The following is a 57,671-nucleotide window of genomic DNA, read 5'->3' as shown; positions in this document are numbered from 1 at the left end:
CGGGGCACGCACCCGGCCGTGATGCAGGAGCGCATAGCCCGCCAGAACTGGCAGGTAGACATTGACGTGAGCAAAAAGCGCTTCGACAAGCCCAAGTATCGGTTTCTATACTGGGTCGAGAAGCTGACGGGCAAGCGGTTCTTCGAGTTCCGCAACTTCCGGCTGGTGTAGCGGTGAGCGGCATGCAGCTACCTCCCCTGTTCCCGCCGCTTACCGTCACGGACCAGATGGGCCGGCGCGTGGCCGTGCCGTTTCCGCCGCGCCGCATCGTGTCGCTGGTACCGTCGCAGACGGAGTTGCTGTTTGCGCTGGGGCTGGGGCAGCAGGTGGTCGGCGTCACGAAGTTCTGTATTCATCCGGCAGAGGCCCGGCAGCAGGCCACTGTAATCGGGGGCACCAAGAACTTCGATTTCGAGAAAATTGCCGCCCTGCAGCCCGACCTGATTATCGGCAACAAAGAGGAAAACTACCAGGAAGGCATTGAGCAGCTGGCGGCGCAGTATCCCGGTCTGGATGAGCGACATCAGCACGTTGGCCGAGGCCCTGGATATGATCCGGCGGGTAGGCTTCATTTGTGGCCGCAAGGAAGCCGCCGAAGCCCTAGCCGCAGAAATTTCGGCTTCGTTTGAGCAACTGCCGCCGCCCGCCGCATTGGTTCCGGCCGCATACTTCATCTGGCGCAAGCCCTATATGGTAGCCGGCATGGGCACTTTTATCGATGAAATGCTCCGGCGGGCAGGTTTTCGCAACGTGTTCGAAAATCTGGCCCGCTACCCCGAAATAACGGCGGAACAGCTGCAACAGGCCGCTCCGCAGCAGATTTTGCTTTCCTCCGAGCCCTATCCATTCCAGGAGAAGCACCTGGCTGAATTCCGGGCGCTCTGCCCTGGCGCTGAGGTACGCATCGTGGATGGGGAACTGTTCAGTTGGTATGGCAGCCGGCTCCGGCTGTCAGCGGCCTACCTGCGGCAGTTGAACTTAGTAGACTAAGTATGCTGCCCTATTGCCTGCACACGCTTTGGTTCAGGCCGGCAATGGAGCCACATACTCCTGTTTACTGCACGTCGAACCCCGCCTTTTCCAACTCGGCCCAGAACTGCGGGTAGGACTTGCGCACTACCTGCGGCGCCTCGATAGTAAGCGGCCCACGGAGCGCCAGTGGCGCGAAAGCCATAGCCATGCGGTGGTCGTGGTAGGTGGCTACTGTCTGGCCGCTCACCTGAAAGTTATCGGCACTTACGCGGAAGTGTCCGTCGCTTTCTTCGGTGAGGAAAGCGCCGAAGTTGGCCAGCTCGGTCTGCAGGGCAAAAATCCGGTCAGTTTCCTTGATGCGCAGGCTCTCCAGGCCGCTCATCAGCACGGGCACTTGCAGGGCAGCAGCTACCACGGCCACCGTCTGGGCCAGATCGGGGCAGTCGGTGAAATCCTGCGCGAAGGCCTCCGTCCTGGCAGTCTGCATGAGGCGCACGCCATCGGTGAGGTATTCGGTCGTTACGCCCAGCTTCTCCATAATGCCCACAATGGCCTGGTCGCCCTGCCAGGAATAGCGCCGCAGCCCGGGCAGCTGCACCCAGGAACCGGCCGGGGCCAGCGCCACCATAGCATACCAGTAGCTCGCCGCCGACCAGTCCGACTCGATGGTATAGTCGGTGGGCTGGTAAGGTCCGGGCCGGGCTTCTACCACCGTTCCCAGGTCGCGGCAGTTGCCCCCGAAATGCTGCATCAAAGCCAGCGTCATCCGGATGTACGGCCGTGAGCCAACTTTGCCCGTCAGGCGCAGGCGCAGCCCGGCCGGCAGCGTAGTGCCCACCATCAGCAGCGCCGAAATGTACTGGCTGCTGATGTCGCCGCGCACGGTCAGCTCCGGCATTTCATCGGCTTCAGTTGCTTCCGGAATGGCTTGGCGGCCCTGCAGCCGTAGAGGCGGATAGCCTTCTTCCCGCTCATAGGCAATGCTGGCGCCCAACTGGCGCAGGGCATCTACCAGAATGGCAATGGGCCGCTGCTGCATTCGGGCAGTACCCGTGAGCAGCGCGCGGCGGTCAGTCATGGCCAGATACGCCGTCAGGAAGCGCATCACCGTGCCGGCATCTTCGGCGTCGAACTCCGCCGCTGCGGGGTTGGTGAGCAGGCGCTGCATCAGCTGGGTGTCGTTGGCATCGGAGAGGTTGCTCAGGATGCCGCCGCCGGCCAGCGCCTGCAGAATCAGGGCGCGGTTGCTTTCACTTTTGGAGGCAGGCAGCTGGGCCGTACCGCGGAGCGGACCATTGGTCCAGGCAAGCGTCAGAGAAGAATTGATGGCAAACTATCTGGGGGCCGAAGCAAATGCCAGGGCCGTGGTTAAACAAAATACGAACGGCCTGAGCCAGCCAACACACAGCTACAGCCGGTGATAATACCGAAGCGAGTCGGCTAGCTCGTGCACAGTAACGGGCTGGTCGTAGATGCCGTGTCCGATGCCCTGCAGCAGGGTGCAGTTGATGATGGAGCCCGCATTTTTCTTGTCCTGCCAGGCGTATTCCGCAATAGCCTCGGTTTCCAATGACACAAACTGCACCTTGTCGAACACCGAGAACAGGAACGTTTCAATCTGGTCCAGCTCTTCCGCGCTCAGCAGGCCTTTCTGCACCGACAGCCACGCTTCACACACCATACCGGCCGCCACGGCCTCGCCATGCAGAATCTCGCGGCCCGGCTGCGCAAGCAGGTAGCTTTCCAGGGCGTGCCCTACGGTGTGGCCAAAGTTAAGCAGTTTGCGCGGCCCAGCTTCCAGCGGGTCCTGAGCCACTATTTCTCTCTTGAGCGCTACCGAGGCTTCAATGGTGCTGGTCCAGTCTTCGAGCAGCATACCAGTACGGCGCTGGGCCTGAAATGCGGTTGCATCGGCAATCAGACTGTGTTTGACCACTTCAGCGTAGCCGGATTTGAGCTGGCGCGGATCAAGCGTATGCAGAAAACGAGGCTCGATAAACACGCCGGCCGGCTCCTGAAACACTCCTAGCTGGTTTTTGAAGCCCTGGAAATCGACGCCGGTCTTGCCACCTACGCTGGCATCTACCTGAGCCAGGAGCGTAGTGGGCACCTGCACAAACCGAATACCGCGCTTGTACAGCGCCGCGCAGAACCCGCCCAGATCAGTGAGTACGCCTCCGCCCAGGTTCACGAGCACCGCGTGCCGGTCGGCCCGGTTGGCGGTTAGCTCACTCCACACGGTTTCGCAGGAAGCCAGCGTTTTGGCTTCTTCGCCTGCCGGCAGCTCCAAAACTATGTGCTCGGCTGGCAAGTACGGCAGCAGCAGCGGATAGCACAGCCGGCCGGTGTTGGCATCTGTCAGTACAAACACTTGGCTCACGGCTGGTTGGCGCAGAATTTCGGCCAATTCTGGCAAGGCATTTGCTCCTATGCTCAGGTTTTTATTCAACTTGAACTCGGTTTAAGAAAATAAAAAGAAACCTTTTCGCTATTTTATATCCAAAAATAGCTTGACTTGATGCAACTTTAGGTGTTGTATTCTGCTCATATACGAAACTTACAACCTATTTGCGTATGCTATTCTCTACTCAGCGCCATTTTATAGTTCTGGCAGCAGCGGCCAGCATGCTTTTGGGAGCCTGCAACCGCGACGCAATGCCCACCATGGAGCAACAGCTGGTAGGCCGCTGGGAGTGGCAGCAGACCTCGGCCGGTGCGGCCACCGACCTGACGCCTGCCACCACGGGCCACCAGATGGTGGTGGAATTTGACCGGCGGGGCCGGGCCCGTTTTTACCAGGACGGCAGCCTGATGAGTGCGGCGGCCTTCACGGTACGCTACAACCGCGGTGGCCTGTGGCAGTCGGGGCACCACGTTATTACATACCGGGGCTACGCGGGCAGCCAGTCCTACTCGGTTTCGGGCAACATGCTGTACTTAGAGGAAATGCACGGCAAGCCGGCCCGCCACAGCTATGTACGCCTCCCCTCCGACCACTCGTTTTCTACCCCACTGACCGAGCCACTGTAAAGAAAGTAGCTGTCTGTGTCGCCGAGTTGTGCCCGGCCTGCGCGCCATCCTCCTCATACTTAGCTGTTATTTTGATAAAATTCCTGCACTCTACGGTTGCGCTGCTGGCTATGGGCGCGGTGCTAAGCAGCTGTGAGAAGAACGATGCCGCACCGTCTGCGACACCCGCAAGCGCCGCATTGCGTGGCAGCTGGCAGTGGAAAAGCAGCTTCTGCGGCTGGAGCGGCGCCAGTTCTCCGGCTACCTCCGGCCGCACCGAAACGCTGCTGTTTGATCCGCTGGGCCATGTGCAGCTCTACCGCAACGGCGTTTTGCAGTCCAGCTCGGTGTATACGCTCAGCCGTCATCAGTCCATGCTCACGCAGGCCCCTGCCGACTTCATCCGTTTCGATAATCGGGAGTTTCGCTACGAAATCAACAACACGACCCTTACGCTCTCAATGGATGTGTACGACGGCTGCAACAGCTCCTATGAGCAGCAGGCGCAATAGCTCTTTCATCACTAGGGTGGTGTCTGCCTTCGGCTTCGGACCTACTACACTAGCCGAAGAGCCCCGCACAAAGAATAGCTGACCTACTCCGGGCGCTGCATGATTTCGGTTTGCCGCCGGATACTTTCCACGTGAATCAGCTTGTAGAGCTCGGCCACAAACTTCTCGTTCACGCCCGCACGCCGCGCCCACTCCGGCCTCGACGAGTAGATTTCGTTCCAGCGGTCCAGCTGCAGAATCTTTACGTTGTTTTCCTTCTTGTATTCAGCCAGCTCCCCTACCAGCGCCATCCGGCGGGCCAGCGCCTCAATAATTTCGCGGTCGGCTACATCCATTTTCTGGCGTAGCTCCTCGGCCTTATTGAGGTACTCGGCGTTGTTGGAAGAGCGGTAGCGGTACTTCAGCTCGCTTAGTATCTCGCCCAGCCGCTGAGGCGTCACTTGCTGCTCGGCATCCGAAAGAGCGTGGTCGGGGTCGGGGTGCGTTTCAATCATCAGCCCGTCGTAGTCTAGGTCGAGGGCTTTCTGCGCGATGGGCAGCAGCAGGTCGCGGCGGCCTCCGATGTGGCTGGGGTCGCAGAGGAGCGGGATGTGAGGGAAGCGCGTTTTCAGCTCGATGGGCAGCATCCAGGTGGGCGCGTTGCGGTAGCGCGAAGGCGCAAACGTGCTGAACCCGCGGTGGATGGCGGCCAGATTGCTGATACCGGCCCGCTCCAGCCGCTCCAGTGCCCCGGCCCACAGTGCTACGTCGGGGTTCACGGGGTTTTTCACCATCACCGGCGCGCCGGTGCCAGCCAGCGCATCGGCCAGTTCCTGCACCGCAAACGGATTGACGGTCGTGCGGGCCCCAATCCAGAGCACATCAATGCCGTGGTGCAGGGCCTCTTCTACGTGGCGGGGCGTGGCTACTTCGGTGGCGGTGGGCAAGCCGGTTTCCGCCTTCACCCGCTGCAGCCACGGCAGCGCTACGCTGCCCATGCCCTCAAACGAGCCCGGCCGGGTGCGCGGCTTCCAGATACCCGCCCGAAACAAATCGATATTGCCCAGCGCCTGCAGTCCGCGGGCAGTAGCCAGCACCTGTGCTTCCGTTTCGGCGGAGCACGGGCCGGCAATCAGCAGCGGATTGCCCTTGGCCGCCAACCGGCGCGTAAAAAATGTATCGGAGGCGGGAAAGGCAGGCATACAGCTAAAGAATAAGACCGGAAAAGGGCTGGCGGCGGGAAAGGTGAATGAAAGCCGGGAAAACTACGTTGGCAGTAGCAACCGCAGTGCCAGCCCCGCCGAACCGCTGTTTACCGGTTATATTTGCCTTTTCAAACTACCTGCCCAAAGCTACTACCAGATGCCCACAACCCAAGCCCCCCCTATTTCCTTCGACGATACGGCTGTGGCTTTTGCCTCCAAGTCCGACGCCGAATTGCGGAAGATGTATGCTTTGTTTGCTGCGATGAACAACAACACGCTGGTGAAAACCGGTGGGGGTATGATGAAGTCGGCGCTGAAGTGGCAGCTGCCCGGCACTAAATTCCTGATCAAGAAAACCATCTTCAGCCAGTTCTGCGGCGGCGAAACCATCCAGGAGTGCATTCCGGTCATCGGGGAGCTGGGCCGCTACGGTATTGGCACCATCCTCGACTATTCGGTGGAAGGCGAAGGCAGCGACAAAAGCTTCGACCATACCCGCGACGAAATACTGGCCACCATTGATCTGGCTCACCGCTCCACTCACATTCCGTTTTCGGTATTCAAAGTTACCGGCCTCGCCGACAGTGCTTTGCTGGAGAAGGTGCAGGCCGGCAAGCCGCTTACGCCTGCCGAGCAAACCAGCTACGACCGGGCCCACGCCCGGGTAGATGCCATTTGCCAGCGGGCTCACCAGTATGGAGTGCGCGTGTTCGTAGATGCCGAGGAAAGCTGGTTTCAGGAAACCATCGACAATCTGGCCTACGAGATGATGCGCAAGTACAACCGCGAATCGGCCATTGTCTGGAACACCTACCAGCTCTACCGCCACGACCGGCTGGACGCTATCAAGGAAGCTTACGCCGAGGCCCGCAAAGACGGCTATTTCCTGGGTGGCAAGCTGGTGCGCGGCGCCTACATGGAAAAGGAAGCCCGTGTGGCCGCACAGCGCGGCTATGCCAATCCCATCAACCCCAGCAAACAAGCCACCGACGACCTCTACAATGAGGCACTGCGCTACTGCGTGGCCCACGCCGACCGGATCAGCATCTGCGCGGGCACGCACAACGAAGCCAGTTCCCGCCTCCTCACCGAGCTGATGCAGGAGCACGATCTGCAGCCCGGCGACCCGCGCATCTGGTTTGCTCAGCTGTATGGCATGAGCGACAACCTGAGCTATAACCTGGCTAATGCAGGCTACAACACCGCCAAGTATGTTCCCTACGGTCCGGTGGAAGCCGTAATGCCTTACCTGCTGCGCCGGGCCGATGAAAACACGGCTATTTCAGGGCAGAGCAGCCGCGAGTTTCTGCTCATTCAGAAGGAGATACGGCGCCGGCAGGCCCGTTAACGGCTTTTTCTGGCCCGGTACGATTTTAAGTAAGCTGCGTCCGCTGTTTCATAAGTATATGAAACAGCGGATTTTTTTTGCCTATTTTCCGCTCTATTAACTCATCCCATTCAACATGTTCGGCCGAATTCGAAGCCATCTGATCCGCTTTGCCCGCCACCAGGTAGGTACTGTAAGTTACCTGAACCTTGTGCAGGAAGCAGAGCTTGGTCTTAATCTGGAAATCTCCCACGAGAAAAGCCGGCTCAACGAGCTATTGGCCGAAATATCGGAGCAGGAGTTCCAAGCCGGCCGCCCCATTCTGAGTTGCCTGGTGAAGGTAGAAGGCTCTAAAGGCCAGGGCGACAACTTCTACAAACTCTGTGAACGGCTGGGCTTGGGCGAATGGCGTACGCTCAAACAGCAGGAAGACTTCCTCAAGAACATGCGCAAAGAATGCCGTGCGTTTTGGCAAGACAATCAAAACTTTGAGAAGTACGCCTAGCGCATGCGTAAGCCGGTAGAGCCACGCCGAAGAGGCCTCCAGAAAAGGAAATAGCAACCTGGCCCGAATTTTTTGTGTAACCCAACACAGTAGGTCGCGTTTGATATGTTCGAACCCTGGCACAGTCCATCCCGCTTGATGCCGATGCCAGGGATTTCCTTTCCAACCTCTTTTCTCTTAACTCTCCCACTTATGAACACCAACGAATCGAATAACCCGATGAATGCAGGTACTGGCTCAGGCGCAAACTATGGTACCGGCTCGGCCGGCACCGGCATGGGCACCGGTAGCGGCTCTACTTCGAGCGGCAACATGGGCAACTCCAGCACCGGCAACTCCAGCCTCGGCAACGACAACAGCGCCCATCACGACTACAGCGCTACGCAGAAAGGCGCAGCAGCAGCTGGCTCAGTAGGGGCCGCAGTAGGTGCTGGCGTTGATGCAGTGCAGAACACCGCCGGCGACGCCGCTCGTGCCGTAACCGGCAGCAACACGACCTATGGCTCGGGCAGCAGCTACACCACCGGCATGTTCCGCGACCGTGACAGCGCCGAGCGCGCTTACACTTCGCTGTCTTCGCGCGGTTACTCCAAAGACGATGTGAACCTGCTCATGTCGGATGAGACGCGCAAGAAGCACTTCGGCGACAACACTGCTGACACCGACCTGGGCGACAAAGCTATGGAAGGTGCTGGTGTAGGCTCGGCCATTGGTGGCACGGCTGGTGCCGTAATCGGTGCTATTGCCGCTATCGGTACTTCGGTAGCACTGCCCGGCCTGGGCCTGGTAATTGCCGGTCCGCTGGCAGCCGCTCTGGCCGGTGCCGGCGCCGGTGGCCTGACGGGCGGCCTGGTAGGCGCTCTGGTAGGCTCGGGCATCCCCGAAGAGCATGCTGTAGAGTATGAAAATGACGTAAAAAATGGCGGTATCGTAATGGGTGTGCGTCCTCGCAACGAGGAAGATGCCCGCTACTTCGAAGAAGAGTTCCGCCGCAACAACGGCGACAAAGTTCGCCGCTACTAAGCAAGAGGTGCTTATGTAAAAAAGGCCCTCCCCTAGTTGGGGAGGGCCTTTTTTTGTAGCGCCGCTGCATTGCAAACCTTGCTCGGCTGGCGTAGGTTATTACCAGGGTTTGGCGCGGTTTTTACTATTGTGTCCAAGCCGCCTCAGATGCAACGTAGCTGGTAGGTTCGGTGCCTTTTCATTGACCGCCGCTACCCACAGAATGGCACTTAATACGCAGTGTCTGGCGTTTTAAGACAGAACATGGCCCCGGTTCCCCGCGTAAGGGTTCAGAACGGCTTTTGTGTACATTTGACTTTCCTCATTTCATCCGATTTCCATGTCTTTTCCCAGAATCAAGATAGGCTTGTATGCCGCGGTGGTGCTGGCCGTATTTGTGCTGGCATCCTACAAGCTCTACCGCCGTGGCGATGCGCGCACTCCTGAAAAGGACGCCGTTCTGATCCAGGCCATGCTGCAGGGGCTTACTGCGGCGCACTACCAGCCTGAGAAGCTCGATGACACCTTTTCCAAGCGCGTCTTTGATCTGTATCTGAAGCGGGTAGACTCCAACAAGAAGTTTCTGCTGGCTACCGACGTAGCCAAGCTGCGCAAGTTCCAGACTGACATCGACGACGAGGTAAAGCGTGGCACCCATGAGTTCATGGACCAGACCAACATCATCCTTGACCAGCGCGTGAAGGATGTGCAGTCGTTGTACCGCGAGATTCTGGCCAAGCCGTTCGACTTTACGACCGAAGAATCCTTCGAAACGGAGCCGGACAAGATGGTGTATGCGGCCGATAAAGCAGCGCAGCGTGAAGAATGGCGCAAGTTTCTGAAGTACCAGACGATGGTGCGCATCTCGGAAATGATGGACGCGCAGGCTAAGAAGAAAGACAAGCCCCTGGCCTCAACCGGAGTTACGCCTTCGCCGGCTACTACCTCTGAGCCTACCCGCACCCCCGCCGAAATGGAGATTGAAGCCCGCAAGCGCGTGCTGAAGTATTTCGATGACCAGTTCAACGACCTGCTGCAGAACGACGCCAACGACCGGCTGGCGATGTACGCCAACACCATCGCCAACACCTACGACCCACACACCGAATACTTCGCGCCCCGCGACAAAGAAAGCTTCGACATTGCCATGACGGGCCGTTTCGAAGGTATTGGGGCTACGCTGCAGGAAAAAGACGGCAACATTAAGGTGGCGGACATTGTGCCGGGCTCGGCATCGTACCGCCAGGGCAGCCTGAAAGCCGGCGACATTATTCTGCGGGTTGCACAGGGAGCCGACGAGCCGGTTTCGGTGGAAGGCTGGCGCCTGGACAAGGCCATTACACTCATCCGGGGCAAAAAAGGCACCGAAGTACGCCTGACGGTGCGCAAACCCGACAACAGCACCAAGATTATCCCCATCATCCGCGACGTAGTGGTGATTAAGGAAACCTTCGCGCAGTCGGCTACTATCAATGAGGTCGGCAAAAAAATCGGCTACATCAAACTACCTACTTTCTATGCCGACTTCAACGACAACGGTGGCCGTAGCTCTGCCGATGACGTGAAAAAGGAGCTGGAGAAGCTGAAGCAGGAAAATGTGCAGGGCGTAGTGCTCGATTTGCGCTTTAACGGTGGTGGCTCGCTGCAGGACGCCGTGGAAATGGCTGGCCTGTTCATCGATAGTGGTCCGGTAGTGCAGGTAAAAGGCAGCCAGGGTGCTCCCAGTGTCCTCAACGACCGTGACCCGCGCGTGCAGTACAGCGGCCCGCTGGTGGTGCTCGTGAACAAATACAGCGCCTCGGCCTCTGAGATTCTGGCCGCTGCCATCCAGGACTACAAGCGTGGCGTGGTAATGGGTGCCGCCAGCACCTACGGCAAAGGCACCGTGCAGCGCATCTTCGACCTGGATGATGCTCTGCCTGCTGAGTTCAACAGCATTAAGCCGTTCGGCTCGCTGAAGCTCACGACGCAGAAGTTCTACCGCATCAACGGCGGCTCGACGCAGTTTAAGGGCGTGGTGCCGGACATCATTCTGCCGGACGCCTACAGCTACCTCGACCAGGGCGAGAAAGAGCAGGAGTATGCGCTGAAGTGGGACGAAATCAGCCCGGCCCGTTACCGCGCCTGGGCCCAGGCTCCCTCCTTCGACAAGCTACGCACCGCCAGCCAGGCCCGGGTAGCGGCCAGCCCCAGCTTCCGCTTGGTAAACGAGTTGGCCCAGCGTATGCGCAAGCGCAAAGACGAAACGAAAGTATCCTTGAAGCTGACTGCCTACCGCGCCGAGCAGGAGCAGAACAAGGCCGAATCCGACAAGTACGAAGCCGTGCAGAAGTCGGCGCAGCCGCTGGCTATTGCTCCCTTAGCTATTGATTTGAAAGCCTTGGGCACGGATACGGTAGAAGTGAACCGCGCTTCGCGTTTCACCAAAACTCTTAACAAAGACATCACGCTCCGCGAAGCTGTGTCGGTCGTGAAAGACCAGATGTAAGGCCTTACCAAACCTCTTCTCGAAGCCCCTGCAACCCTTGTTGCAGGGGCTTTTTTGTGGCCGACGTCTACACTGCCCTTCACAACGAATTAATTAGCAAACAACCTAAAATATGTACGCCTTAATAGTCAACCCTTACCAGTGACAACGTGCTGATTATCAATACCAAAAACACACATTATTTTGCCCAATATTTTTAGCAAACAGCGAACCATTCAGTACCTTGCGGCGTTGAACTGATATGACAACGCAAGACATGGAAACTCCAATCATTCCGCTCGTTACGGACGAGCAGCAGAAGCTGGCTGATGAGACCTGGCGCAAGTCTATTCCGGCGCAGGTGTTTCTCAACTACTTCTTTGCCATCAACTACCACATTCAGGAAGGCGACGACGCAGCCGGCGGCCTGCAGCATCTCCCCTTCTTCCGGGCACACCAGGCCGAGCTGACCGATACCGACCTCACGGCCGTAACGAAACTGCTGCATGCCTGCTGGAGCACGGAGTACGCGCTGCGCTCCACCGCCGAGCTCGGCGACGAAGACTATCTGCGCAACGCGCTGCACTGGACTTTTCCGCAGGCCTACCATACCATCATGGCCGGACTGCAGGCTTTCCTGTATACCACTGGCGTACGCGGCAACAATCCTTCCCTGGTGCGCCGTGAAGTGGGCCGGCTGGTAGTGCGCAACGCATATCCGCGGCCGGTTTCGTTCTATGCTGCCGGTGCCTACGGCGACTTCAGCATTCACCGGCTGCCGCTGGCTGGTTATAAAGCCGGGCTGCACATTGCCGGCAAGGAAATTGATGCGCAGGCCCAGATTGGGCAGTTTCTGCGCACCACGCGCAAGCTCAAAGCCACGGCCACCCGCCAGCAGATTCAGGGCAACCCCAACACGGCACTCCGCAGCCAGAAGACCGGCAAGGTGCTCGACAAATGGACGGCTTCGCACTGGCAGCAGATTACATGGCGCCTCGGCTACACCACTATCTTCGACTTGCTGGGCCGCCTGCGCATCTCGCAGACCAGCCGGGAAATTGAGCGTTTCATTGAGGCCGAAATCGACTTCAAGCTCTTCCATCAGTCGCTGCTCAACATCGTGAGCTACCTCAACGGTATCCACGAAACCTACGTGGCCAAGGCCATGGGCCTGGAGCGCTACCAGCAGTTGGTGGCCGAGTTGCCGAAGCACCTGCAGCGCAGCTTTGTGGAGGACCGCCTGCGCACCCGCGTACAGCCCACCATCACCGGCGAAGCTCCGGCACCGCAGATGGGCATTGCGGCCTAACGGCTCCTATTACTACTTACAGTTAGACCCTACTCCATATACACGTAAGCGCTGCTCCATTGGGGCAGCGCTTTTTGCTTGGCCGCGCCGCCAACTATCCGACTCTTTGTGGGTTTATGCGAATAAGTGTCCGGGCCGCACTACTTTTGTGGCTTGACTTTTCCGGCCCTCTGTGGGCCTTATTTCTAAGCCTCTCCCCATGCAGCACCTCAGCGAACAGGAAATCATACGCCGCCAGAAGCTGGAAGAGCTTCAGAAGCTCGGCATTGAGCCATATCCGTCCGAGCTGTTTGACGTGAACTTCTACGCCCAGGAAATCCACGATAACTATCATCCTGAGCTCAATAACTTCCAGGATGTGAGCCTGGCGGGCCGCCTGATGTCGGTGCGGGTGAAGGGCAAGGCGTCGTTTGCGGAGCTTCAGGATGCTTCGGGCCGCATTCAGCTTTACATCAACCGCGACGAAATCTGCCCCAGCGAGGATAAGGAGCTGTACAACACTGTCTTCAAGAAGCTACTCGACCTCGGCGACTTTATCGGGGTGAAAGGGCACGTGTTCAAGACGATGGTGGGCGAAACGTCCATCCACGTAACCGGCCTGACGGTGCTCAGCAAGAGCCTGCGCCCGCTGCCCGTAGTAAAAGAGCGGGTGGACGAAGCCACCGGCGAGAAAATCACCTACGATGCCTTCACCGACCCGGAGCAGCGCTACCGCCAGCGCTACGTGGACCTGGTAGTAAACCCACACGTACGCGAGGCCTTCATCAAGCGTACCCAGCTGGTGCAGGCCATGCGCAACTACCTCAACGACAAAGGCTACCTGGAGGTGGAAACGCCCATTCTGCAGCCCTTGTACGGTGGCGCGGCGGCTCGTCCGTTCAAAACGCACCACAACACGCTGGACATGACGCTGTACCTGCGCATCGCCAACGAGCTGTACCTCAAGCGCCTGATTGTGGGCGGTTTCGACGGCGTGTACGAGTTCAGCAAGGACTTCCGCAACGAGGGCATGAGCCGGTTCCACAACCCGGAGTTCACGCAGATGGAGCTGTACGTAGCCTATAAGGACTACTACTGGATGATGGATCTGGTGGAGGAAATGGTGGAGCGCGTGGCCCTGGCCCTGCACGGCAAAACGGAAGTGCAGGTGGGCGAAAACCTCATCAATTTCCAGCGCCCCTGGAAGCGCTTCACGATGGCTGAGTCGATTGAGCACTTCACCGGCTTCAACATTGATGGCAAGAGCGAAGACGAGCTGCGCGCTGCTGCCAAAGAGTTGAAAGTGAGCCTCGACCCAAGCATGGGCAAAGCCAAAATCATTGACGAAATCTTCGGCGAGCATGTGGAGCCCAAGCTGATTCAGCCCACGTTCATCACCGACTACCCGGTGGAAATGTCGCCGCTGGCTAAAAAGCACCGCAGCAAGCCGGGCCTGGTGGAGCGGTTCGAGGCTATTTGCAACGGCAAGGAAATCTGCAACGCCTTCTCCGAACTTAACGACCCCATCGACCAGCGTGCCCGCTTTGAGGAGCAGCTGGAGCTGGGCAAGCGCGGCGACACGGAGGCCATGGTGCTCGACGAGGACTTCCTCCGCGCCCTGGAATACGGCATGCCGCCCACGGCCGGCCTGGGCATTGGCATCGACCGCCTGAGCATGATCATGACCAACTCCAACTCCATTCAGGACGTGCTGTTTTTCCCGCAGATGAAGCCGGAGCACAGCAAGTCGGAGAATGCGCCCAAACCGGAAACGGAGGCATAAGCCAGACCTGCCTAAAAATCGAAAAGCCTCCTGCGTAAGTCGCAGGAGGCTTTTCTTTTGAAAACTAACTTATGGATGTCTTAACGGGATTCCAGAAAGAAGCTTACCTGGTTGCTGTACGATTTTGCTACCAGAGGTTTGAAATTTCTGATAGAAGCTCTACAGCGGGCAATTTTGCTTTCAAAGTATCCCAACTTCTATAAGCTGGTTCTGTATGGTTTAACGGGGCTGGCTGGCGAAGGTTACGGATCTACCGAAAAAAAATCACAACAGCCTCCTTATCAGGACTTAGCAAAGTAGTAAAAATCAGAAAGCCTCCCGCAAAATATGGTGCGGGAGGCTTTCCTTTCTACTATAGCCGGCTTACCATTCCGACCGGGATGTACAGAAGAACTGTGCGATGGGCTTACCAGATTTTACTATCGGATTGTTTGACCAATTCCAATAGAAGCTCGGCAGCCGGCAATTTTACTTCTGCATTTTTTCCGATCTTCTTTCAAGCCGGTTATGTCTTCTTTAACGGAAGACCGAGTACGGGGTTTCAGGTCGGCCGCTTTTTTTGCCTAACTGCGCGAAGAGTAGCCGGGAAAATGGCGCCCGTCGCCGCCCGTGCCATCATAATCGGAGTCGGAATCACCGGCGCTGTCATTGGAGAGGCCAATGGAGTGGAGCAGGCTGTCGGCGGCGGAGCGGTCGGCTTGTTGCTTGGCGGCGGCTGGGCCGCTGGCGCGCGTGTTGCTGAATCGGTCCAGGCTGTCTTTGAGCAGTTTGTTCAGGTCGCCGCTTAGCTTAGACGCCGACTTTTTCAGGCCCTGGCGGGTTTCGTCGCCGGTTTCGGGGGCCAGCAGCAGGCCCGCCACCACACCGGCGGTAGCGCCGGCCAGCAACGACAGAATTACTTTGCCTTTAGTGTCTTGCATACCTCGCAGAAATAGGAAGTGAAAAGGAAAGGCCGCCGTATATCGGCCTATGCTGATATAACGTCCAGCAGCCCCGGTTAGTTAAAAAAAAAGCGCCGGCCTTCATCAGAAGGCCGGCGCTTTTTCAGAAAATAACTCTCGGCCTACAGGTCGTTGAGCATTTTCACTACTTCGCTTTTGGCTTTGCCAAGCTTTTTTTGCAGGCGGCCAACCAGCTCGTCGCCTTTGCCTTCTGAGTACTCCAGATCTTCGTCTGTGAGTTGGGCATACTGCTGTTTCAGCTTGCCTTTGGCGTCGTTCCAGTCGCCTTTCATTTTGAGGCTGCTGCCGGCGCCGGTCAGGCCCATGTCTTCCAGCTTTTCAACGTAGCCTTTGAACTTGGAGTCCAGCTCTTCGCCATACTTGGCTAGCTGCTCGCCGAACTGACCGCTGTATTTAGAAGCAGCGCTGCCGAGTTTTTCGCGGGTAGCGCGGCCTTTGTCCGGAGCCATCAGCAGGCCGGCAATGATGCCAGCGCCAGCGCCAGCCAAAGCAGCGAGGAGAATTTTTCCGGAGTTGTCTTCTTCGTGATACGACATGATGTAGAGGGAGAGAAAGGTGGTAAATGAGATTCAGGTGGGGAGCAGAAGGCTACGGTGCAGCAGGCTGCCGGGGCGGGGCCGAAGCCCCACAGTACGTTTGCCGTTCTGAAGCCTAATACGCGGCACGGCGGCGCAGGTTTTGGTGCCACTCAAAAAAAATGGTTTCCACAATATAGCTAATCGGGGAAATTTCGCAACGGAGTTGCCGCAGCCCGTATATGCTCCTGGCTCCCTAATTTCGCCACCTTCTCCCTCTGCTTTCCCTTATGCTGAAGCTTCTCCCACTGCTGCTGGTGCTGGCCGCTGCCTGCACCCGGCCCGCCGCTCCCACCACCGATGCCGCGACCTGCATCGATCCGGCCAAAATCCGGAAAGACGCCATGTGCACCATGCAATACGACCCGGTATGCGGCTGCAACAACGTGACCTACGGCAACGCCTGCACCGCTACCAATGCCGGAGTGCTCAGCTTTGTGCCCGGCGCCTGCCCCGACCAATCTACGCCCACTACTCCCCGCTAATGTCAGAAAAGCGCTATTTCCGTCAGCAGGCGCCCTTTCGGGTGCCCACCACCGATGGCAAGCTCATTGAGGAGCACATCGGGCACGCCAGCACCCAAACCGGAGGCTACAGCGTGGCCCACATGGTAGCTCCGCCGCACTGGAGCGAGCCGCACCAAAATCCTGAGTTTGATGAGGTAACTATTGTAGTGCGCGGCCGCAAGCGGTTTGAGATAGACGGCGACGTGGTAGAGCTGGGTCCCGGCGAGTCGCTGCTGATTAAGGGCGGGGCCCGGGTGCGCTACTCCAACCCGTTTGAGGAAGAATGCGAGTACTGGTCGATCTGCGTACCGGCCTTTTCGATGGACACCGTTCACCGCGAGCAGGAGTAGCGGGGCCAGCCACCCGCCCAAAGTCCTGGCGGCTTAGCGCATCTTGCTTATCTTGTTGCATCACCTCAGCCAACCCCGCATGGACCAGCGCATTATCAGCCTGTTTGACGAATACACGCACGCGCCCCTTACCCGCAAGGAGTTTATGGAGCGCCTGGTACGGCTGGCCGGCGGTACGGCACTGGCTATGTCGGCGCTGGCGGTGCTGGAGCCGGGCTACGCGCAGGCGGCCACCGTGGGCGAGCAGGAAGCTGACCTGCTGCTGGAAGAAGTGACCTGGAATGGCGCCGAAGGGGTGCTCATGAAAGGCTACCTGGCTCACCCCAAATCCAAGAAAAAGCGTGGGGCAGTGGTCGTGATTCACGAAAACCGGGGCCTCACGCCGCATATAAAAGACGTGACGCGGCGTGTGGCCAAAGCCGGCTACTTAGCGCTGGGCGTAGACGCTCTGTCGCCGCTGGGAGGCACGCCTGCCAATGAGGACGAAGGCCGGGCCCTCATCGGCAAGCTCGATATGGCGCAGAACCTACGCAACTACCTTGCGGCCCTTGCCTATCTGCGCCAGCACCCGGAAAGCAACGGCAAAACCGGCTGCGTGGGCTTCTGCTGGGGCGGCGCCATGGCCAACCAACTGGCCCTCAACGACCCCAAGCTGAACGCGGCCGTGGCGTACTATGGCACCCAACCCAAAGACGCCGACGTCGCGAAGATGAAAGCGCACCTGCTGCTGCACTACGCGGGCCTTGATGAGCGGGTGAATGCCGGCAAAGATGCCTATGAGGCTGCGCTGAAAGCAGCCGGGGTGAAATACGAGCAGTACGTATACGAAGGCGTAAACCACGCTTTCAACAACGACTCCTCCCCTGCCCGCTACAATGCCGAAGCCGCGGCACTGGCCTGGAGCCGCACGCTCAAGCTGTTCAAGGAAAAGCTGGGCTAAAGACGCTGGGCTTCGGGCAGGTACTACTCGAGTAGCCAGGAAATGTAGCGTGGCTTGCGCCGCACTAGGTGCAGCTCAGCCATACTTACTGCTACGCTTGCTGTGGGTCCGACAGACTACAAGGCGCATCTGCCTCCAACATGTATACAAGAGCTATTACAGGTAGCTGCTTTTCAGCTATTCTGATTCCCCAAACCGGCCCAGCCACCTCCTTATGCCTGATACCTTCCCGGTGCTGCTGCCTGTTTTCAATGCGCTTCCGGATGCCTACCTGCTGCTCACGCCCGACCTGACGATTGAAGCCGCTACCGACGCATACCTGGCCTTGTCCGGCACCGCGCGCGAAGCCTTGCTGGGCCGGCATATAGCCGATGTTTCTCCGGCCGCAGCGGCAGCCCATGATAAGCAAAGCCTGGAAGTCTCGCTGAAGCAGGTGCTGGCCGCCGGGCAGCCGCGCAGTATACCGCGCCAGCGTTGCCAGGTGCCCGAGCCGCAGCAGCCAGGCCGGTTTGCCGTGCGCTACTGGCTGGTGCGCAACACTCCCGTACTTGACGAGCAGGGCCAGATACGCCACATTCTGCACGCAGTAACCGACGTAACGGACCCAGGCCCGGAACAACACCTGCGGAGTACGCAGGCGCTGCAGCACGCCCAGGCTGAGGCCGAACGGCAGCGGGTTCGGCTGGAAGCCCTGTTTATGCAGGCACCCGCCCCTATTGCCATCCTCAGTGGGCCTTCGCTGGTATTCGAGCTGGTGAACCCCGCCTACATGCAGTTGTTTCAGGGCCGGCAGCTCTTGGGCAGGCCCGTATTGGAGGCCCTGCCCGAAATAGCAAACCACAGGGTCTACCACACTTTCCGGGAGGTTTATGAGACCGGCCAGGCGCAGGAGGAAATAGGACTTTTGGTTCCGCTGGCCCGCGCCGATGACGGCATCCTACAGGACCGGTACTTCAACTACATTCAGCAGGCCCGCTACGATGTGCACGGCCAGGTAGATGGCGTTATGGTATTTGCCTTCGAGGTAACGGACCAGGTGGTGGCACGGCAGGCCAGTGAGGCCGCCACCCAGCAGCTGCGGCTGCTCACCGACTCGCTGCCCGTGCTCATCGGCTACGTAGATCAGCAGCACCGCTACCAGTTCGCCAACCACGCCTACGAGGCCTGGTTTCATCTTTCCCCAGCCGAGCTTACCGGCCGGTATGTGCGCGATATAGTAGGCGAAACGGCTTACGCGCGGGTGAAGCACTACATTGAGCAGGCGCTGGCCGGGCAGCGGATAGACTTCAGTGCCACCATGCCCTACCGGGAGGGTTTTGCCCGCCACATCCAGACCAGCTACGTGCCCGATATCCGCGACGGGCAGGTGAAGGGCTTCTACAGCCTGGTGGCTGATGTAACGGAGCAGGTGGAAGCCCGCCAGCAGGTACAGGCCCTGAACGAGGAGCTGGCGGCTATCAACGCGGAGCTGCAGGCTTCCAACCAGGAGCTCCTCCGCAAGCACGACGAGCTGGCCCGCACCCAGCAGGCCGTGCTAGACGCGGCCCGCCGCCAGGTGCAGGAGCGCGAAATGTTCTACCAAGTCTTCGAGCAGACGCCGGCCAGCATTGCCTTGCTACGCGGCCCCGAGCACCGGTTCGAGTATGTGAATGCGTCGTATCAGCAGCTGTTTCCGTCGCGGCAGCTGCTAGGGCTGCCGCTGGCCAAGGCCCTGCCCGAAACGGTAGAACAGGGCTTTCTGGGGCTGATGAACAACGTCTACCAAACCGGTGAAACGTTCTTCGGCAACGAACTGCTGCTCACAATAGCGCAGCCCGATGGGCAGCCCGACAAGGAAGTGTACTTCACCTTCACGTATCAGGCGTACCGCGAAGACGGCAACATTGCGGGCGTTTCCATCTTCGCCTACGACGTCACGGAGCAGGTGCTGACCCGCACAGGCCGCGAAATGCAGCAGCAGTGGCTGGAAGGCCTGTTTATGCAGGCACCGGCTCCCATTGTTATCATGGAAGGCGAAAACCTGATGTTTCAGCTGGTGAACCCGGCGTATCAGGCCATTTTTCCGGGGCGCGAGCTACTGAACAGGCCGTTGCTGGAAGCCTTGCCCGAGCTGGCAGCTTCCCCTATTCCGGACATGCTGCGGCACGTGTACCGGACCGGCGAAACCCTGGTAGAGCAGGAGCTGCCGCTGCGCCTGTCCCGCCACGAGGGCGCCCCGCCGGAAGACATCTACTGGACGTTCACGTACCAGCCCCGGCGTAACGCGCAAGGCACTATTGACGGGGTGATGAGCTTCGCGCACGACGTTACGAACCAGGTGCTGGCCCGGCGCGTGGTGGAAGAGCGGGAAAGCTCGTTCCGGCAAATAGCCAACAATGCCCCGGCTATGCTCTGGGTGACGGACGTGGACGGGCAGTGCACCTACCTCAACCACCAGTGGTATGCCTTCACGGGCCAGACGGAGGCCGAAGCCTTGGGCCTGGGGTGGGTGCAGGCAGTACATCCAGAAGATGCGCCGGCAGTGGGCAGCTCGTTTCTGGACGCCAATGCCCGGCGCGTAGCGTTCAGCTCCCTCTACCGGCTCCGGCGCCACGACGGCGTATACCGCTGGGCCATCGACTCCGGGCTGCCGCGCTTTGGCAGCAGCGGCGAGTTTGAGGGGCTGGTGGGTACGGTCATCGACGTGCACGAGCAAAAGATGGCCGAAATGGCCCTGCAGCGCCTCACCGAAAAGCTTCGCACCGCCCGCGACGAAGCACAGGCCCTGAACAAGGAGTTGCGCGAATCCAACGAGCAGCTGCAGCGCACCAACATAGACCTCGACAACTTCATCTATACTGCCTCCCACGACCTGAAAGCGCCCATCACCAACATCGAAGGGCTGCTGCATACGCTGCAGGATGAGCTGCCGCCGCAGCAGAGCGAGGCGGGCGAAGTGCCCTATATTCTGGAGCTGATGAACGACTCGGTGGAGCGGTTCAAGAAAACCATCGACCACCTCACCGATGTAAGCAAGCTGCAGAAAGAGCACGGCCAGCCCAACGCCCCAGTGGCCCTGCCCTCCATTATCGAGGATGTGCGCCTCGACCTGGCGCCGCTGCTTCAGCAAACGCGGGGCCGCCTGCTGGTTGATGTGCAGGCCACGCCAACGGTTCTGTTCTCGGAGAAGAACCTGCGCTCCGTGATTTACAACCTGCTCAGCAACGCCCTCAAATTCCATCACCCCGACCGGCCACCGCTGGTGCGGATCCGGAGCCGCGTGGAAGCCGGCTACCAGATTCTGGAAATCCAGGATAATGGTCTGGGCATGGACCTGACCCGGGAGCAGGGCCTGTTTACGATGTTTCGGCGCTACCACACGCATGTGGAGGGCTCCGGCATTGGGCTGTATATGGTAAAGAAAATGGTGGAAAATGCCGGCGGGCGCATAGAAGTGCAAAGTACAGTGGGCCACGGCACTACTTTTTGCGTTTACTTTCTACAGTAACCTTCAGGGCCCGCCCGATCTGCGTGTTCTACCACCCTTTTCAGAACCTTCAGATGTCTCCGCTCCACTGCACTCTGCTCGTCGATGACGACCCGACCACAAACTACCTTAACCGTAAACTACTCGAGAAGCTACGCGTCACGGACCAGGTGATGGTAGCGCTAAACGGCCAGGAAGCCCTGGAAATGCTGACGCTGTACTGCCGTCAGCCCACCCCCAACTGCCCGGCCCTGATTTTCCTGGACCTGAACATGCCGCTACTCGACGGCTTCGGGTTTCTGGCCGCCTACCAGGAGCTGCCGCTGGCCGAGCGCCAGGCCATCGTGGTTATTATGCTCACTACTTCGGTACACCCGCGCGACCTGGAGCGGCTGCAGGAGCTGCCGGCGGCCGGCCTGCTCACTAAGCCGCTCAACTCGGCCAAAATCAGCCAGGTGCTGCAGGACCACTTTGGCTGGCAGCACCCACTGCCCGAGTAACCCGGTTGCCTGCAGCAATGGCCTCCTGCATGCCAAAGGGCCTCCCCCACGTCCAAAATAGGTGTGAGGGAGGCCCTTGCGGTACAGCACCGTAGCAGGCGGCGCTACTAGCTTTTGGTATCTGGCTTGGCGGCGGGCAGCGGCTTACGGGGCAGCTTGGCATCACGCATGGCGGCCTGGTACACAAACGAAGCCACCACGACCGAAGCCTGCTTCAGGTCGTCGGCGGGTAGCCGCTCGTAGGTGTCCATGTTGGTGTGGTGGGTGCGGGTGTTGTAGTCGAGCGGGTCCTGAATGAACTGGAAGCCCGGCAGGCCCACGGCATCAAACGAGAGGTGGTCGGTGCCGCCGGTGTTGCGCAGCGTAACGGTGCTGGCGCCCAGGTCGGCGAAGGGCTTGAGCCAGTCCTGGAAGATGGACGCAACCGCCTCGTTGCCCTGCGCATAAATGCCGCGGATTTTGCCGGCTCCGTTGTCGAGGTTGAAGTAGGCCGCCAGCTTCTCGTGCTCGGGCAGCAGCTTCATGGTGGCGGGGTCGGCGAAATGGTTTTTCACGTAGTTGCGCGAACCGAACAGGCCCTGCTCCTCGGCGCCCCACAGCGCAATCCGGATGGTGCGGCGCGGCTGCACGCCGGTGGCTTTCAGAATGCGCACGGCCTCCATCATAATGGCGCAGCCGGCGGCGTTGTCGGTGGCGCCGGTGGCAGCGTGCCACGAGTCGAGGTGGCCGCCCAGCATCACCACTTCGCTTTTCAGCTTTTTGTCGGTACCCGGAATTTCGGCCACCACGTTGTAGCCTTTCAGGTCCTGGATCTGGAAGCGGGTGCGGGTTTCAAGCTCAATTTCCACCGGCACGCCCGCTTCGGCGAGACGGATCAGGCGCAATTGGTCTTCAGGAGCCATTTCCAGCTCCGGTAGCACGGGCTTGGCATCAGCGGCGAAGGGGGCGCCGTTGCTGGTGAAGAAGGTGCCGTGCGAGCCGCCGCGGGTGCTCAGGATGGCGGCAGCGCCTTCACTCTGCACCATATCGGCGAGCTTGGCACGCAGCGCGAACTGAGCGCGGCGGGCCGCCATGCGCTCTGCGTCGGCGGGGGCCGGCGTGGCCGCGGCGGCCGGTGCGGCCAGCTTGTAGTCGGCCATTTTCGCCAGCTCTTCGTCGGAATGGCGGCGGGCATCGGCCTCAAAGGTGGTTTTGGGCGGATTCGGCACATCAAACAGCACGATTTTGTTGCGCAGCTGGCCCTGGTATTTGGCCAGGTCCGCTTCGGTGGCGGCTTTCACCACTACCACGCGCTTTTTCAGGGCGCCATTGGTGCTGGGCGTCCAGGCTTTGGGCGCGCCGATGAGCGTGTGGTAGTAGGGCGCCGTCATGGCCACGTACGACTTCTCGATGTCCCAGCCGCGGCCGAACGTCCCCCAGGGCTCGATGTTGGCTTTGGTAAGGCCCCAGTCGGTGAGCTGCTTTTTGGTCCACTCGTTGGCGCGGCTCAGGCCATCGGAGCCGGCCAGGCGCGGGCCGCACACGTCGGTCAGGTAGAAGGCCGTTTCCATCACCTTGGAGCGGTTCAGGCCTTCGTCTTTGATTTTGGCCAGGGTGGCGGCATCGGCCTTGGTGCCCTGTTGAGCCAGCACGGGAACTGTTACGGCCAATGAGCCGGCCAGCGCAATAAGTCGGAATGTATTCATGAGGGAAGCTGGGTGACGGAAGACGTTTGAACGCGAAAGAACCCGAAAGTAGCGCCCGAGTTGCAGCCACACGCTTTCCGGTGGCGTAGCGGTGCCGAATTCGCAGCAAAAAACTACCTTCCTGGCGGTCTTCTTCACTGTCCCGCCATGACCGTCGAATACATCCGCTACCGCATTGACGCCGGGCAGCAGCCCGCGTTCCTTGAAGCCATTCGCCAAGCCAACCAGCTCCTTGCTGCCGCGCCGGACTGCCTGCGCTACGAGCTTGGGCACTGCGAGGAAGACCAAGAATTGTTCATCTGGCGCATCGAGTGGACGTCAGTAGAACGACACCTTCAGGGCTTCCGCAAAAGCGCAGAATTTGCGGAGTTCTTCCAGCTGGTGAAGCCATTTTACACGAGCATTCAGGAGATGAACCATTACAAAATTTCACTCTGACCATTGCCTATTTTGCTGGTCTGCTTCACTGCCTAAAACCCATTTTCAAGTTATCTATGCACTTCAAGACCATAGCCGATTATTACTCCCACATTTATGAACGCTTTGAACTATTAGAGGGCAATGGTGCGATTAACCTCAGCACTATAGGCATTTTACGTACGCGCGAAGTTGGGTTTGTTAATCTGAGAGATGACGTAGTACTAAGTAATGAACAGTTTTCGGTGCTGTATCCACAGGTACTTCGATATATTGATGATAACCTCATTGGCAAGCATAATCGTATCAGTGTGGATTGGCTAAGCGTTAATTTTCATGATGACGTCGTTAATGAATGCGTAGGAATAGGTGTAATGCGTTTCCAACAGAATTGGAAACTGTTTATCCTATCATTGTTGAGTGCCAATCGTGCGGCAGAGGGGGGCGGCACTTCCCTAGTTTTATTTGATACCTACTTTGATTGGGCAGTACACTTTGAGCTTTCTCAGCACTATGAGACTATTACGGCTGAAGTGTACCAACGGGATTATTCTACAACCGCTCCATTATAACCCCACTCCTGCTCCGCTCGTCTAACCGGCTACTGCTCACTTAGCCGGTTCCGCATGAGTCTTTGGGAAATTATCAAGCGCCTGTACCCGTATGTGCTGCCGTATCGGGGGCTGGTGCTGGCCACGCTGCTGCTCACGCTGGTGGGCTCGTTGGCGGCGCAGGTCAATCCGTTTGTGCTGCGCTACACCGTGGATACCGTGCAGGGCCTGCTCAACCAGAACCTGGGTCTAGCGCAGGGCATGGATTTGCTGCTGCTGGTGACGGGGCTGCTGCTGGGCAAGGAAATCATCAACACCGGCATTCAGTTCGGGCAGAAGTTCTACGGCGAGAAAATTCGCATCAACGTGTCCAGCACGCTCATTCAGGATGCCGTGCACAAGGTGCTCAGCTACGAGCTGGGCTTCTACTCCGACAGCGGCAACCAGACCGGCAAGCTCCAGACCCGCATTGACAGAGGCGTGGAAAGCCTGATGAAGCTGGTACAGAACTTCTTTATCGACATTCTGCCGCTGTTCGCCAACTCCATTGTGGCTCTGGTGATTATGTTCACGGCCAACGTATATGTGGGGCTGGTGGCGGTGGCAGTGCTGCCCGTGTACTTCTGGCTCAGCTACCGGCAGGCCGACAAGCTCAACGGCACCCGCCGGGCGTTGCGCGGCCTGCGTGAGGCCCGCAGCCAGGGCCTCGTAAACCTGATCGACTCGGCGGTGGTCATCAAGAGCTTTGTGCGCGAAGACTACGAGGAGCAGAAGCAGGCGCAGGTGCAGCAGAACCTGCAGGCTGCCCAGCTCCAGACCCGCAAAACCAACTTCCTCTACGACGGCCTCAAAACCTTCACCGAGCAGATTGGCGTGGTGCTCATCATCATCCTCACGGCCTACCTGGTGCTCGACCGGCAGATCAGCATCGGGGCCATCATGTTCCATATTCTGCTGTTCAACAACGTGTCGGCGCCTATCCGGCAGCTGCACCGCATCTACGACGAGATGAACGACGCCCTCACCTACTCCGAGGGCTTCTTCGACATTCTGGACGCCAAAGATGCCGTGGAGCCCACCGGCACGCTGCAGCCCGACCACCTACACGGCACCTTCGATATCTGCAACGTGGACTTCACTTACCCCAGCGGCACCCAGGCTTTGCACGACGTATGCCTGACCATTGAGGCCGGCAAAACCACGGCGATGGTGGGCCTGAGCGGGGCCGGCAAAAGCACCATCATCAACCTGCTCTGCAAGTTCTACGCCCCCGACCATGGCAAAATGCTCCTCGACGGCAAGCCCCTGGCCGACTACGATACCCACGCCCTACGCCAGCAAATCGGGCTGGTGCTGCAGAAAAACCACATTTTCAAGGGCACCATTGAGGAAAATATACGCTACGGCGTGATGGACGCCACCCTGGACCAGATAAAAGCCGCGGCCAAGCAGGCCTACCTGCACGAGCAGATTATGGAGCTGCCGAAAGGCTACGACTCCGACGCGCAGCAGCTTTCCGGCGGGCAGCAGCAGCGCATTGCCATTGCCCGGCTGTTCCTCAAAAACCCGCCCATCATCTTCCTCGACGAGCCCACCGCCTCCCTCGACGCCATTGCCACCGAGCAAATCAAGAACTCGCTCGACGCCATCAAAAAAGGCCGCACCGTAGTCATCATCTCGCACAGCCTCGCCCAGATTGTGGATTCCGACTGTATATATGTAATGAAGCAGGGCCGCATGGTGGAAAGCGGCACCCACGAGCAGCTCTACGACCTGCGCGGCACCTACCGCGAAATATTCGACGCCTCGGCCCGCAGCCTCAACATCGAGAAGCTGGCGAAGGTGATGGTAGATGACGGGGACGAGGTGGGTGACACGGCGGCATAAGGCAGCGCTGCCGCCTCGGCTCAGAGGAGATGGTAGAAGATGAAGTAGTTCATGGTCAGGTTGAACAGCGCGTGAGCCGCTACGGCGCCCCACACGGAGCCGCTTTTCCGGCGCGCCACGGAAAACAGCAGACAGGCACCAAACAGAAACGCCACCCATAGCAGCGCCGGACCGGCCAAAAAGCGCCACCCCGCCCCCGGCCCGGCATAAATGAGGCCGAAATGCGCCACATGAACCAAGGCAAACGCAGCGCTATCTATTAGCGTGGCCTTGCGGTTTCCCAAGCTGCCCGCGAAGCATTCGTGCACCAAGCCCCGGTAGAATATTTCTTCGCCGATGGGGCTGAACAGCAGACTGGGAATCGTGAAAATCAGGAAATATGTCAGCCGGTTCTGGTCAGTCAGTACCTGCGCAATGTTGCCGTAGGTGCGCGAGATATACGCCAAACTGTTTCTCTCGCCCAGTCCAAAGAAGGAGGTGGTGAGATAAAACAGCGCAGTACAACTCAGGACGCCCGAAGTGCCGCCTAGTAGTACGCTGCCCCAACGCCTGGGCCATACCAGCCCTATTTTCCGGCGCCCCGCCCGCTTCAGCACTAGAAATGGCAGCACTATCATGGCCACGAAGATGAGCGCCACGACCTGGTAGCTCCGCGTTACGTTGGCGTGGAGTACCAGCGCAAACCGGGCAATGCTGAACAAGGCAAGCAGCCACGCCCCGGTTTTCCAATTGAACCGAAACCGCTGGGCAGCAAAGGGCTTAACGTCCGTATCTTGGGCTAACAGCACCGCTATGGGGATATTGAAATGAATAAACTAACAACTACTGGCTTATCGGCACAGCGCCTGTTGCCGAGGTTTAAATATATAACGGTGTTTATATAATCTGATTTTACAGAAGCAATTTCCTTTCCCCCTACGCCATAAGAATGGGGTAAATGATACGGCGGCACGACCAAGGTTTCTTATCTTCCGCAAGAGGATGTCTTCTCCTCACTGAAACCTGTATGGTATGAAAAATTGTGTTCGATTCTGTCTGGTGGCGTTGGTACTAAGCTCAACAGCCTGTGAGAAGCAGGAATCAGAGGAAGTCTGCCAAAATTCCTGTACTACAGTGACGGGCCGCCTAGTAACAGCGAATGGTCAACAGCCAATCCCGGGAGCCAACGTCGTGGCAAAATGGATGAACATCTATGGTTTATCTGTAAGTGCTAAAGGCAAAGCATACTGCAAAACCGATGATGATGGCAACTATACTCTTAGTTTTTATGTCAATGACAACGAATTACTAGACGGTTATTTCCAGATTTTCTACTCTGTTGACAACAACCGCTATTACACCATCGGAGAACCTAGCGTCGGCCTGTATGATGTGAAACGCGACACGGCATTTCACCTTGATAATTTTGTAATCCCACGTAAGGCTTACGTCAACTTAATTATTACAAATCAAGACCAGCTAATTGCTGACAGAGGACAATTTACTTCCAGTTTTAATAGCTGCTATGGCTTTAACAGTGTCTTCAACCGTAATATTCAGGGAGGCGGCGCAGGCATTTCTTGGAACGGTTTACCGACTGCGAATCCAATGCCGATTTCCGGTGACCAGCCCATACTTGTCCGTAGCTACAAAACCAAAAACGGAGTCCAGACTTTCAGCACAGATTCTTTATTCATTCCGGCGGGCACCACTCAGAACTATACTGTTACTTATTAGAGCTTTTTGCCTGCGCAGTTCTATTGGCTCATTTGGCTGGGCAGATACCTCAAAAGCAGATTTCCACCCATGACCCTCGACCTGACCGGCATCACCAGCAAAGCGGCCATACACCAGCTGTTTAAGGAAAAGCTAGGGTTTGAAGACTGGTACGGCCCCAGTTGGGATGCCTTCTGGGATTCTATCGTAGCCATAGTGGAAATGCCGGAGCAACTGACGCTGACCAACTGGCAGGCGTTTGCCGAGCAGTGCCCCCGCGACATGGAGATTCTGCGGCAGGTAATCCAGGACTACGCCGTCGAAATGGCACCCAAGCGCATCGTGCTGGCTTAACGCCAGACATAAGGGCAAGACAAACCGGAGGTTCAGCTGTTGTAACAGCTTGTGCCGTACCAGAAGCGGCATTTATGCACTTTCGAACCCCAACCTATGCGCAATATTGCCCTTGTAGTAGGTGCTACCGGCATCATCGGTAGCAACCTGGCCCGCGAGCTGCTGGCCCACAACTGGACCACCTACGGCCTGGCCCGCACACCCCGCCCCGATGACGTGCCCGGCCTGCACCCCGTCGCCGCCGACCTGCTCGACCCCGCCAGCCTGCAAGCTGCCCTGGCCGGCCTGGCACCCACCCACGTATTCATCACCAGCTGGATGCGGCAGGATACCGAAGCCGAAAACATACGCGTAAACAGCGTGATGGTGCGCAACCTGCTGGATGCGCTGGCGCCCCAACAGACGGTGCAACATGTGGCGCTGGTAACGGGCCTCAAACACTATCTGGGGCCGTTTGAGGCCTACGTGAGCGGGGGCGTGGCTCCGCCCACCCCGCTGCGCGAAGAGCAGCCCCGCCTGCCCCTTGACAACTTCTACTACGCTCAGGAAGACGAGGTGTACGCCGCTGCGGCCCGCGACGGGTTTACGTGGAGCATCCACCGCCCGCACACCATCATTGGGAAGGCCGTGGGCAACCTTATGAACCTGGGCACCACGCTGGCCGTGTACGCCAGCATCTGCAAGGAAACCGGCCGTCTATTCCGCTGGCCCGGCTCCGAAGCCCAGTGGAATGGCCTCTCCGATGTGACGGACGCCCGCATTATTGCGAAGCAGCTGCGCTGGGCCGCCACCACCGAAACCGCCCGCAACGAGGCCTTCAACATCGTGAACGGCGACATATTCCGCTGGAGCTGGCTGTGGCCGCGACTGGCGGCATGGTTCGGGGTAGAAGCGGTGGGCTTCGATGGCACCGTGCACCCGCTGGAAGCCGAGCTGGCCACTGACGGTGCCGTGTGGCGCGAAATAGCCGAGCGCCATAACCTGCAGGAAGCCGACCTCAGCCGCCTCGCCTCCCCCTGGCACACCGACCTGGACCTGGGCCGCCCCATCGAGGTGATGACCGACATGACCAACAGCCGCAAGCGTGGTTTTCTGGCCTACCAGTCCACCGAGGACTCCTTTTTCGACCTGTTCCGGCAGCTGCGCACCGACCGGCTGATTCCGTAAGCCTACCGCAATGGCTGCTCCTGCCAAGTGCAGCTCTGCCTCAGGGGCTGGCGGCGGCACTACGTCATCAGCTACAACTAGAACGGGGCACCCAGTGGGTGCCCCGTTCTAGTTGTAGCTGATTGAACTTAGCTGGCAGTCGGTGGCGTAGGATTGCCGATGGGCTTGCCGCCCGCCAGCTGGCTCACCATATCATCGAGGATGTCCTTGCCATAGCCGATGCGGTGGGCGTATTCCAGGCACAGGCCGTACTCGCGCGGGTCAATCTGGCCGTCCTGCAGCATCATCTGCACCAGCGTCTGCAGTTCCAGGGTGCGCTGCAGGCCATCGGCGGGCACAATGAAGCTGAGCACGCTCAGGTTGTCGGCAATGGGCAGCACTTGCTCGGAAGTAAGGCCGAGGCGGGCCCCAATCTGCAGCAGAAACTCGCTTTCCTGCTTGTCCAGGGCCCCATCGGCGGCGGCTACCAGCACCAGGTTCTGGAAAAAGGAGAGTTTCTTTTGCAGCGTATTCAGAACGTCTTCGAGGGAATGTTGAGCTTGCATAGAGGTACGAATGGGCGACGTGGGTGGCGCCGTGGGTGAGAGCCTGTATCAACGAACCGCTCTGCGGAAGGTTATTTTCCGGCTTTTGCCGGTAGCCACCGGTGCCGCCCGCGAATACAACCGGCAGCAGCTCACAGAGTACTAGGTAACTTCCTGGATTCTGCGTTAGTTGCCGCCATGCAAACCCGACGTATTTTCCGCCGCCCAAAACTGTATGGAATGATGCTGAGCCTGTTGGCGGGCCTAATCTATCTGCCCGCCGCCCGGGCGCAAACGTCCGAAGAAGCCGGCAGGCTCTACGTGAGCGGCCAGCTGGATCAGCTCATTGCGCAGGGAGAGGCTTCATTGCGTAAAAACGACCAGCAGCCCATACTACACATGTTCGTGGGCCGCGCCTACGCTGACCAGAACCGCTACCCGGAGGCCATTCCGCACCTGGAAAAAAGCCGTCAGGTTCCGGCTGGCTCCGATGGCGTGAAAGTCTGGAGCCTGGGCTATCTGGGCACCTCCTATTATTTCACCGACCAGCCGGCCAAGGCGCAGGCGGCGCTGGAAGAGTGCGTGGCCCTCAACAACACCCAGAACGCCACTAAGTATGCCCAGCGCCGCCTGCAGGGCTACCAGCTGCTGCCGTTTTATGCGGGCTGGAGAGTGGTGGAAACGGCGCATCTGCGGCTGCACTTTCAGTCGCCGGAGCAGGTGCCGGATCTGGCCCGGTACGCCGCTGAGCGGGAGCAGGCGTATCAGGCCATCAGCCAGAAGTTTCCGGCTTCGCTTTCCAAAAAAATCGACTTCTACGTCTGGAACAACAAGGCCGATGCCAAGCCGGTTCTGCAGCGGGAGCTGGGCTTTGCGGTGCCGGAAGCCATGCTGGTGAATGCCCGCCAGAACCAGACCCGGGGCCACGAGCTGGCGCACGTGCTGGTGCAGCACAGCCTGCAGCCGACCCAGCGAACCAAGCTGATTAACGAGGGTATTGCCGTGTATCTGGACCAGACCGGCGCCAACCGGTTGCAGCGCGCCCGGCAGCTTGCGCAGGGCCGCGCCGACGTGTGGCGCCTCTGGGAGCACCCCGAAGCAGCCGACGAAGGGCAGCTGTACGCCGTGGGCGGGGCTTTGCTGGAGTACCTGGCGGCCCACGCCACACCCGAGCAATTACGGGCCCTCCTGAAAGACCAGCGCGCAGAAGCCAACCGCGCAGCGTTGGAGCCGCTGGTAGCCGCGTTTGAGCAGGAACTGGCGAAACCGGAATAAGCCAGCGTTTCGTGGCGCTATCTGCCCGGGTTCCAGGGTTGCTGGCTGCCGAAGATGTGCTTGAGCGTGTACTGCTTTGCTTCTTTGCCGGTGAGCTGCCGGGCCCATTTCACCCGCTTATCCGGGGCCGCGCCGGGGCCGGTGGAGCGGTACTCGGCGTAGCGAGCGGTTTTCTCGTTTTCGGCGTTCTTCCAGTTGTCCCAGCCTTCGGGCCGGATGTGCGGGCCCATCCAGGTGCGCACGTACACCGCGCTGCCATACGGCCGCCACGGCCGTCCCAGCGACACGTTGGTGGCTTGCGTGGCGTCTGCTTCCAGCCGGCAATCCAGAAACACAAAGCCGTAGGGCTGCTCCTGTGGCGTAGAGGCAGCCGTAATGTGCGAGTTTTTCTTGCTGACGATGGTGCACTGGTCGAAAACGGCCGTGCTGGCCCCGAAGATAAAGTCGGTGGTGCCTTCGATGTGGCAGCTCTGGAAATATTGGCGGCTGTGGGCCGTGGCCAGAAACAGCGTGTCCTGGTCGCCGAGGATGCGGCAGTTGCGGAAGGTGCACCGGTCGGCCTCTACGTGCAGCGCCACGGCCTGCCCGGCTGTGCGCCCGGCGGTATTCTGAAACGTCAGGTTCTCCGCCGTGAAGTCGGCGCCCTGAATCAGAACCGAATGAGAGGTGTAGGTATTGATGGCGCCTTTGCCGCTGTGGTCGTCGAAGGTGAGAATGGTCTGGTCCCGGTCTTCGCCGATAAGCGAGACGCGCACCTTCAGCACCGGCACCACCAGCTTTTCCTTGTACACACCCTTCCGAATGCGAATGACGGTGCGCGTCGGCGACTGGTTGGGCACGGCATCAATGGCTTCCTGCACCGTGCGGAATTGCCCGCTGCCGTCCTGCGCCACCACAAGCTCGGTGCCTGGCCGGGCGTAGGCCGCCAATGCAAACAGTGAAAGTAACAAACTCAGTACGGTGGACTTCATGGGTAAGCTGGGCATCAAGCATGAATACAGGAGGCTAGTCTTTGGTAGGGTCCCAGCCGCGCAGCACGTTGGGCAGCGTGTACTGCCGGGCTTCGGCTTCCGTGAGCTGCTTCGCCCACGCTACCCGCTTCGTGGGAGCCGCACCGGGGCCGCGGCTCTGGTATTCGGCGTAGCGGGCGGTTTGCTTGTTGCTTTCCTTGTCCCAGTGGTCCCAGCCTTCGGGCCGGATCTGCTTGCCCAGCTCACAGTCTAGAAACACCGTTTTGGCGTAGGGCCGCCAGGGCCGGCCGAGGTAAAAGCTGCCCGCTGGCGCGTCGCCGGTGATTTTGCACCGGTTGAATACGTAGCCATACCGCGTACTGTCGGGCGTGGAGGCGGCCGTCACGAAGCCGCTGGTTTTGCCGAAAATGGTGCAGCCCTCAAACCACGCCGTGCTGCTGCCGAAGATAAAATCCACGGTGCCCTCGATGTAGCAGTCCTGGTAGTACTGGCGGCTGCCGTAGCCGTAGGTGTAGAGCGTATCCTGAAAGCCCAGGAAGCGGCAGTTCTTAAACCGCGCCTTGTCGCCGGCTACCCACATGGCTACGGCCTGCCCCACCGGCCCGGAAGAGTTCTGAAACGTCAGGTTTTCGGCCGTGAAATCGGGGCCGTAGATGTAGCAGCTGGCCGAGCCGGAAGTGCCCTTGTCTTCCCCGAAAATGTTCTTTTTCTGGTTGTAGTCGTCGTAGGTGAGGATGGTTTTCTCGCGGTCCTCGCCCACTATTTTCACGAAGTGCTTGGAGCCGGCCAGAATCAGCTTCTCCTTGTACACGCCCTTTTTGATGAAAATGGTCGTGACTTTTTTTCGGAAATCGGGCACGGCGTTAAAGGCTTCCTGCACCGTCCGGAACTGTCCGCTGCCGTCCTGGGCCACCACAAAATCGTAGGCCGGCGCGGCCCCAAGTGCCCGGCCCAGCGTGAGCCAGCACAACGCCAGCAGAAGCAATAGGTTTCTCATCAGCAACAGTATTAGCGGGCCTGCGGGTCCACGGTTTTCTTCACTTCCTGCCGCACAATCCGGTCGGCCAGCTCCAGCTTCAGCCGGCGGATATCGGCCAGCATGAGCTGCGCCATCCTGCGGGCGCCCAGTTCCGGGAAGTGCGTGTTGTCGTCGCGGCCGGCGGGGTAGTTAGGATGCTCGCCCGGAGCCAGCTGGTTGAAGAGCAGCTTCGGGTTTTCCACCCCGAACTCCTGCAGCAGCGCCTGGCTGGTCTGGTCAGGTCGATGAGCGACCCGCCCTGTTCCTGCGCCACCGTGCGCACAATCCCCGAATACATGGTGTGCGTGCCCTCCACCTTGCCGGCCGCGTCGAATTTGCGGTGTGCTACCGGCGTCAGAAGCACGGGCGTGGCTTTTTTGGAGCGGGTTTCGGTGATGAAGCGCACCAGATTCGCCTTGTAGTCGGCTTCGGGCGTGTAGCTGCGCTTGGTGGGCACCTCGTCGTTATGTCCGAACTGAATCAGCACATAGTCCCCGGGCTTCAGGGCCGCGGCCACGGGCTGCCAGCGGTTTTCGGCAATGAACGTGCGGGTGCTGCGGCCGTTCTGGGCGCGGTTGTCTACAGTTACGGTTTCATCGAAAAACACCGGAAACGGCATCCCCCACCCCGTCTCCGGATAGTAACGGCGCTCCTTCACCGACAGGGTCGAGTCGCCGATGAGGTAGACGGTGATGTTGGTGGGCGGTGCCGGCACAAAAGCCAGCAGAATGAGCATCAGCAGCCCCCAGAGGGCCTTATCGAGGCTAAATTTCATGCAAAATGGGTGGGGGGGCTGGAGCTTACAACGGACATAATACTGCAAAATTGGCTCTTGGCGGCACTCACACAGTCCTATTTCCGCGCAAACGTTGCCGGGAACGTTGCCATGCGTCGGCTCAGCCATATCGGCAAGGCTCGTTACCAGTAAAACGAAAGAAGCCCGACCTGTCGGCCGGGCTCCTCAAAGCAGCATGCTGCTACACCCTACGAATTGGCTTTCGTTATCAGCTCCACTATTTCTTCCGAAATGCCGGTGGTGCTGAAGCCGCCGTCATGCATGAGGTTCTGCATGGTCACGTAGCGCGTCAGGTCCGAGAACAGGCTGATGCAGTAGTCGGCGCAGGCTTCAGCCGGAGCGTTGCCCAGCGGCGAGAGGCGGTTGGCGTACTCGTAGAAGGCATCGAAGCCGCTGATACCGGTACCGGCCGTGGTTTTGGTCGGCGACTGGGAAATGGTGTTCACGCGCACTTTCTTGAGCTTGCCGAGGCGCTGGCCGTAGCTGCGGGCAATGCTTTCGAGCACTGCTTTGGCCTGCGACATATCGGTGTAGTCGAGGAAAGCGCGCTGCGCGGCAATGTACGACAGTGCTACGGCTGAACCCCACTCATTGAAAGCGTCCTGCTTTTCAGCCACGGCCAGCATCTTGTGGAACGACAGCGCCGACACATCCAGCGTCTTCTGGTACCACTCGTAGTTCAGCTCGCCGTAGTGCTTGCCCTTGCGGATATTGGCGCTCATGCCAATGCTGTGCAGCACGAAATCCAGCTTGCCGCCAAAGTGCTCCTGCGCACCGCTGAACAGCTTTTCGAGGTCTTCCATAGAAGTAGCATCGGCCGGGATGATAGGCGCGTTGCACTGCTCGGCGAGCTTGTTGATTTCGCCCATGCGCATGGCCAGCGGGGCATTGGTGAGCACAATGCGGGCACCTTCGGCGTGTGCCTTCAGGGCCACTTTCCAGGCAATGGATTCTTCGTTCAGCGCGCCGGAAATGATACCGACTTTGCCCGCGAGCAGGTTACTTGACATAAGATGAGTGAGTAAGATGGTGAAACGGTACGTTGCTGTTCTTAGCGCCACTGTACCGTTTGAAACTCCAGGTTAGCGGCTGGCAAGTTAGCTATTCACTCATTCACTCATCCATTCATCTACTCATTTTCTACCCTACCAGTTCCTCACCGCGCATGGCCAGTAGCTCGCGGGCACTCTGGTAGGCGTGCTGGCTGGGCTTGGCGCCCGAAATCATCTGGGCAATTTCCTGAATCCGCTCCTCCAGGCTCAGCAGCCGGATGCGGCTCACGGTGCGGTCGGCGCGGTCTTCCTTGTATACGAAATAGTGCGTGTCGCCAGCAGCGGCCATCTGTGGCAGGTGCGAGATGGTGATGAGCTGGTGCTTCTTGGCCATCTGCTGCATCATACGGCCCACTTTCACCGCAATTTCCCCGCTGATACCCGTGTCAATTTCGTCGAACACAATGGTGGGCAAGGCCGTCTTGTCGGCCAGCATGTACTTGATGCACAGCATCAGGCGCGAGAATTCACCGCCGGAAGCCGATTTGCTCAGCGTCTGGGGCTGCGCGCCTTTGTTGGCCGAAAACAGGATGCTGATAATGTCGATGCCGCTGGCGGCCGGCGCACCTTCCTGGTGCTGCACCACAATGCGCGAGTGTGGCATGCCCAGATCCGAGAGTAGCGCAGCCAGCTCCTTCTCGAACTTCGGAAACACCTTGCGGCGGGCTTCGGAAAGGCGCGTGGCCTGCTTGGTCACGGTGGCCAGCGTAGCTTCCGCGTCGCGGCGGAGGCGGTTTATCTGCTTATCGAGGTTGAGCACGGAACTTACTTTGTCGCGCAGGTCGGAGCGCACGGCCAGCAGGGCCACTACGTCGCGCACCTGGTGCTTGCGCTGCAGACTGTAGAGCACGTTCAGGCGGCCCTGCAGCTCATCAATGCGGGCCGGGTCGCCTTCGGTGCGACGCTCCACAGCTTCAATTTCGTCGGCAATGTCGTGCAGCTCAATCAGGCAGCTGTCCAGGCGGTGCTTTAGCTCGCGGGCCGGCTCCGAGTAGGGCGCAATCTGGCCCAGCAGCATAGTGGCGTCCTTCAGGGCCCCGGTGGCGCAGTATTCGCCTTCGCTCAGGGCCTGCAGGGCGTTGGTGAGCTTGTACTTGATTTCCTCGGCGTGCTCCAGCTCCTTTACTTCCTGCTCCAGCTCGTCCTGCTGCTCGTTGTCGAGGCGGGCATCCTCCAGCTCACTGAGCAGAAAGCTGTGGTAGTCCAGCTCTTTATTGGCCTGCGCCACCTGGTCTTCCAGGGCTTTCAGGTCGGTTTCCAGCTTGCGGTACTGGCGGTAGGCGTTGCTGTACTGGGCCCGCGCAGGCACCAGCCCGGCGTACAGGTCCAGCAGATTCAACTGAAACACAGCATCCCCGAGCAGCAGCGTATCGTGCTGCGAATGAATGTCCATCAGGTTGGCCCCAATGTGGCGCAGCGTTTCCAGCGTCACGGGCGTGTCGTTCACGAAGGCCCGGCTCTTGCCGCCCGGACTTATCTCGCGCCGCAGAATGCACTGCGCATCGTAGTCGAGGTCTTCGGACTCGAAAATATCCTGCAGCTGGTAGCTGCTGATATCGAACTGGCCCTCAATCACGCATTTCTTATCCGTGTCGAACAGCATGCGCGAGTCGGCGCGGTTGCCAAGCAGCAGGCCAATGGCCCCCAGCATAATAGACTTGCCGGCGCCCGTTTCGCCGGTGATGATATTGAGGAGCGCCGAAGGCTGCAACTGCAGCTGTTCAATCAGGGCGTAGTTTCGGATGCGGAGGTCAATGAGCATAGCCAACTAAATGAGAAACCGGGAGGCCGGTCGTAGCTGCCAAAAAAGTGCGCTACGGACCTGTTGTGCCAAACCGGGTCTAGTAGCTTTAGCAAAACTACTAGTTCACTTAGTCAAATGCCAATGATTTTCGCAATAAAGAATTTACCGCCTTAAACGCTAGGCTACGGCTGGCGCAGCATGGCCTGGTACTTGGCCGAGTTGGTAGGGTCCACTTCCGTCAGCAGCGTAGCCAGGGTTTGCTTCTGCTGGGCATCGGGGGCGCTGCGGAAGATGTTGGCTATTTCGTCGGCCTTGGTGTCGAAAAAAGAGCGCGCCAGCAAGGTGCCGGGCCGGCGCAGCGCCGCCTGCTGCACGCCCTGCAAAGCCGTGAAAATGCTGGTGCGGGCTTCGTCCGGCTTCTCGATGAAAATATCCAGTCCCTGCCGGTAGTAGGCATAAATACCCGTGCGGAAAGCCTCCAGCTGCGGGTCCTGCAGATTGTTGAGCAGCCAGTAGCGGTTGCGGGTCTGCCCGTCTTTCCAGGCTTCGTCCTGCTCATTGGTAATGGTCTGCGAGGAGGCATTCTGCAGCACTATCCGGGCCCGGTCGTAGTACGGCGAGCCGCCGAGGCGCGAGAAGCTGTCCTGGTCGAGGCCGATGGTGAGGTAGGCGTAGAAGGTCAGCAGCGACGACAGATTGCCGACGAAGTTGTTTTCGGAGAAGTCAATCGGGTTCTGGGGCGAGTAGTTGAACAGGAAGTTGCGGTCGGCGAAGCTCAGCAGGTTGGTTTCGTATCCCGTCCCGTACACCGGCCTCGACGACACAATGCGGGCCGTGGCCACGTACTGCCCGTTTTGCGGAATACCGGTGATGCCCACAAAAATCCGCATCCGGATGCGCTCCTCCGGCCGGTACGTCTGGCTCGTGAAGGAGCGGGTGTTCAGAAACGACTGCATATCGTTCTGCATCTGCTGCACCAGCTGCCGGTCCGAAATGGTCACGTTTTCGGTGGTAATACGCACTTCGGCCTGGATTTCCTGGGCCTGCGCCAGCGGGCTGGTCAGCAGCGAAATAAGGGCAAACAGTACGGCGGGCAGCAGTTTTTTATACTTCACGGGGCAGGCGGGCAAGAACAGCATCCACAATATCCTGGGCCACTTCGGCTTTCGGCTTTACTTCAAAGATACGAGTTTGGCCCTGCGCGTCCAGCAGCGTCACCTTGTTGGTATCGTGGCGGAAACCGGCACCGGCGTCGCGCAGCGAGTTCAGTACCACGAGGTCGAAGTTTTTGCGGTGCAGCTTATCCAGCGCGTGGGCATGCTCATTGTTGGTTTCCAACGCAAAACCCACCGAAAATTGTTCGGGCCGCTTGGTTTTCCCCAGGGTAGCGGCAATATCTACGTTCTTCACCAGTTCCAGCGTCAGCGTGTCGCCCGACTTCTTGATCTTCTCAGCCGCTATCTGCGCGGGCTTGTAATCGGCCACGGCCGCCGCAAAGACCCATACGCCAGCTTCAGGCGCTACGGCAGCGGCGGCGGCATACATCTGGTCGGCGGTTTCCACGCGCTGCGTCTGGATACCCGGATGAGCCGGATCCGGCAGGTTGCTGGGGCCGCTGATGAGCGTTACGGCGGCGCCGCTGGCAGCAAACGCCTCGGCCAGCGCGTAGCCCATCTTACCGGTGCTGTGGTTGCCGATAAAACGGACCGGGTCGAGAGGCTCGTAGGTGGGGCCGGCCGTAATGAGGACGCGCATAGTTTCAAAAGAGAAGGTCATGCTGAGCTTGCCGAAGCATCTCTACCTCTGGCTAACTAACTGGCATTGCAACGAAGTGGTAGAGATGCTTCGGCAAGCTCAGCATGACCCGTTATTTAACGAGTAAAAAACCGCTCCAGCTCCACCACAATATCCTCCGGCTCCAGCATGCGGCCGGGCCCGCTCAGGCCGCTGGCCAGCTCACCGGCCGGCGAGTCGAGCACAATATTTCCGTAGGAGCGCAGCTTCGCCAGATTGGCTGTGGTGGCCGGGTGGGCATACATATCGAGGTCCATGGCGGGGGCCAGCAGCACGGGGCAGCGCGCCGAGAGATACACGGCATCCAGCAGCGAGTCGCAGAGGCCGTGCGCGAAGTGGGCCAGCGTATTGGCCGAAGCCGGCGCTACCAGCAGCACATCGGCCCACAGGCCCAGGTGCACGTGGTTGTGCCATTCGCCGGCTGCTTCATCCTTCAAAAAGCCCTGCAAAACCGGCTTTTTGGAGAGCGTGCCCAGCGTAAGGGGCGTAACAAAGGCCGAAGCCGAGGCAGTCAGAATGACTTGCACCTCGGCTCCGGCCTTCACCAGCAGCCGCACCAGCGGCGCGGCTTTGTAGGCGGCAATGCTGCCGCAAACCCCCAACAGAATCTTGCGGTCTTGCAGCGGCATTCCCACGCAGAACTATTGGCCTTCGATGGCGCGTAGGTTGCCGTTCTCGTCGAACTCCGACGGGGTACGGTAGTGCACTTTGCCTTCCAGGAACTCCTCGATGGCAAGGTTGGTAGGCTTGGGCAGACGCTCGTAGTGCTTGCTGATTTCGATCTGCTCGCGGTTTTCGAACACCTCTTCCAGGTTATCCACCGTGGTAGCAAACTCGGCCAGCTTGCCGTTCAGCTCCTCTTTCAGCTTCACCGAAATCTGGTTGGCGCGCTTCGAGATGATGGCAATGCTTTCGTATACGTTGCCGGTTTCGGCAGCGAATTCCGACATGTTGCGGGTCACGATGGAGGCGGAGACGTTGTTGGGTGCTTTCATGATGCTAATGTGCTGATTTTTGAGTTCTGATGTGCTGCCAGCAGCTGGGCCACTACGGGCCGGCCGGCAGCTTTAGTTGGCCGCCGTGGGCTCCGAAGGCTTGAGCTTGGCCACCTGCGCCTGCGAGTCGGTGTACATCCGCTCGGCTTCCTTCAGGTGCCGGCTCTGCGGATACGTGTCGATGAAATGCTGGTAGAAGGCCACTACCTCCTGATACCGCTCGCGCTGCTTTTCCTGCACACTTTCGCGGGCCAGGTCATACTGCGCGCTTACTTTCAGGAATTCGGCTTCCTCGTTGAAGGCGGAAGCCGGGAACTGCTGCTGGAAGCCGCCCAGCGCCACCACCGCCGACTGATAGTAGCGCAGGTTGTAGTAGAGCTTGGCGCCCTGATACGCTTTCAGCTCCAGTTTCTTCTGCAGCTCCTGCGACATATTCTCGGCTTCGGGGCGGAAGTTGCTGCTCGGGTAGCGGTTCAGAAAGTCCTGAATGGCTTCCAGCGCCGAGTATGTATTGGTCTGGTCCAGTTCCCACTCCGGCGAGTCGCGGAACAGCGACTTGGCTTGCAGGAAGGAGGCCTCCTCCGCATACGTGGAGTTGGGATACGTGTCGGCGAAGCTTTTGAAGTAGTAAGAGCTGAGCGTGTAGTTGCGCTGCTGGAAGTTGGTGTTGGCGAAATAGAATTGCGCTTTCTCAGCTTCCGGGCGGCCTTTCAGCAGCGGCACGAGGTCTTCGAGCAGCGTACCGGCTTTGAAGTAGTCGCCTTTCTCGTAGAACTGAATGGCAGCTTCGTACTTCTTGTTCACGTCGTTGCTCTTGAGCAGTTTCTGGTAGCCGGTGCAGGCGCCAAGCAGCAAGGTGCTCAACAACAGAACAAAAAGGGTCGGGCGAAAAGTATGCATAAGGGCGCAAAGGTAACGGATTACAAAGCCGAATCAAACCCGGCCCGGCTGACCGGCAGGGCCAGCCGGCGGCGCGGAGCACGGCACTAACAGGCTGAAGCTATTTGGTAGCCGGCCGCACCGGAGGTTTCGGAGTGGTGGCCGGTGCTTTAGGAGCGGGTTTTGCCGGTACCGTCGGCTTGGCTTTGGGCTTCGGGGCAGCCTTGGGTTTGGCTTTCGGGCTGGTTTTGGCCGGGGTTTTGGCTTTTGGTTTGGCCTTGGGCTTTGCCGGCGGCGCGAAGTGCTTGCCTAACACGGCGCGGCGGGTGGGGCGTTCCGCGGGGCGCCATTTGAAGTCTTTCAGCTTCTCATCTTCGGGCTTAAGCTCATGGGGCGGAATGAAGCTGGCATCGGGGTTGGTCAGGAAACTGATGGTCTGCAGCTTGCTCTCGGCAAAGCGCAGCGCCATGGTGGCGGAAGTGGCTTTGTTCATACCGCTCACGGCCGTGTCGCCTTCAAGAGCATAGTAGAGGCTCTCGGCGTTGCCAAGCACGTCTACTTTTTTTATCGAGTTGCCCTGGAAGTAGGCCACCATGTTGCGGCCCTTCACCTGGTTGAAGTTCAGCAGCGTGTCCTGCCCAATAATGAACGAGTTGGCGTACAGCCGCATCTGGTCCACCTTGCCGTTGCGCTGCCGGATTTCCATGCTGTCGGCGGTGAGCTGGTTTTTCTCGTTCCAGAGAATCGGTTTCTTGTTCAGATAGATAATAGAGTCCTGCCGGTCGTAGGTGAGCGAGTCGGCGCGGCCCTGCAGGTCGGGGCGGAAGATTTTGGCTTTCGGGTAGGCGTAGAGCACGCCGGCGCCGTTGAGCGGCGCGCGGCCTTCCTGGCTGATGAGCGTATCGGCGGCCAGATACAGCGTGTCCTTGCCCGAAATATTGCGCATCACAGGCGTTCCGTACACTTTGGTGCGGCCCAGCGCCCGCCAGTAGCGTCCCACGTCGCCCCGAATCACGAGGTTGTCTTTCTTGCTGGTCATCGAGACGTGGCCGGTGGCCACGCCGTACTGCCGCGCCTCGTCATACACCAGCCGGTCGCCACCGAGCAGGTAGTTGGGCGTCTCGATTTTGGCGTTTTTCTGGAAGTTCGACACCCGCGTGATGGTGTTGTAGGTGCCGTTTTCGGCGTAGAGCGTACCCTGCTTCCCCTTGATGCGCGTGGGCCCGAGGAAGGTGGCAATCCTCGACACCGTATTATACTGCAGCGTGTCGGTGTCGATGGTGTTGTCCTTGGTCACCAGCTTTACGTCGCGCTTGAAGCTGAATACTTTGCTGGTGGTGTTGTAGTAGCCATAGCGGCTGTCGAGCGTGTTTTCGGGGTCGACGAGGTGGCCGCCGGTGCTGTAGTAGGCCAGGTTGCGGTTCAGGTCGTAGTCGAGCACCTGCGTGGTGAGGGTCATGCGCGGGTCGCGCATGGTCACGTTGCCCGTAATACGGGCTTTGCGCGTGTCGCCGTCGTAGGTGCCCCGGTCGCCGGTGATGGTGATAGTATCGTTCTGGATGATGCGCACGTTGCTGAAGGCTTCCAGCGCGTTTTTCTCCAGATACTGGTAGGCCGAGTCGCAGTACAGCAGCGTGGTACCCTGCCGGAAGCTCACGTTGCCGATCAGCTTGCGGATTTCGACGCCGTTGAACGTGCCGCCGATAAGCCGCTGCGTGCCGGGCAGCAGCTCGATGCGGGAGCCTTTGGGTGGCGTGGGCTGCGCCGCCGGACGGGCCGCCGGCCGCTGCTGCGCGAAGGAAAAGGCCGGCAGCAAGGCCAGCCAGAGCAGAAAAAGTGACTTGGACAGGGACATTTCGACGCGAAGGTACGGAAGGCCCGTCGCTAACGTCCATCTTTGCAGTTCCGATACATTGCCCCCTCCCCTATGCTCGACCAGGTCCGCCAGTTTATTCAGGAACACGCGCTTTTCAACCTCGAAACCGATACGCTGCTGGTAGCCGTGAGCGGCGGGCAGGACTCGGTGGCGCTGGCCGAGGTGCTGCACCAGCTGGGCGCGCAGTTTGCCGTGGCCCACTGCCACTTCGGGCTGCGCGGCGACGAGGCCGACGCTGACGAGCAGTTTGTGCGCAAGCTGGCCAAGAAGTACGAGGTGCCCTACTTCGCCGAGTTCTTCCAGACCAAGGCCTTTGCCGAGCAGGAAGGCATTTCGACCCAGATGGCGGCCCGGGCGCTGCGCTACGAGTGGTTTGAGCGTATCCGGCGGACGCAGGGCCTTACCTATGTAGCTACTGCCCACCACCAGCGCGACGCCGCCGAAACCATGCTGCTCAACCTCACGCACGGCACCGGCCTGGCGGGTCTGCACGGCATCCCGCCCAAAAACGGCCACATCGTGCGGCCGTTGCTGGGTATCGGCAAGCCGGAGCTGTTTGAGTATCTGGTGGAAAACCAGCTGATGTGGCGCGAAGATGCCTCCAACGACAGTCCCGTGTACCAGCGCAACCGCCTGCGCCAAGAGGTGCTGCCCGTGCTGCGCGACATCAACCCCAACCTCGACCAGACGCTGCAATTCACGGCCGAGCGGGTGGGCGGCGCCGAGGAAATCGTGCGCCGCTACGTGCAGGATACCGCCGCCGAGGCCCAGCGCACCGAAGCCGACGCCACCTACCTCGATATCCGGCTGCTGCAGAAAACCGCCGCCACGGCGCTGGTACTGCACGAGCTGCTGCGGCCGTTCGGGTTCAGCTTTCCGGTGGTGAAGGACATGGTGGCCGCTTTCGGGGCCGAGTCGGGCCGCCGCTTCGAGTCGCCGACGCACCGGCTGGTGAAGGACCGTGAGCAACTGGTCATCACCCCGAAAAACCTCACCAGATTCGGCACACATCAGCTACAGGCCGGGCAGGAAGTACTCAAGATTGACGGGCTGCACCTGCGCCTGGAGCTGCAGGAAGTAACCGAAACGTTTGAGGTGCCGCGCGGCAAAGCCGTGGCCGCCCTCGATGCCGACGCGCTGAAATTCCCGCTCATCGTACGGCCCTGGCAGGAAGGCGACTGGTTTATGCCCATTGGTATGAAGGGCAAGAAGAAGATCAGTGACTTTCTTATCGACCAGAAAGTGCCGCTCAACCTCAAAGACAACGTGCAGGTGCTCTGCTCCGGCGACGGCAAAATTGCCTGGGTTATCGGCTTCCGCCCCGACGAGCGGTTCCGCGTGAACGACGACACCGAGCGGGTGCTGGTCGTGAAGCGGATGTAGTTGTTAGGGCTTAGTGCATAGGTAGTAGGGCCTAGGGCTTCGTGACTGGAGCCTGCGGCTGTGCGAGCCTTGCGCGCTCTTCCCGACACCCAACCGGCGCGTCGTAAGTCATGCGCCCGGTTTCCGGACCCATATTTTCCGACTCCGGACCTATGCGCGTCGTTCCCGACGCCCGACCTGCGCGCTGCAAGACGTGCGCGCCGGCTCCGGACACATGCGCGCCGTTCCCGACGCCCGACCTACGCGTTGCAACGCGTGCCGGAGGCTTTGCAACGCCCGACCTGCGCGTTGCAACGCGTAACTGCCCTTTGCAACGGCTAACCGGGCGTTGCAACCAAATTCTGGCATTCCCCTCCTACCTCTCGTTTCTATAGAGTAGCTTTACCCGCAGAACCTTAATCGTACAACCCAATTCCTCACCCGATGAAAGTTACCGTAGTTGGGGCTGGCAACGTGGGCGCTACCTGCGCCGACGTATTGGCCACCCGCGAAATTGCCAATGAAATCGTACTGGTTGACATCAAGGAAGGCTTCGCCGAAGGCAAAGCTCTCGATATCTGGCAGAAAGCTCCCATCATCGGCTACGACTCGCGCACGGTGGGCGTCACCAGCGACTACAGCCGTACCGCCGATTCTGATGTAGTGGTGATTACCTCCGGCCTGCCCCGCAAGCCCGGCATGACCCGCGACGACCTGATTTCGACCAACGCCGGTATCGTGAAATCGGTGACGGAGCAAGTGGTGAAATACTCGCCCAACGCCATCATCATCATCGTGAGCAACCCGCTAGACGTGATGACCTACCAGGCCCACCTCACCTCCGGCCTCGACCGGACCAAGGTATTCGGCATGGCCGGCATCCTGGACACGGCCCGCTACCGCGCCTTCCTGGCCGAAGCCCTGAACGTGAGCCCCAAAGACATTCAGGCGGTGCTGATGGGCGGCCACGGCGACACCATGGTGCCGCTGCCCCGCTACACCACCGTAGGCGGCATCCCCGTCACGGAACTGATTGGCAAAGAAGAGTTGGACGCCATTGTAGCCCGCACCACCAACGGTGGCGGCGAACTGGTGAAGCTGATGGGCACTTCGGCCTGGTATGCACCCGGCGCGGCGGCCGCTCAGATGGTAGAAGCCATCGTGCGCGACCAGCGTCGCGTGTTCCCGGTGTGCATCAAGCTGGAAGGCGAGTACGGCATTGACGGTGTGTACCTGGGCGCTCCGGTTATCCTGGGCAAAAACGGCATCGAGAAAGTAATCGAGCTGCAACTGAACGACGAGGAAAAAGCGCTGCTGGAAACCTCACGCGGCCACGTGAAAGAAGTAATGGACGCGCTGGACAACATGAGCAAGGCTTCGGCTTAGAGTAGCTGAGTAGCTGAGCAGCTGAGTAATTGCCAAGACCGGCCGCCCTGCTTGCGCAGAACGGCCGGTCTTGTGTATGCAGTGCCAAAAAAAGCCCGCTGCCTGATGGCAGCGGGCTTTTTCAGTTATCAACTCAAGGCGGCTTACTTCTGGCTGGCCTTGAACAGCTTTTGCTTCTCCTCCTTCGACAGGCTTTCGTAGCCGGAGCGGGAAATCTTGTCGAGAATGGCATCAATATCCTCCTGCTCGGGCTTGGGCAGGCTGCCTTTGCGGGCGGCCGGCGCAGCTGTAGCCGCCGCACCGCCCCGGTGCGTCACGCGCAGTTGCGGGCCGGAAAGCAGCCGCCCCACCCAGTCGCCGACGGCCTGCACGGGGCGGCCCAGGTCGCGGCCGCGCTGCAGCTGCCGGATGAACAGGAAGCCGAGCATGGCCCCGCCCAGGTGGGCAATTTCGCCGCCGGGGTTGCCGCCATCAATGCCGGCAATGGACACTAGCACCACTACGGCCGCAATGTATTTGATGCGAATCGGGCCGAGCAGGATAATGTTGAAGGTGTAATCGGGCAAAAGCGTAGCCGCTCCCACAATGATGGCCGTGACACTGGCCGAAGCGCCGTACAGGATGGCCGGGCGCCCGGCAAACACCGGAATGAAATTGTAGGCCAGCAGGTACAGCGCCGCCCCGGCCAGCGCGCCCAGCACATACAGGCTCACCAGTTTTCGGTCGCCGAGGTACTCGCGCACCAGCGAGCCGAACCAGTACAGGTTCAGCAGATTGAACAGGATATGAAAGAAGTCGGTGTGGGCGAAACTATAGGTGAGCAGCGTCCAGGGGCGGGTGAGCAGCGTCATTGGCCCGGATGGCACAGCCAGCCACTCCAGCACCGACACGAGAGACACCGCGCCGCCCGTCACGAGAAACAGCGTGACGCGCACCAGCAGCAGCACTACAAAAACCAGCACATTAATCAGCAGCAGCTGACTCAGCGCATTGTCGCGCCGGCTGAAGGCAGCGCGGATATCGTTGGCAAAACTCATGGGTGGAAGAACGTAAGAAAGCAGAGCGGGAGAAGCAGGCCCTTCCGGGCCTGGTTAGCCGTAATGCGTGCCGTTGCGCTGCCAGATTTTCAACACAATGAAGCCAATCAACATTCCGCCCAAATGGGCGAAGTGCGCCACATTGTCGCCCGGCACCGGATGAATGCCCTTGTAGAGCTCGTAGGCCGTGTAAAGCGCCACAAACAGCCAGGCCTTGATGGGAATGGGCAGCGGGAAGATGATAAGCTTTTCGTGCGGGAACAGGAAGCCGAAGGCGAACAGCACCCCGAACAGCGCCCCGGAAGCACCCAGCATGCCGGCCGAAGGGCTGTTCAGCGCCAGGTCGCAGGCAGCGGTCAATGATTCGTTGGCTGCGTTTATCAGGCTGGTATTGGTGGGGTCGCGCTGCAATGTGTTGGCCATCGACAGTGCCTGCTGCTCGTAGCCAGGATAATACGTGCGGTAGAAGTCCATCAGGGCCACGCCCGAGGGCTCTTCCTGGAACGCAATCCGGGCGCTGTTCATCTGGTGCAGCTCATAGGTGCGCACGCCCTGGTAGAGCACGCCGGCCCCGATGCCGCAAATCATCCAGTACGTCAGAAACCGTTTCGGGCCCCACACATTTTCCAGCGAAGCGCCAATGAACACCAGCCCCAGCATGTTGGAGAACAGGTGCCCGAAGCCGCCGTGCATAAACATATACGTGACGAACTGCCAGGGCTGAAAGTACACCGACCCAAACGGATACAGTGCCCCCAAAACATTAACCTGCGCCCCAAACTGGCTTTGCAGAAAAAACACGAGCACATTGATGATGAGCAGCGTGCGGACAGTAGGCGTGAGTTGAAACATGAACGAGAGGGGTACATATAGCGCCCGGCTACTACCGGGCGGGTCGGTGAACGATAACCGCCGGGACGCACAAGTGTCCCAGGCGATTCACGAAGCCAGCGTCTGACGCTAGGCCTTACGGAAAAACTCCTGAATCTGGCTGAGCTCCAGCATCACGAGGGTACGGCGGCCGTCCGGGGTGTAGCCCGGCACCTGGCAGGCGAAGAGCTTATCCACTAAAGTCGTCATTTCGGTGTCGGAGAGGCGCGTTCCGGCGGCGGCAGATGCCACACGGCGGGCCAGCGCCCGGGCCATCTGCTCGCGGCGGTCCAGCTTTACGGGGCCGGCGTGGGTCCGGAACTGCTCAATCAGGCCCTCCAGCAGCTCCTTTTCGTCGCGGGCAGGCACATCGGCCGGAATGCCTTCCACCGCAATAGTGTGCTTGCCGAAATCGGTGAAGCGGAAGCCGAGGCCGCGCAACGCCTCCTCCACTTCGCGCAGAATGGCAAAATCCTGGGGCGAAAACGTGACCGTACGCGGAAACAGCAGCGTTTGGGAAGCCCCGGTTTCGCGCTCCAGCGTGTGCACATACTGCTCGTAGAGAATCCGCTCCCGCGCAGCCGCCTGGTCCAGCAGCATCAGCCCCGACTTTACGGCCACCAGCAGATATTGCCCGTGCACCTGCAGCACCTTGTTGCCGGAAGAACTGCCGCTCGACTCACGCAACGGCAGCTCCGGGGCTGCCGGCACGGCCGCCGAAGGCGCCGTCACGACAAGCGGCGCGGGCGGCACAGCGGCCGTGAGGGCCGAAGCCGACGGCACAGGCACCCCAACGGCCGTAGCCTCGTGCTCCACATCGGGCACGCTCACCTTGCTCAGGGACTTGTAGAATTCTTCCAGCTCCCGCTTGGCCTGCTCGGTGGGGCGGGGCGGAATCTGCCGCTCGTAGGCATCGGGGCGGGCACCGCCGGGGCGGGTTTCGTGCGCGCCGGGCGCGGCGGCCTGGGAGGCCGCCGACGCCAGGGCATCGGGCCGGAAGTCGTCGGCGAAGGGGTTTTTCTGGGTGCCGGAAAGGCGCAGCGGCTGAATGGGCGCAAAGTTCACGTCACCCTCAAAGTCGAGGGACGGGGCCATGTTGTGCAGGCCCAGGCTCTGTTTCACGGCGGCCCGCACAATGGCATACACGGTTTTCTCGTCCTCGAACTTGATTTCCGTTTTGGTTGGGTGCACGTTGATGTCGATGGCCTTGGGGTCGAGGTCCAGAAACAGCACGTAGAACGGGTGCGTGTCTTTGGGCAGCAGCCCTTCGTAGGCGGTCAGCACGGCGTGGTTGAGGTAGGCCGAGCGGATGAACCGGTTGTTGACAAAGAAAAACTGGTCGCCCCGGCTTTTTTTCGCCGACTCCGGCTTGCCGATAAAGCCCTTCACCGACAGAAACGGCGTCACTTCCTCGCAGGCTGCCAGCTGCTCCTTGTAGCCGTTGCCGAGCAAACTCACGATGCGCTGGCTGAGCTTACCGGCCGGCAGGTTGAACACTTCCAGATCATTCTGGAACAGCGAAAACGTAATCTGCGGGTTGGCCAGCGCCACGTGCTGAAACTCGTCGAGGATGTGACGCATCTCCACCGCGTTGCTCTTGAGGAAGTTGCGGCGGGCCGGTACGTTGAAAAACAGGTTCTTAACGCTGATGCTAGTGCCGTCGGGGCAGGCGGTGGGCTGCTGGCTCGTGATTTGGGAGCCTTCCACGAGCAGCAGCGTGCCGGTGTCCTGGTCGCGCTGCTTGGTACGCAACTCCACCTGGGCCACGGCCGCAATGGAAGCCAGCGCCTCGCCCCGGAACCCCAGCGTCCGGATGCGGAACAGGTCGTCGGTGGTGCGGATCTTGCTGGTAGCGTGGCGCTCCAGGCTCATGCGGGCATCGGTGGGGCTCATGCCGGCCCCGTTGTCCACCACCTGCACCAACTGCTTGCCGGCATCCTTCACGATGAGCTGCACCTGAGTGGCGCCGGCATCCACGGCATTTTCCAGCAGCTCTTTCACTGCGGAAGCCGGACGCTGCACCACTTCGCCGGCGGCAATTTGATTGGCCAAATATTCGGGAAGCAGCTGAATTACGTCGGCCATGCCAGAGAGAAAATAAGAATACGAAAGAAGAAAACGGCGTTGTTAACCCGTTGAGCAATTGGACTTGCTCGTTGAAATGCCAACCAATGCCGGGAATTTCTCCGTAAGTTTGTGGTCAACATTCGTGTGCGTTGCGCCGGCCGGGCTCCCGGGTTGGCGCGTTGGAAAGAGCAGAAGACCGGATGCCTCGGGCCCGCAACCTTGCGGCCGGGCCCACCGGACCACCCTTTTTCCGGCGCAGGAGTGGAACAAAAGTAGGGCGAAATCCGCTTGTGTTCAACCAAACATCTTTACGCCAGACACCACACGGGGGCCCATGCTCAAGGAATTTCGGATTAGACTCTTACTGCTGCTGCTGGCCGCCACGGGTCTACTCATCACCTCCGCCGTGCCCTACGACGATGCGGCCCGGCCGCGCTCCGTAGCGGAACAGAACTGGGTAGACAGTGTTTTCAACTCCCTCACGCCCGACCAGCGGCTGGGGCAGCTGTTTATGGTGGCGGCTTATTCCAACAAGGATAGGAAGCACGTGCAGTACACGGAGTTTCTGGTCAAGAACTACCACATTGGCGGGCTGATGTTTCTGCAGGGTGGCCCCCGCCGGCAGGCCAACCTGACCAACCGCTACCAGGCTGCCGCCAAAGTGCCGCTGCTCATGGCCATGGATGTCGAATGGGGCCTCGATATGCGCCTCGATTCCAGCATGCACTTCGCCAAGCAGATGACGCTTGGGGCCATGGACGACGAGCAGTACGTGTACCAGATGGGCCGCGAAATTGCCCTGAAGCTGAAAACGCTGGGCGTGCACATCAGCTTCTCGCCCGTTGTTGATATCAATTCCAACCCCAATAACCCGGTTATCGGGAACCGCTCCTTCGGTGAAAACAAGGAGCAGGTAGCCAAGCGGAGCGTGGCCTACATCCGCGGGCTGCAGGACCACGGCATCGTGGCCGTAGTGAAGCACTTCCCCGGCCACGGCGACACCGACGTGGACTCGCACGTGGCGTTGCCGGTTATCAACTCCGACCTGGCCCACCTCACCAACATGGACCTGTATCCGTTCCAGCAGTCGTTTCAGGCGGGTGTGATGGGCGTGATGGTCGGCCACCTGTACATGCCGCTGTTTGATACCGTGCGCTCGGTATCGGCCACGGTTTCGCGCAACCTCGTGACGGGGCTGCTGAAGGAGAAAATGGGCTATAAAGGCCTGGTTTTCACGGATGCGCTGAACATGAAGAGCGTATCCAACCTGTACAAGCCCGGCGAGCTGGATGCCATGGCGCTGCTGGCCGGCAACGACGTGCTGCTCTTCTCGGAAGATGTGCCCACGGCACTGCAGAAAATCAAAGAAGACCTCGCCGCCGGCAAGCTGGTGCAGGAAGATATTGACCAGCGGGTGCGCAAGATTCTGCGGGCCAAGTTCTGGGCCGGCCTCAACCGCCGCCCGCGCGTGGATGTGCCCAACCTGATGGCCAACCTGAACCGGCCCCAAAGCCGCACGGTGGCGCAGGAAATCTATGAGCACGCCACTACAGTCGTCAAAAACAACGAAGACCTGCTCCCCTTCCACCGCCTCGATACGCTGCGCATTGCCACCGTGACGGTAGGCGCCGGGGCGGGCAGCACGCTGGGCGAAATCATGGGCAAGTACCAGAATGGGCCGGTGTATCCGGTGGCCAACCGCTACGCCCCCGACTCTACGTTTGCCCGCATTCTGCCGCGCCTCGCGCCCTACAACGTGGTAGTGGTGACGCTGCATAACATGAACAACACGCCCACCCACCGCTACGGGCTGGGCGACGGAGCGCTGAAGTTCATCAAGGAGCTGCAGGCCAACCCGAAAATCAAGACGGTGGTTGTGACGATGGGCAACGCCTACTCCCTGAAGTACCTCGACTCGGCCCGCACGCTGGTGTGCGGCTACGAAGACAACTACTTCTCGCAGCTGGTGGTGCCGCAGGTGCTGTTCGGGGCGCTGCCCGCCGTGGGCCGCCTGCCCGTGACCGTGACGCCGGAGCTGCCCGTCGGTACCGGCCTGCCCACTCCCGACTTCAAGCGCCTGCGCTACGCCACCCCGGAAAGCGAAGGGCTGGACTCGAAAGTGCTGGCTCAGATAGACAATATTGCGCTGGAATCGGTGGCGTATGCGGCGGCGCCCGGCTGCCAGGTGCTGGTAGCCAAAAACGGGGCGGTAGTGTTCGACAAAAGCTACGGCTACTGCACCTACGACAAGTCGCAGCCCGTGAACAACTCCACGCTCTACGACCTGGCGTCCATTACCAAAGTGGCCGGCACGCTCCAGACCATCATGTACCTCAAAGACCAGGGTAAGCTGGACCTGGATGCCAAAGTAGCCGCCTATCTGCCGGAACTGAAGCAAACCAACAAACGCGACATGACGGTGCGCGAGGTGCTGCTGCACCAGGCGGGCCTGAAAGCCGGCATCCCGACCTGGGAAAAGACCATCACCAAAACCGGCCCCAAGCCGACGTTCTACGCCAGCACCAGCGAAGCGGCCTTCCCCAACCAGGTGGCCCCCAAGCTCTACAGCGTAAGCACGGCCGAAGACTCGGTCTGGATCTGGGTGCAGCGCTCCGGCCTGCTGCCGAAAGCGAAGGGCAAATACCCCGTTGAGTACAGCGACCTGAGCTTTATCATTCTGAAGCGCCTGGCCGAGAAGCTACTCAATGAGCCGATTGAGGGCTTCCTGGACAAATCGTTCTACAAGCCGCTGGGCCTGGGCACGATGACGTTCAACCCGCTGGACAAATTCCCACAGTCGTGCATCGCGCCCACTGAAAACGACACCTATTACCGCCGCACGCAGTTGCAGGGCACCGTGCACGACCAGACGGCCGCGCTGGTAGGCGGCGTGGGCGGGCATGCCGGCCTGTTTGCCAATGCCAACGACCTGGCCATTCTGATGCAGATGAATCTGCAGAACGGACGCTACGGCGGCCAGCGCTACTTCCAGACGCCCGTGGTAACGGAGTTTGCGCGCAGCACGGTAGCCGGCAACCGCCACGGCCTGGGCTGGGACCACGGCGACCCGACCAAGCCGGAAGGCCCTACCAGCAACCTGTCGCCGGCCAGCACGTTCGGGCACACGGGCTTCACGGGTACCTGCGTCTGGATGGACCCCGAAAACAAAATCCTCTACATCTTTCTTTCCAACCGGGTGTACCCGGATGCCGGCAACAACAAGCTGCGCCAGTACAACATCCGCACCCGCATTCACGACGTTATTTATAAGTCGCTGCAAAAGACATGACCTGTTGTCTGCCTCTTTTTCTTAACCTTTGATCCGCAATTGGCGGCAGGACATCTTCCCCGATGACTTGCCGCCAATTCTCTTTTTCTGCGTCCTTCTCCGTCTTGGCCCGGGTTTCGGGCTGCTTCTGACCGGCAAACTCTCTCCACCCATGAATATCGGCATCGTCTGTTATCCCACTTTTGGCGGCTCCGGCGTGGTAGCCACCGAGCTGGGCAAAGCCCTGGCCCAGCGTGGCCACCGCGTGCACTTCATCACCTACAGCCAGCCGGTTCGCCTCGATTTTTTCAACGAGAACCTGTTCTACCACGAGGTGTACATTCCGCCGTATCCGCTGTTCCAGTTTCCGCCTTACGAGCTGGCGCTGGCCTCGAAAATGGTGGACATCGTGCAGAACGAGAAGCTGGACGTGCTGCACGTACACTACGCCATTCCGCACGCTTCGGCCGCGTTCATGGCCAAGCAGATCCTGCTCACGCGCGGCATCCGCATTCCGGTCGTCACGACGCTGCACGGCACCGACATTACGCTGGTGGGCAAAGATGCCAGCTACGAGCCCGTCGTGACGTTCAGCATCAACCAGTCGGATGGCGTGACGTCGGTGTCGGCGGACTTGCGGCGGGAGACGTACGAGTACTTTGCCATCGAGAAGGACATTGAGGTAATTCCCAACTTCATCAATCTGGCCCGCTTCCAGAAGCAGAACAAAGGCCACTTCAAGGCGGCCATTGCCCCCAACGGCGAGAAGCTGCTGGTGCACACCTCCAACTTCCGCTCCGTGAAGCGCGTGGACGACGTGGTGCACATCTTTGCGGGCGTGCGCAAGCAGATTCCGGCCAAGCTACTGCTTGTCGGCGACGGCCCCGACCGGCCGCGCATCGAAAAGCTGTGCCGCGAAATCGGCTACTGCGACGACATCCGCTTCCTGGGCAAGCTGGAAGCCGTGGAGGAAGTGCTCAGCATTGCTGACTTATTCCTGATGCCTTCCGAGAAAGAAAGTTTTGGCTTGGCGGCACTGGAAGCCATGGCCTGCGAAGTGCCCGTTATCAGCACCAATGCCGGCGGCATTCCGGAGCTGAACCAGCATGGCGTGACGGGCATGGTCAGCGAAATCGGGGACGTGGACGACATGGTAAAGAATTCGCTCTACGTATTGCAGGACGAGAACCTGCCGCGCTTCAAAGCCGCCGCCCGCGCCCACGCCGAAACGTTTGCCGTCGAGAACATAGTGCCGCTCTACGAGGCCTGCTACCAGCGTGCCATTGATGCAGTGCCAGCCGCTACGGTGTAGAGTCAGCAGCCTTTCTGAACAGAAAAAAAGCAACGTCCCTGGTTTCCGAACGGAAGCCAGGGACGTTGCTTTTCGCTGAAACCGAATGGTGCCGGCCCGCTAAAACAACCCAAACGCCTCCCGCTTCACGGCCAGCAGGGCGCGCTCCGTGGGGTCGGTTTCTTCGTTGATGAGGGTTTCGAGTACGCGCTTGGCCAGCTCAGTGCCGCGGCTTTGCTGGGGCTGCGGCAGGCCGTGGTAGGCTTTGTTGATGGCCGTAAGGATGTGTTCTTTGGCCGCTTTCACCTCGCCCCAGGTATCGGGGCTCATGTAGAGCTGCTGGCTGAGGTTGTGCTCGTACTCGGCCCGGATTTCCTGGAGCAGCAGGCGGTGGTACTCGGGCGCGGTCTGGCCGGCGCTGCTCAGGCGCACCAGCAAATTGCTGGGCGTGATGCGCTCCAGCAGCAGCGTTACGCGCTCCAGAGCCTGCAGGCGCAGCGGCAGCGTGGTTTTGGAGCTTTCCAGCCGCAGCTCAATCAGGCGGCGCTGCTGCTCCTTCTCCAGATACTGCCGGATCAAATAGAATACGGAGCCCGCTACAATAAGCGCGGGCAGAATGATTTTGAGCAGGTCGAAGAGGTAGGCGGTAGTATCCATGTGCAAAAACAACTGCCGTTCTGGCGGCAGTGGCGAAGTAGGTTGAGAAGAAACGGGAGAGCAGGCAGCGAAGGTAAACAAGCGGCGCTGATGGTGCACACAGTATGAAACGTGTCTTCGCGCAGCCGCGCCGAAACAGCGGCTATCCATCCGCGTGAACCGCCGGCGGGCAACTGCTGTTATAGCCCCAACGACTCCGACACCGGCGGCCATACAACTCCCCGTCCGGCTTCGTATCTTTGTCGCCTTACTTTCCTAAACACGAACACACTATGGCAACGGCCGTCTCCACGAAACTTGCTCCCATAAGCCTCACTTCCCGCGCTCTGGAAGAAGTACGGAATATTTTGACCGAGAAAAACGTGCCCGGCGAATACGGCCTGCGCGTAGGCGTGCAGGGTGGCGGCTGCTCGGGCCTGAGCTATCTGCTCGGCTTCGACAAGCCCAAGGAGCAGGACGAAACCTTCGATATCGACGGCGTCATGCTCATCATGGATAAGAAACACGCCATGTATGTGCTGGGCATGGAAGTTGACTTCCAGGATGGCCTGAACGCCCGGGGCTTCGTTTTCAACAATCCTCAGGCGAAAAGCACCTGCGGCTGCGGCTCCTCGTTCTCGGCCTAGCTTGTCTTTTTTCGGCAAACACAAAGCCCCTGCCATACGGCCGGGGCTTTGTGTTTGGTGGCGTTCTGCATAGCTGCTCAGCCTGTGAAGTGAGTCTGACCGACTACTTTTAGTCCTCCCTCCTACGTCGCCTTACCGTTCCCGCTGATGCGTTTTTCCCTTGCTTTCGGTTTCCTGTTCGTTTCGGTCGGTGCCCAGGCCCAAGCATTTACTCCCGCCGAAATTGCCCGTTGGCAGCAGCAGGCCCGGCAGGTCACCATCACGCGAGATACCTGGGGCGTGCCGCACGTGCAGGGCAAAACCGACGCCGATGCCGTGTTTGGGCTGTTGTATGCGCAATGCGAGGACGATTTCCCCAGGGTAGAGATGAACTACCTCGATGCTATTGGGCGTCTGGCCGAGGTGGAAGGGGAGTCGGCCATCTACCACGATTTGCGCGCCCGCCTATTCATGGACAGCACCCAGGCCATCAGCTTATACAAGAAGAGCCCGGCTTGGATGAAGGACCTGCTCAATGCCTTCGCCGACGGCACCAACTTCTACCTCTACTCCCACCCCACCGTACGGCCCAAGCTACTGCGCCGCTTTCAGCCCTGGATGCCACTGATGTTCAGTGAGGGCAGCATCGGCGGCAACATCAGTGTGGTACCCCTGGAGCGGCTGAAGAACTTCTACGCCAACCGCAAGTCCACCTCCTGGCAGCGGCCCGACTTTGAAAAGGCCGAGCGGGAACCGGTAGGCTCCAACGGCTTTGCTATTGCGCCGGCTAAAAGCGCCAGCGGTCATGCCCTGCTGCTCATCAATCCGCATACGTCCTTCTACTTCCGCCCTGAGGTGCAGATGACCAGCCAGGCGGGGCTGAATGCGTACGGCGCTGTTACGTGGGGCCAGTTCTTTGTGTATCAGGGCTTCAATGAGCACTGTGGCTGGATGCACACGTCCAGCCAGGCCGACTCCATGGATGAATACCTGGAAACCATTGAGCAGAAGGACGGCAAATATTACTACCGCTACGGCAAGAAGCTGCGCCCCGTGCAGGTGACTAGCATGTCGATTCCGTACGTGCAGGATGGCAAGATCATGCGGAAGGAATTTACCACCTACCGCACCCACCACGGGCCAGTGGTAGGCCAGCAGGCGGACGACAAGTGGGTGACGGTACGCATGATGGATACGCCGCTAGAGGCGCTGGAACAGTCCTATCTGCGCACCAAAGCCACCGACTACGCCAGCTTCCGGGAAACCATGAAGCTCAACGGCAACGCCTCCAACAACACGGTATTCGCCGACAGCAAGGGCACCATTGCCTACTGGTACGGCAACTTCATGCCCAAGCGCGACCCGCAGTTCGACTGGAGCCAGCCGGTAGATGGCAGCAACCCCAGAACCGACTGGAAGGGCCTGCATAAGGTGGAGGACATTGTGCAGGTGATGAACCCCGCCAGCGGCTTCATCCAGAACTGCAACTCCACGCCGTTCACTGTGTCGGGACCCAGCAGCCCCACCCCCACCAAGTACCCCGCCTACATGGCTCCCGATGCGGAGAACTACCGCGGCCTCAATGCGGTGCGCGTGCTCAGCCGCAAGCCGACGTTCACCCTGGATACCCTGATTGCCGCCGCCAAAGACCCGTACTTGGCTGGTTTTGAAGAGTTACTTCCGGCGCTGACCAAAGATTTTCAGTTTGTGATGGACAACTCTAACCCGCCGGAAGGTGAGGTACTAGACGCCATGAAGGTGCTGCAGGCCTGGGACAAGCGCTACAGCAAAACGTCCGTAGGCCAGACGCTGGCTACGTACTGGGGCGAGCGGGTTCTGCGGGTGGCCCGCCCTCGCGTACCCGCCGGGCAGGTGCTGGACTATATCAGCCTCGTCAAGTTCACTGTTGCCAACACCACACCCCAGGAGAAAGTAGCGGCTCTGCAGGAAACCCTCGATGAGCTCACCCGCAACTTCGGCACCTGGCAAAAACCCTGGGGAGATATAAACCGCTTCCAGCGACTCACCGGCAACATTTCAGAAACTTACGACGACCAGAAACCCAGCTTGCCGGTAGCCTTCACTTCCTCGTCCTGGGGCTCGTTGGCGGCTTTTGGTTCCCGCACCTTCCCCGGCACCAAAAAGCGCTACGGCTACGTGGGCAATAGCTTCATTGCCGTGGTGGAATTTGGCCCGCGCATCAAAGCCCGTTCCGTGCTGGCCGGTGGCAACAGCAACCAACCTTCTTCCCCCCACTTCACCGATCAGGCCGGTTTGTATGTGGAGGAGAACTTCAAGGACGTGCTCTTCTACCCTGAAGATGTGCAGCAGCACGCCAAACGCACGTACTCACCGGGGCAGTAGTGGCCCAGAAAGGTCAGAACTAAGCTGTAAACACCTAAACGGTCATGCTTCGGCAAGCTCAGCATGACGTTCTTACTTGTTTCGAATGGGCTTCATGCTCACGGCCGCGCCGCCGCCGGCCGCTAGCTGCAGCTTCAGGGTGGTTTTGCTGTTGACTTTCTGCTTGCGGATTTGGTAGGCCTGGGGGTTCCTGTCCCAGGAAGCGCCTTTGCCGTCGGCGTAGATGGTGGCCTCGTAGGTAGTGCCGGGCGTGAGAAAATCAAGCTTGACGGTTTGGGTGCGGGCGTTTTCGTCGGTGATGGAGCCCAGGTACCACTCCTCCTTGCCCTTGGCTTTACGGGCCGTGGTGATATAGTCACCGGGCTCCGCGAGCAGAATGCGGGTGTCGTCCCAGTCTACGGCTACGTCCTTGATGAACTGGAACGCGTCGAGGTGCTTCTCGTAGGCCTCGGGCAGGTCGGCGGCCATTTGCACAGGGCTGTACATCGTCACGTAGAGGGCCAACTGTTTAGCCAGCGTGGTGTGCACCTGGCGGCCTTTGTTGCGCTCCGGGTTCCAACCTTCCAGCTTGATCTGGAAGATGCCCGGTGTGTAGTCCATGGGGCCGCCCATGAGGCGGGTGAAGGGCAAAATGGTCTCGTGTTCGGGTGGGTTGCCGGTGCTCCAGGCGTTGAACTCATTGCCGCGGGCCGCTTCCGAGGCCAGCCAGTTGGGGTAGGTGCGGTGTAGGCCGGTC

51 protein-coding genes and 1 pseudogene (2 of these 52 cut by a window edge) are annotated in these 57,671 nt (G+C 59.7%); 28 read left to right on the top strand and 24 right to left on the bottom strand.

The genetic code is table 11. The features are described from left to right. Both BUE15_RS14820 and BUE15_RS14815 read left to right on the top strand, forming a co-directional pair. Positions 1–171, top strand: partial view of a glycosyltransferase family protein gene (locus BUE15_RS14820; protein ID WP_073286681.1) — the final stretch only. 708 nt of this gene lie to the left of the window's left edge; 171 of the gene's 879 nt are visible here — the last part of the coding sequence; its start codon lies beyond the left edge, outside the window; the stop codon is at positions 169–171. An 11-nt stretch (positions 172–182) separates the two neighbouring features. Further along, positions 183–990, top strand: a pseudogene (locus tag BUE15_RS14815) (helical backbone metal receptor). Positions 991–1,054: 64 nt separating this feature from the next. On the opposite strand, the gene BUE15_RS14810 reads toward BUE15_RS14815, so the two are convergent. Then, complete coding sequence (locus tag BUE15_RS14810) at positions 1,055–2,140, bottom strand: 3-phosphoshikimate 1-carboxyvinyltransferase (protein ID WP_244535955.1); 1,086 nt, start codon at positions 2,138–2,140, stop codon at positions 1,055–1,057. Between the two features lie 240 nt (positions 2,141–2,380). Then, on the bottom strand, positions 2,381–3,421 hold the full coding sequence (aroB, locus tag BUE15_RS14805; RefSeq protein ID WP_084549077.1) for a 3-dehydroquinate synthase: 1,041 nt from the start codon (positions 3,419–3,421) through the stop codon (positions 2,381–2,383). Between the two features lie 125 nt (positions 3,422–3,546). Between aroB and BUE15_RS14800 the strand changes: the two genes are divergently transcribed. Both BUE15_RS14800 and BUE15_RS14795 read left to right on the top strand, forming a co-directional pair. Beyond that, positions 3,547–4,002, top strand: coding sequence for a hypothetical protein (locus tag BUE15_RS14800; RefSeq protein ID WP_139252319.1), 456 nt, complete (start codon positions 3,547–3,549; stop codon positions 4,000–4,002). A gap of 71 nt (positions 4,003–4,073) precedes the next feature. Continuing rightward, a complete protein-coding gene (locus BUE15_RS14795; protein ID WP_139252318.1) occupies positions 4,074–4,493 on the top strand; it encodes a hypothetical protein in 420 nt (139 codons plus the stop codon). A gap of 83 nt (positions 4,494–4,576) precedes the next feature. Here the strand turns inward: BUE15_RS14795 and BUE15_RS14790 are convergent, their stop codons facing one another. Beyond that, a complete protein-coding gene (locus BUE15_RS14790; RefSeq protein ID WP_073286671.1) occupies positions 4,577–5,674 on the bottom strand; it encodes a chorismate mutase in 1,098 nt (365 codons plus the stop codon). Between the two features lie 160 nt (positions 5,675–5,834). On the opposite strand from BUE15_RS14790, the gene BUE15_RS14785 reads away from it, so the two are divergent. The 6 genes from BUE15_RS14785 (at position 5,835) to lysS (ending at position 14,049) form a co-directional block, all read left to right on the top strand. Further along, positions 5,835–7,025 carry a proline dehydrogenase family protein gene (locus BUE15_RS14785; protein ID WP_073286724.1) on the top strand — a complete coding sequence of 397 codons (1,191 nt, stop codon included), beginning with the start codon at positions 5,835–5,837 and terminating at the stop codon, positions 7,023–7,025. A gap of 115 nt (positions 7,026–7,140) precedes the next feature. Continuing rightward, on the top strand, positions 7,141–7,509 hold the full coding sequence (locus BUE15_RS14780) for a hypothetical protein (protein WP_073286669.1): 369 nt from the start codon (positions 7,141–7,143) through the stop codon (positions 7,507–7,509). Between the two features lie 192 nt (positions 7,510–7,701). Beyond that, positions 7,702–8,532 carry a hypothetical protein gene (locus BUE15_RS22575; protein ID WP_317614842.1) on the top strand — a complete coding sequence of 277 codons (831 nt, stop codon included), beginning with the start codon at positions 7,702–7,704 and terminating at the stop codon, positions 8,530–8,532. A gap of 319 nt (positions 8,533–8,851) precedes the next feature. Further along, positions 8,852–10,999, top strand: coding sequence for a carboxy terminal-processing peptidase (locus BUE15_RS14770; RefSeq protein ID WP_073286666.1), 2,148 nt, complete (start codon positions 8,852–8,854; stop codon positions 10,997–10,999). 256 nt (positions 11,000–11,255) lie between these two features. Then, the gene (locus BUE15_RS14765; RefSeq protein ID WP_073286663.1) at positions 11,256–12,287 is read left to right on the top strand and encodes a hypothetical protein; all 1,032 of its coding nucleotides are present in this window, start codon (positions 11,256–11,258) and stop codon (positions 12,285–12,287) included. A gap of 199 nt (positions 12,288–12,486) precedes the next feature. After that, positions 12,487–14,049: a lysine--tRNA ligase gene (gene lysS / locus BUE15_RS14760; RefSeq protein WP_073286661.1), complete on the top strand. Its 1,563-nt coding sequence runs from the start codon at positions 12,487–12,489 to the stop codon at positions 14,047–14,049. Positions 14,050–14,612: 563 nt separating this feature from the next. Here lysS and BUE15_RS14755 read toward each other — a convergent pair. Beyond that, the gene (locus tag BUE15_RS14755) at positions 14,613–14,969 is read right to left on the bottom strand and encodes a YtxH domain-containing protein (RefSeq protein ID WP_073286658.1); all 357 of its coding nucleotides are present in this window, start codon (positions 14,967–14,969) and stop codon (positions 14,613–14,615) included. Between the two features lie 143 nt (positions 14,970–15,112). Then, positions 15,113–15,547, bottom strand: a complete 435-nt coding sequence (locus tag BUE15_RS22570; protein ID WP_073286655.1) for a CsbD family protein — start codon at positions 15,545–15,547, stop codon at positions 15,113–15,115. Positions 15,548–15,816: 269 nt separating this feature from the next. Between BUE15_RS22570 and BUE15_RS14745 the strand changes: the two genes are divergently transcribed. The 5 genes from BUE15_RS14745 (at position 15,817) to BUE15_RS14725 (ending at position 21,348) form a co-directional block, all read left to right on the top strand. After that, positions 15,817–16,071 (top strand): Kazal-type serine protease inhibitor domain-containing protein, encoded by a 255-nt coding sequence (locus tag BUE15_RS14745; protein ID WP_073286652.1) that lies wholly within the window; start codon positions 15,817–15,819, stop codon positions 16,069–16,071. After that, positions 16,071–16,442, top strand: coding sequence for a cupin domain-containing protein (locus BUE15_RS14740; RefSeq protein WP_073286650.1), 372 nt, complete (start codon positions 16,071–16,073; stop codon positions 16,440–16,442). Before BUE15_RS14745 ends, BUE15_RS14740 begins: the two co-directional genes overlap by 1 nt. 79 nt (positions 16,443–16,521) lie before the next feature. Beyond that, positions 16,522–17,382 (top strand): dienelactone hydrolase family protein, encoded by an 861-nt coding sequence (locus tag BUE15_RS14735; protein ID WP_073286647.1) that lies wholly within the window; start codon positions 16,522–16,524, stop codon positions 17,380–17,382. Positions 17,383–17,596: 214 nt separating this feature from the next. Beyond that, the gene (locus tag BUE15_RS14730; protein ID WP_073286644.1) at positions 17,597–20,869 is read left to right on the top strand and encodes a PAS domain-containing protein; all 3,273 of its coding nucleotides are present in this window, start codon (positions 17,597–17,599) and stop codon (positions 20,867–20,869) included. 53 nt (positions 20,870–20,922) lie between these two features. After that, entirely contained in the window at positions 20,923–21,348 is a 426-nt protein-coding gene (locus BUE15_RS14725; protein WP_073286718.1) for a response regulator, read from the top strand. Between the two features lie 107 nt (positions 21,349–21,455). Here BUE15_RS14725 and BUE15_RS14720 read toward each other — a convergent pair whose 3' ends face one another. Beyond that, positions 21,456–23,033 carry a M28 family metallopeptidase gene (locus BUE15_RS14720; RefSeq protein WP_073286642.1) on the bottom strand — a complete coding sequence of 526 codons (1,578 nt, stop codon included), beginning with the start codon at positions 23,031–23,033 and terminating at the stop codon, positions 21,456–21,458. 147 nt (positions 23,034–23,180) lie between these two features. On the opposite strand from BUE15_RS14720, the gene BUE15_RS14715 reads away from it, so the two are divergent. Genes BUE15_RS14715 through BUE15_RS14705 form a run of 3 tightly spaced genes read left to right on the top strand, consistent with a single transcriptional unit; the run spans position 23,181 to position 25,888 of the window. Next, the gene (locus tag BUE15_RS14715; RefSeq protein WP_073286639.1) at positions 23,181–23,471 is read left to right on the top strand and encodes a putative quinol monooxygenase; all 291 of its coding nucleotides are present in this window, start codon (positions 23,181–23,183) and stop codon (positions 23,469–23,471) included. Positions 23,472–23,527: 56 nt separating this feature from the next. Then, a complete protein-coding gene (locus BUE15_RS14710; protein ID WP_073286636.1) occupies positions 23,528–24,022 on the top strand; it encodes a hypothetical protein in 495 nt (164 codons plus the stop codon). 54 nt (positions 24,023–24,076) lie between these two features. Further along, entirely contained in the window at positions 24,077–25,888 is a 1,812-nt protein-coding gene (locus tag BUE15_RS14705) for an ABC transporter ATP-binding protein (protein WP_073286633.1), read from the top strand. Positions 25,889–25,908: 20 nt separating this feature from the next. Here BUE15_RS14705 and BUE15_RS14700 read toward each other — a convergent pair whose 3' ends face one another. After that, positions 25,909–26,676: a CPBP family intramembrane glutamic endopeptidase gene (locus BUE15_RS14700; protein ID WP_084549076.1), complete on the bottom strand. Its 768-nt coding sequence runs from the start codon at positions 26,674–26,676 to the stop codon at positions 25,909–25,911. Between the two features lie 223 nt (positions 26,677–26,899). Between BUE15_RS14700 and BUE15_RS21655 the strand changes: the two genes are divergently transcribed. The 3 genes from BUE15_RS21655 (at position 26,900) to BUE15_RS14690 (ending at position 29,104) form a co-directional block, all read left to right on the top strand. Further along, positions 26,900–27,604: a carboxypeptidase-like regulatory domain-containing protein gene (locus BUE15_RS21655; RefSeq protein WP_139252317.1), complete on the top strand. Its 705-nt coding sequence runs from the start codon at positions 26,900–26,902 to the stop codon at positions 27,602–27,604. 69 nt (positions 27,605–27,673) lie between these two features. Continuing rightward, positions 27,674–27,937 carry a barstar family protein gene (locus tag BUE15_RS14695; RefSeq protein WP_073286629.1) on the top strand — a complete coding sequence of 88 codons (264 nt, stop codon included), beginning with the start codon at positions 27,674–27,676 and terminating at the stop codon, positions 27,935–27,937. A 96-nt stretch (positions 27,938–28,033) separates the two neighbouring features. Next, positions 28,034–29,104 (top strand): SDR family oxidoreductase, encoded by a 1,071-nt coding sequence (locus tag BUE15_RS14690; protein WP_073286626.1) that lies wholly within the window; start codon positions 28,034–28,036, stop codon positions 29,102–29,104. Between the two features lie 128 nt (positions 29,105–29,232). On the opposite strand, the gene BUE15_RS14685 is transcribed toward BUE15_RS14690, so the two are convergent. Next, positions 29,233–29,649 (bottom strand): tellurite resistance TerB family protein, encoded by a 417-nt coding sequence (locus tag BUE15_RS14685; RefSeq protein ID WP_073286624.1) that lies wholly within the window; start codon positions 29,647–29,649, stop codon positions 29,233–29,235. Positions 29,650–29,868: 219 nt separating this feature from the next. Here BUE15_RS14685 and BUE15_RS14680 point away from each other — a divergent pair, with 219 nt between their 5' ends. Next, entirely contained in the window at positions 29,869–30,903 is a 1,035-nt protein-coding gene (locus BUE15_RS14680) for a tetratricopeptide repeat protein (RefSeq protein WP_073286621.1), read from the top strand. Positions 30,904–30,920: 17 nt separating this feature from the next. On the opposite strand, the gene BUE15_RS14675 is transcribed toward BUE15_RS14680, so the two are convergent. From BUE15_RS14675 to BUE15_RS22000, 11 genes are all read right to left on the bottom strand, one after another. Then, the gene (locus tag BUE15_RS14675) at positions 30,921–31,874 is read right to left on the bottom strand and encodes a pectinesterase family protein (RefSeq protein WP_073286618.1); all 954 of its coding nucleotides are present in this window, start codon (positions 31,872–31,874) and stop codon (positions 30,921–30,923) included. Between the two features lie 34 nt (positions 31,875–31,908). Continuing rightward, entirely contained in the window at positions 31,909–32,871 is a 963-nt protein-coding gene (locus tag BUE15_RS14670) for a pectinesterase family protein (protein ID WP_073286615.1), read from the bottom strand. A gap of 79 nt (positions 32,872–32,950) precedes the next feature. After that, positions 32,951–33,667, bottom strand: coding sequence for a rhamnogalacturonan acetylesterase (locus BUE15_RS14665; RefSeq protein ID WP_244535954.1), 717 nt, complete (start codon positions 33,665–33,667; stop codon positions 32,951–32,953). A gap of 209 nt (positions 33,668–33,876) precedes the next feature. After that, entirely contained in the window at positions 33,877–34,698 is an 822-nt protein-coding gene (locus BUE15_RS14660; RefSeq protein WP_073286612.1) for an enoyl-ACP reductase FabI, read from the bottom strand. Between the two features lie 130 nt (positions 34,699–34,828). After that, a complete protein-coding gene (gene recN / locus BUE15_RS14655; RefSeq protein ID WP_073286610.1) occupies positions 34,829–36,502 on the bottom strand; it encodes a DNA repair protein RecN in 1,674 nt (557 codons plus the stop codon). 164 nt (positions 36,503–36,666) lie between these two features. Beyond that, positions 36,667–37,599: a type IX secretion system protein PorD gene (gene porD, locus BUE15_RS14650; RefSeq protein WP_170865273.1), complete on the bottom strand. Its 933-nt coding sequence runs from the start codon at positions 37,597–37,599 to the stop codon at positions 36,667–36,669. Then, entirely contained in the window at positions 37,589–38,239 is a 651-nt protein-coding gene (locus BUE15_RS14645; RefSeq protein ID WP_073286713.1) for a phosphopantothenoylcysteine decarboxylase domain-containing protein, read from the bottom strand. Before BUE15_RS14645 ends, porD begins: the two co-directional genes overlap by 11 nt. 116 nt (positions 38,240–38,355) lie before the next feature. Next, positions 38,356–38,907 carry a flavoprotein gene (locus BUE15_RS14640; protein WP_073286605.1) on the bottom strand — a complete coding sequence of 184 codons (552 nt, stop codon included), beginning with the start codon at positions 38,905–38,907 and terminating at the stop codon, positions 38,356–38,358. Positions 38,908–38,919: 12 nt separating this feature from the next. Next, positions 38,920–39,273, bottom strand: coding sequence for a DNA-directed RNA polymerase subunit omega (locus BUE15_RS14635; RefSeq protein WP_073286602.1), 354 nt, complete (start codon positions 39,271–39,273; stop codon positions 38,920–38,922). Between the two features lie 72 nt (positions 39,274–39,345). After that, positions 39,346–40,173 (bottom strand): outer membrane protein assembly factor BamD, encoded by an 828-nt coding sequence (locus tag BUE15_RS14630; protein ID WP_073286599.1) that lies wholly within the window; start codon positions 40,171–40,173, stop codon positions 39,346–39,348. A gap of 100 nt (positions 40,174–40,273) precedes the next feature. Beyond that, entirely contained in the window at positions 40,274–42,007 is a 1,734-nt protein-coding gene (locus BUE15_RS22000) for an OstA-like protein (RefSeq protein ID WP_084549073.1), read from the bottom strand. 72 nt (positions 42,008–42,079) lie between these two features. On the opposite strand from BUE15_RS22000, the gene tilS reads away from it, so the two are divergent. Further along, positions 42,080–43,411 (top strand): tRNA lysidine(34) synthetase TilS, encoded by a 1,332-nt coding sequence (tilS, locus tag BUE15_RS14615; RefSeq protein ID WP_073286596.1) that lies wholly within the window; start codon positions 42,080–42,082, stop codon positions 43,409–43,411. Positions 43,412–43,834: 423 nt separating this feature from the next. After that, positions 43,835–44,776, top strand: a complete 942-nt coding sequence (mdh, locus tag BUE15_RS14610) for a malate dehydrogenase (protein ID WP_073286594.1) — start codon at positions 43,835–43,837, stop codon at positions 44,774–44,776. A 143-nt stretch (positions 44,777–44,919) separates the two neighbouring features. On the opposite strand, the gene BUE15_RS14605 is transcribed toward mdh, so the two are convergent. The 3 genes from BUE15_RS14605 to mutL form a co-directional block, all read right to left on the bottom strand. Then, entirely contained in the window at positions 44,920–45,813 is an 894-nt protein-coding gene (locus BUE15_RS14605) for a rhomboid family intramembrane serine protease (protein ID WP_073286591.1), read from the bottom strand. Between the two features lie 54 nt (positions 45,814–45,867). After that, entirely contained in the window at positions 45,868–46,665 is a 798-nt protein-coding gene (locus BUE15_RS14600; RefSeq protein ID WP_073286588.1) for a rhomboid family intramembrane serine protease, read from the bottom strand. Between the two features lie 108 nt (positions 46,666–46,773). Further along, a complete protein-coding gene (gene mutL, locus BUE15_RS14595) occupies positions 46,774–48,768 on the bottom strand; it encodes a DNA mismatch repair endonuclease MutL (RefSeq protein ID WP_073286586.1) in 1,995 nt (664 codons plus the stop codon). A gap of 316 nt (positions 48,769–49,084) precedes the next feature. Between mutL and BUE15_RS14590 the strand changes: the two genes are divergently transcribed. Both BUE15_RS14590 and bshA read left to right on the top strand, forming a co-directional pair. Further along, a complete protein-coding gene (locus BUE15_RS14590) occupies positions 49,085–52,039 on the top strand; it encodes a serine hydrolase domain-containing protein (RefSeq protein WP_073286583.1) in 2,955 nt (984 codons plus the stop codon). Between the two features lie 151 nt (positions 52,040–52,190). Beyond that, positions 52,191–53,330, top strand: coding sequence for an N-acetyl-alpha-D-glucosaminyl L-malate synthase BshA (bshA, locus tag BUE15_RS14585; protein WP_073286580.1), 1,140 nt, complete (start codon positions 52,191–52,193; stop codon positions 53,328–53,330). 99 nt (positions 53,331–53,429) lie between these two features. On the opposite strand, the gene BUE15_RS14580 is transcribed toward bshA, so the two are convergent. Continuing rightward, positions 53,430–53,966 (bottom strand): DUF7935 family protein, encoded by a 537-nt coding sequence (locus BUE15_RS14580; RefSeq protein ID WP_073286707.1) that lies wholly within the window; start codon positions 53,964–53,966, stop codon positions 53,430–53,432. 272 nt (positions 53,967–54,238) lie between these two features. On the opposite strand from BUE15_RS14580, the gene BUE15_RS14575 reads away from it, so the two are divergent. Then, positions 54,239–54,592: a HesB/IscA family protein gene (locus BUE15_RS14575; RefSeq protein WP_073286578.1), complete on the top strand. Its 354-nt coding sequence runs from the start codon at positions 54,239–54,241 to the stop codon at positions 54,590–54,592. Between the two features lie 147 nt (positions 54,593–54,739). Continuing rightward, on the top strand, positions 54,740–56,935 hold the full coding sequence (locus BUE15_RS14570; RefSeq protein ID WP_073286575.1) for a penicillin acylase family protein: 2,196 nt from the start codon (positions 54,740–54,742) through the stop codon (positions 56,933–56,935). A 72-nt stretch (positions 56,936–57,007) separates the two neighbouring features. Here BUE15_RS14570 and BUE15_RS14565 read toward each other — a convergent pair whose 3' ends face one another. After that, positions 57,008–57,671: the end of a glycoside hydrolase family 97 protein gene (locus BUE15_RS14565; RefSeq protein ID WP_073286573.1), read on the bottom strand. Its footprint extends 1,445 nt past the window's final position; only the last 664 of its 2,109 coding nucleotides appear in the window; its start codon lies off the right edge, out of view; the stop codon is at positions 57,008–57,010.

The organism is Hymenobacter psychrotolerans DSM 18569 (assembly GCF_900142395.1).
In the GTDB taxonomy this organism is placed as follows: domain Bacteria; phylum Bacteroidota; class Bacteroidia; order Cytophagales; family Hymenobacteraceae; genus Hymenobacter; species Hymenobacter psychrotolerans.
The sequence above is the reverse complement of the archived record's forward strand: the minus strand, read 5'-3'. Positions and strand labels throughout refer to the sequence as shown.

Coding starts and splice junctions, on each gene's coding strand:
- BUE15_RS14730 (WP_073286644.1), top strand. CDS start 17,597: ATGCCTGATACCTTCCCGGTGCTGCTGCCTGTTTTCAATGCGCTTCCG.
- lysS (WP_073286661.1), top strand. CDS start 12,487: ATGCAGCACCTCAGCGAACAGGAAATCATACGCCGCCAGAAGCTGGAA.
- BUE15_RS14630 (WP_073286599.1), bottom strand. CDS start 40,173: ATGCATACTTTTCGCCCGACCCTTTTTGTTCTGTTGTTGAGCACCTTG.
- recN (WP_073286610.1), bottom strand. CDS start 36,502: ATGCTCATTGACCTCCGCATCCGAAACTACGCCCTGATTGAACAGCTG.
- BUE15_RS22570 (WP_073286655.1), bottom strand. CDS start 15,547: ATGTCGTATCACGAAGAAGACAACTCCGGAAAAATTCTCCTCGCTGCT.
- BUE15_RS14635 (WP_073286602.1), bottom strand. CDS start 39,273: ATGAAAGCACCCAACAACGTCTCCGCCTCCATCGTGACCCGCAACATG.
- BUE15_RS14765 (WP_073286663.1), top strand. CDS start 11,256: ATGGAAACTCCAATCATTCCGCTCGTTACGGACGAGCAGCAGAAGCTG.
- BUE15_RS14710 (WP_073286636.1), top strand. CDS start 23,528: ATGCACTTCAAGACCATAGCCGATTATTACTCCCACATTTATGAACGC.
- BUE15_RS14785 (WP_073286724.1), top strand. CDS start 5,835: ATGCCCACAACCCAAGCCCCCCCTATTTCCTTCGACGATACGGCTGTG.
- BUE15_RS14665 (WP_244535954.1), bottom strand. CDS start 33,667: ATGAAATTTAGCCTCGATAAGGCCCTCTGGGGGCTGCTGATGCTCATT.
- BUE15_RS14640 (WP_073286605.1), bottom strand. CDS start 38,907: ATGCCGCTGCAAGACCGCAAGATTCTGTTGGGGGTTTGCGGCAGCATT.
- BUE15_RS14725 (WP_073286718.1), top strand. CDS start 20,923: ATGTCTCCGCTCCACTGCACTCTGCTCGTCGATGACGACCCGACCACA.
- BUE15_RS14755 (WP_073286658.1), bottom strand. CDS start 14,969: ATGCAAGACACTAAAGGCAAAGTAATTCTGTCGTTGCTGGCCGGCGCT.
- tilS (WP_073286596.1), top strand. CDS start 42,080: ATGCTCGACCAGGTCCGCCAGTTTATTCAGGAACACGCGCTTTTCAAC.
- BUE15_RS14790 (WP_073286671.1), bottom strand. CDS start 5,674: ATGCCTGCCTTTCCCGCCTCCGATACATTTTTTACGCGCCGGTTGGCG.
- BUE15_RS14570 (WP_073286575.1), top strand. CDS start 54,740: ATGCGTTTTTCCCTTGCTTTCGGTTTCCTGTTCGTTTCGGTCGGTGCC.
- BUE15_RS14575 (WP_073286578.1), top strand. CDS start 54,239: ATGGCAACGGCCGTCTCCACGAAACTTGCTCCCATAAGCCTCACTTCC.
- BUE15_RS14685 (WP_073286624.1), bottom strand. CDS start 29,649: ATGCAAGCTCAACATTCCCTCGAAGACGTTCTGAATACGCTGCAAAAG.
- BUE15_RS14810 (WP_244535955.1), bottom strand. CDS start 2,140: ATGCAGCGCCTGCTCACCAACCCCGCAGCGGCGGAGTTCGACGCCGAA.
- BUE15_RS22000 (WP_084549073.1), bottom strand. CDS start 42,007: ATGTCCCTGTCCAAGTCACTTTTTCTGCTCTGGCTGGCCTTGCTGCCG.
- BUE15_RS14715 (WP_073286639.1), top strand. CDS start 23,181: ATGACCGTCGAATACATCCGCTACCGCATTGACGCCGGGCAGCAGCCC.
- BUE15_RS14780 (WP_073286669.1), top strand. CDS start 7,141: ATGTTCGGCCGAATTCGAAGCCATCTGATCCGCTTTGCCCGCCACCAG.
- BUE15_RS14720 (WP_073286642.1), bottom strand. CDS start 23,033: ATGAATACATTCCGACTTATTGCGCTGGCCGGCTCATTGGCCGTAACA.
- BUE15_RS14735 (WP_073286647.1), top strand. CDS start 16,522: ATGGACCAGCGCATTATCAGCCTGTTTGACGAATACACGCACGCGCCC.
- BUE15_RS14690 (WP_073286626.1), top strand. CDS start 28,034: ATGCGCAATATTGCCCTTGTAGTAGGTGCTACCGGCATCATCGGTAGC.
- BUE15_RS14660 (WP_073286612.1), bottom strand. CDS start 34,698: ATGTCAAGTAACCTGCTCGCGGGCAAAGTCGGTATCATTTCCGGCGCG.
- BUE15_RS14645 (WP_073286713.1), bottom strand. CDS start 38,239: ATGCGCGTCCTCATTACGGCCGGCCCCACCTACGAGCCTCTCGACCCG.
- mdh (WP_073286594.1), top strand. CDS start 43,835: ATGAAAGTTACCGTAGTTGGGGCTGGCAACGTGGGCGCTACCTGCGCC.
- BUE15_RS22575 (WP_317614842.1), top strand. CDS start 7,702: ATGAACACCAACGAATCGAATAACCCGATGAATGCAGGTACTGGCTCA.
- BUE15_RS14600 (WP_073286588.1), bottom strand. CDS start 46,665: ATGTTTCAACTCACGCCTACTGTCCGCACGCTGCTCATCATCAATGTG.
- BUE15_RS21655 (WP_139252317.1), top strand. CDS start 26,900: ATGAAAAATTGTGTTCGATTCTGTCTGGTGGCGTTGGTACTAAGCTCA.
- BUE15_RS14680 (WP_073286621.1), top strand. CDS start 29,869: ATGATGCTGAGCCTGTTGGCGGGCCTAATCTATCTGCCCGCCGCCCGG.
- mutL (WP_073286586.1), bottom strand. CDS start 48,768: ATGGCCGACGTAATTCAGCTGCTTCCCGAATATTTGGCCAATCAAATT.
- BUE15_RS14670 (WP_073286615.1), bottom strand. CDS start 32,871: ATGAGAAACCTATTGCTTCTGCTGGCGTTGTGCTGGCTCACGCTGGGC.
- BUE15_RS14590 (WP_073286583.1), top strand. CDS start 49,085: ATGCTCAAGGAATTTCGGATTAGACTCTTACTGCTGCTGCTGGCCGCC.
- BUE15_RS14675 (WP_073286618.1), bottom strand. CDS start 31,874: ATGAAGTCCACCGTACTGAGTTTGTTACTTTCACTGTTTGCATTGGCG.
- BUE15_RS14740 (WP_073286650.1), top strand. CDS start 16,071: ATGTCAGAAAAGCGCTATTTCCGTCAGCAGGCGCCCTTTCGGGTGCCC.
- BUE15_RS14605 (WP_073286591.1), bottom strand. CDS start 45,813: ATGAGTTTTGCCAACGATATCCGCGCTGCCTTCAGCCGGCGCGACAAT.
- BUE15_RS14800 (WP_139252319.1), top strand. CDS start 3,547: ATGCTATTCTCTACTCAGCGCCATTTTATAGTTCTGGCAGCAGCGGCC.
- BUE15_RS14745 (WP_073286652.1), top strand. CDS start 15,817: ATGCTGAAGCTTCTCCCACTGCTGCTGGTGCTGGCCGCTGCCTGCACC.
- BUE15_RS14580 (WP_073286707.1), bottom strand. CDS start 53,966: ATGGATACTACCGCCTACCTCTTCGACCTGCTCAAAATCATTCTGCCC.
- BUE15_RS14705 (WP_073286633.1), top strand. CDS start 24,077: ATGAGTCTTTGGGAAATTATCAAGCGCCTGTACCCGTATGTGCTGCCG.
- BUE15_RS14695 (WP_073286629.1), top strand. CDS start 27,674: ATGACCCTCGACCTGACCGGCATCACCAGCAAAGCGGCCATACACCAG.
- BUE15_RS14770 (WP_073286666.1), top strand. CDS start 8,852: ATGTCTTTTCCCAGAATCAAGATAGGCTTGTATGCCGCGGTGGTGCTG.
- bshA (WP_073286580.1), top strand. CDS start 52,191: ATGAATATCGGCATCGTCTGTTATCCCACTTTTGGCGGCTCCGGCGTG.